Source organism: Mycobacterium sp. E740 (genome assembly GCF_001672895.1).
GTDB lineage: Bacteria > Actinomycetota > Actinomycetes > Mycobacteriales > Mycobacteriaceae > Mycobacterium.
Genome location: NZ_LZKP01000202.1, coordinates 1 through 49,916, shown reverse-complemented (window position 1 = coordinate 49,916; position 49,916 = coordinate 1). Strand labels below are relative to the sequence as shown.

The window sequence follows — 49,916 nt, the reverse complement described above, 5'->3', positions numbered from 1 at the left end:
GTGAGCAAGCCGTTCTCCAACGTGAACGGCGTTGTCTCGACGAGGAAATCGCGCGGGATCTCGTAGGACTGCAGATCGGCGGATCGCGCAACGTCCTGCAGCGACTCGCTGAGCGCTGCCTTGAGCGCCTCGCCGTCGTATCGGTCGAGCGCATCCGCGGTGGGCACGATGACGGCCAGCAGGTATGAGCGAGCGCTGTTGCCGTAGACGTAGATCTGCAGTCCTACGAGATCCCGCGCGATTTCCTCGTCGAGACAACGCCGTTCACGTTGGAGAACGGCTTGCTCACCGGTATCCGCAAGCTCGCACGGCCGAAACTCAAGGAGCGGTACGGCGAACGGCTGGAACAGCTTTACTCCGAGCTCGCCGACGGCCAGGCGCAGGAACTGCGCGAGCTACGCCTGCACGGTGCCGACCGCCCCGTCGCCGAAACCGTCAGCCGCGCCGCCGGCGCCCTGCTCGGCGCATCGGCAGCCGACCTGCAGCCCGGCGCACACTTCACCGACCTCGGTGGAGACTCGTTGTCGGCGTTGACTTTCGGCAATCTGCTGACCGAGATCTTCGACGTCGAGGTGCCGGTGGGGGTCATCGTCAGCCCGGCCAACGACCTGGCTGCGGTGGCCGCCTACATCGAAGCTGCCCGGCAACCCGGCAGCAAGCGGCCGACGTTCGCATCGGTGCACGGTCGCGACGCGGTCGAGGCACACGCCGGCGACCTGACCCTGGACAAGTTCATCGACCAGGCCACGCTCGAGGCCGCGTCGGCGTTGCCCGGCCCGAGCCCCGAGGTGCGCACCGTACTGCTTACCGGCGCAACCGGATTCCTGGGCCGATACCTCGCACTGGACTGGCTCGAGCGGATGTCGCTTGTCGGCGGCAAGGTCATCTGCCTGGTGCGGGCCAAGGACGACGGCGCCGCGCGTGACCGGCTGGATCGGACGTTCGATTCGGGCGACCCCGAACTGCTCGGGCACTTCCGTGCGTTGGCGGCAGATCACCTCGAGGTCCTCGCCGGCGACAAAGGCGAAGCGGACCTAGGCTTGGATCGGCAGACCTGGCAGCGGCTGGCCGACACCGTCGACCTGATCGTCGACCCCGCCGCGTTGGTGAACCATGTGCTGCCCTACAGCCAGCTGTTCGGCCCCAACGTCGTCGGCACCGCTGAGCTGATCCGGCTGGCGATCACCACGAAGATCAAGCCGTTCGTGTACGTCTCGACGATCGGGGTGGGAGCGGGCATCACGCCTGGGCAGTTCACCGAGGACGGCGACATCCGGGTGATCAGCGCGACCCGCTCGGTCGACGACAGCTACGCCAACGGCTACGCGAACAGCAAGTGGGCCGGAGAGGTCTTGCTGCGCGAAGCACACGACCTGTGCGGCCTGCCCGCGTCGGTGTTCCGCTGCGACATGATCCTCGCCGACACCACCTACGCCGGCCAGCTCAACCTGCCCGACATGTTCACCCGGTTGATGCTCAGCCTGGTGGCCACCGGGATCGCGCCGCATTCGCTTTATGAACTCGACGCCGACGGCAACCGGCAACGGGCCCACTACGACGGGCTGCCGGTCGAGTTCATCGCCGAAGCGATCTCGACGCTGGGGGTGCAGGTGGGCCGCGATCCGGGTCTCGGTTTCGAGACCTACCACGTGATGAACCCGTACGACGACGGCATCGGCCTCGACGAGTACACCGATTGGTTGATCGAGGCCGGATACCGGGTCGAGCGCGTCGGGGACTACGCCACCTGGCTGAGCCGGTTCGCCACCGCGGTCCGCGCACTGCCCGAGCGGCAGCGTCAGGGGTCGCTGCTTCCGCTGCTGCACAACTATCAGCGGCCGGAGGTGCCGATCCGCGGCTCGATCGCACCGACGGATCGCTTCCGCACAGCGGTGCAGGACGCCAAGATCGGTCCGGACAAGGACATCCCGCACGTCACGCGCGAGGTCATCGTCAAGTACGTGACGGATCTGGAGCTGCTGGGTCTGTTGTAGTCGGCGGCCCTACAACGTCGTCGCGAATGCCAGTAGCACAACCGCGATCAGAGGAAAGATCCCCTGGGTCACGGCGGCTCGCGCCTTGTCGGGCGAGGACACCAGCAACACCAGGGCCGCGGCGAGCATGGAGCCGACCCCGGCGAAGATCAGTGCGAGCCCGATGTAGTTGTATCCGACGCTGCCGACTATCAGCCCGGTGAAGGTGATGACGGCGAGAAAGAGGTTGTAGAAGCCCTGGTTGAACGCCAACTCCTTGGTGGCCAGGGCTTCTTCCTCGGTGATGCCGAACGTCGCCCGGGTGCGCGGCGACGTCCATGTCAGCGACTCCATCACCCAGATGTAGACGTGCAGCAGTGCTGCCAGTCCGGCGAAGAACAACCCCACGAAACCCATCAGGCACCAACACTTTCCACTCGAACCACCGGCGGGACCGCCAGCATCACCAACCCGGTCAACCCGATCCAGGCGATCACGCAGTACGCGGCGGGCACGCCGATCCAGGTGTGCAACAACGCCGGCACGCCGAGCACCGCCAGCACCGCGGACCACTTCGGCAGCACGCCGGTGCGCCAAACCACGTACGCCGTGGCGAATATCAGCGTCGCGGAACCAATATGGCTGTAGTGGTACAGCCACACCGCCAGGCCGAGGAACGGTTGCGAGTAATCCGTGATGCTCACGTCGCCGAACCGCACGATCGCGGCGGCCACCGCGACCTCGGCGGCCAGCCCGGCAGCGGTGAGCGCGAGGAACACCGCACCGCCCAACGCTGCCGTGTACACCGCGCCGGCGGGCCCTGCCGCCGACCGCAACATCGACACGAGCACACCGAGGAACAGCAGGCCGAACAGCACATGCAGCAGCGGCAGCGTGCCGTTCATCGTCAGAAACGTTGCCGCGCTGTCGAAATAGGACTGCACCGCACCGGGATCCTTCGGCGTTTCCGGCGAACCGGCCATATACGCCGGCACGACGACACCGGCACACACAACGCCGAACAATCCACCCAGCCTGATCGTGCCGCTTCCCATTGGTGTCCTCCTCAGTCGAACAGGCCGGCTTGCCCTAGACCACTGGCCCCGCTCGGTGGCGTCATGCCGAGATGCGTCCACGCCTGCGCGGTGGCGACGCGTCCGCGCGGCGTGCGCGCGAGCATCCCGGCCCGCACCAGGAAGGGCTCGCAAACCTCCTCGACGGTGGTCGCCTCCTCCCCGACCGCGACGGCCAATGTCGAGACGCCGACCGGCCCCCCGCCGAAACTCCTTGTGAGCGCAGACAGTACGGCCCGGTCGAGGCGATCCAGCCCGAGCTCGTCGACGTCGTACACCTCCAGCGCCGCCTTGGCAATGTCCCGGGTGATCACCCCGTCTGCCCGCACCTCGGCGTAGTCGCGGACCCGGCGCAGCAGCCGGTTGGCGATGCGCGGCGTGCCGCGCGAGCGTCGCGCGATCTCGGCCCCGGCGTCAGCGCCCAACCCGATGCCGAGAATCCCCGCCGATCGCGCAAGCACCCGCTCCAGCTCGGCGGGCTCGTAGAAGTCCATGTGCGCGGTGAAACCGAAGCGGTCACGCAGCGGGCCCGTCAGCGCGCCGGAGCGGGTCGTCGCACCGACGAGCGTGAAGGGCGCGACCTCGAGCGGAATCGATGTGGCGCCCGGGCCTTTGCCGACGACGACATCGACGCGGAAATCCTCCATCGCGAGGTAGAGCATCTCCTCAGCCGGCCGGGCGATGCGGTGGATCTCGTCGATGAACAAGACGTCGTGCTCGACGAGGTTCGACAGCATTGCGGCCAGGTCGCCCGCGCGTTCCAACGCCGGCCCGGAAGTCACCCGCAGCGACGAGCCGAGTTCGGCCGCGATGATCATCGCCAGCGACGTTTTCCCGAGGCCCGGCGGACCGGACAACAGAATGTGATCCGGTGTTCCGCCGCGGTTCTTGGCGCCCTCGATGACCAGCTGCAACTGCTCCCGCACCCGCGGCTGGCCGATGAACTCGTGCAGCGATCGCGGCCGCAGGCTGGCGTCGATATCGCCCTCGCCGACGGTCAGCGCCGCGGACACCTCCCGGTCCTCCGGTTCGGCATCGTCGGTGAACCGGCTCATTTGTTCCCCAGCATCGACAACGCCGCGCGCAACGCGGCCGACTGTGAGGCCTCCGGATCATTGGCCAGCACCTTGTCGGTGGCCTCTTCGGCCTGCTTGGCCGCAAAACCGAGGCCGACAAGCGCTTCCACGACCGGCCCGCGCACCGAGTGTCCGCCCGCCGCTGCGACGGCGGACGGTGAACTGATGCCGACCTTGTCGCGCAGGCTCAACGCCATCAGCTCTGCGGTCTTCTTGCCTACCTTGGGAATTCGGGTCAGCGCGGTGATGTCGGCGTCACCGATGGCCTGCCGCAGCGTGGGCCCGTCGTACATCGCGAGCGCTCCGAGGGCGATGCTGGGCCCGATCCCCGACACCCCGAGAAGTGTGAGGAACAGGTCGCGCGCGTCGGCGTCGGCGAAGCCGTACAACGTCTGGGAGTCTTCGCGCACGATCATCGCGGTGATCAGGCGCGCCTCGCTGCCGCGCCGCAGCGTCGCCAGTGTCGACGGAGTGGCCATGATCTTGTAGCCGACCCCTGCCGCTTCGATCACGACGTGGTCCAGCGCAATGTCGAGCACCTCACCGCGCACGGATGCGATCATCGTGCCGCCTTCGCTTTCGCCTTCAGTGTGGCCTTGTACTTGCGTTGATGTTCGGCGGCCAACGCCTGGGCCGCTGCCATCCGCGCGATCATTGGAGCCCGCCAGCAATGGCAGATCGCCAGCGCCAGCGCGTCGGCCGCGTCAGCCGGCGTCGGCTTGGTCTGCAGCGCAAGGATTCTGGTCACCATCGCGGTGACCTGGGCCTTATCGGCGTTGCCGTTGCCGGTGACCGCCGCCTTGACCTCGCTCGGAGTGTGGAAATGCACGTCGATGTCCCGCCTGGCCGCGGCCAGCGCAATGACACCACCGGCTTGCGCGGTGCCCATCACCGTCGAGACGTTCTGCTGGGAGAACACCCGCTCGATCGCGATCACGTCCGGTTTGTGCGTATCCATCCAGTATTCGACGGTGTCGCTGATGACCAGCAGCCGTCGGTGTAGCGGATCACCGGACGGCGTACGGACCACGTCGACGTCGAGCGCGATGACCTGCCGGCCCTTACCGCCTTCGATGACGGACAGCCCGCAGCGCGTCAACCCGGGATCGACTCCCATCACCCGCACGGCATGCCCTTCTGTGAACACTTGTTCGAGAGCTTAGCCGCCCGCCGGACAGTGCACGGCAATGACACGCCCGGCGAAGACCGCCTGTGTCGCGTCCCACTGCCGCCCGCAATTGTGCTTGTGAGACGGCCGAGTTCACCGCTGACGACGCGCTCGCGATGTGACGGCGGCCGGTATCGCCACTACGGTCGCGAAGAGCCCTGCCCCCGACCTCTGGAGCTGATTTTCATCCCTATGCCGGACGAGACCGAACTGGAGACCGCCACCAACATCGCCGTCACCCTGGCGTGGGCCGCAGGAGCGGTGGCCGCCGTGTACCTCCTCGGAGTCGCCGTGACCTGGCTGCTCACGCGGGTCAGCAGGCGCAGCGACCTGATCAGAGACATCGAAGTGCTCACCCGCAAGCCGGTACGGGTGCTGCTGATGGTCCTCGCGGCGACGTTCGCGGTGCGACGGACATCGGATACCGCCGACTCGTGGCGCGGATGGGTCGATCACTGGCTGCTGATCCTGATGATCGCCTCGATCACCTGGCTGCTCACCGGTCTCGTCCGCGTCGCCGAACGGCGGATGATCGCCCGCTACGGCGGCGGTGGCGAGGAGATCTCCGACGCCGACCGGTTGTGGCGGAGGGTCCGGACCCAGGTCACGGTGCTGCGCCGGCTCGCGATCGCGATCGTCGTCATCCTGGGCGCCGCCGCGATCCTGATGACGTTCCCGTCGTTCTCCGACATCGGCACCACGGTGTTCGCCTCCGCCGGCGTGCTGTCGGTGGTCGCCGGCCTGGCGGCGCAGACCTCACTAGGCGCGGTCTTCGCGGGCATGCAGATCGCATTCTCGGGCGCGATCCGTGTCGGCGACATCGTGCAGCTCGAAAACGGCCAGTGGTGGGGCCGGATCGAGGAGATCACGCTGACCTACGTCGTCGTGCGGCTCTGGGACGAGCGGCGGCTGGTGCTTCCGTCGAGCTACTTCACCACCGAACCGTTCGAGAACTGGACCCGCAGCGCCACCGAGATCATGGGCGCGGTCGAGTTCGACGTCGACTTCTCGGTTCCCTTCAACGACATGCGCGCCGAGCTGGACCGGCTGCTCTCCGAAAGCGACCTCTGGGACGGCCGGCGCGGCGTGCTCCAGGTGACCAACGCCGTCGGCGGCGTGGTGCGGGTGCGCATCGTCGTCAGCGCGCGCAACGCCGGCGCACTGTTCGACCTGCAATGCGCGGTGCGCGAAGGGATGGTCGACTGGGTGCAGCGCACCGGCGGCGTGGTGCCCATCCAGCGCATCGAACCGGCGGCACCCGCCCCGGAAGCGCGGACCGACCGCGAAATCGCCGGGCAGACAAAGCGGGTCGCGGCGGGAATGTTCTCAGGCAGCCCGGAGGCCGAGGAACGCGCCAAGGCGTTCGATCACACCATCGAGTGCGACGACGAACTCGCGCGGTCAAACGGGAGCCACTGAGCCCCGCTAATCCTCGCTGTCGAGCTGCGCCGCGACGTCGTCGGGAATGTCGATGTTGGTGTAGACGTCCTGCACGTCGTCGAGGTCTTCGAGGGCGTCGACCAGCTTCATGATCTTGCGTGCGCCGTCGGCGTCCAGCGGCACCGTGACCGACGGCTCGAAGCCGGCCTCAGCCGACTCGTAGTCGATGCCCGCCTCCTGCAACGCGGTGCGCACCGCAACCAGATCGCTTGGCTCGCAGAGGATTTCGAACGTCTCATCGAGGTCGTTAACATCTTCTGCGCCCGCGTCGAGCACCGCCATCAGCACGTCGTCCTCGGTGAGGCCGTTCTTCTCCAGCGTGATGACGCCCTTGCGGGAGAACAGGTAGGACACCGAACCGGGGTCGGCCATGTTGCCGCCGTTGCGGGTCATCGCGACGCGCACCTCTCCGGCGGCGCGGTTGCGATTGTCGGTGAGGCACTCGATCAGCACCGCGACGCCGTTGGGTCCGTAGCCTTCGTAGGTGATGTTCTGATAGTCGGCGCCGCCGGCTTCCTCGCCGCTGCCCCGCTTGCGGGCGCGCTCGATGTTGTCGTTGGGTACCGAGGACTTCTTGGCCTTCTGGATCGCGTCGTAGAGCGTGGGGTTGCCCGCCGGGTCGCCGCCGCCCACTCGCGCTGCGACCTCGACGTTCTTGATCAATTTGGCGAACATCTTGCCGCGGCGGGCGTCGATGACGGCTTTCTTGTGCTTGGTGGTGGCCCACTTGGAATGGCCGCTCATGCAGGTAGTACCTCTTCCGTGCGCTAATCGTGCGCCAAGTTCGTGCCCGACGAGTCTACGTGGAGGTTTGCGCTCGCCCGAACCGCGCCGGTCCCGCCGCATGCTGGCCTGTTAGCTCTGCCACAGTATTTCTCAGCTATCTTACTCTGGAGTAAGATAGCGTCATGTCCTTCTCGCTTGAGTTGTCGCCCGACCTGATCCACATCCGGGACTGGGTGCACGAGTTCGCTGCCGACGTCATCCGCCCCGCCGCCGCCGAGTGGGACGAACGCGAAGAGACGCCGTGGCCGATCATCCAGGAGGCCGCCAAAGTCGGCCTCTACTCCATGGAGATGATGGCCGAGCAGGCCGCGGAGCCGTCCGGCCTCGGCATGCTGGTGGTCTTCGAGGAGATGTTCTGGGGCGATGCGGGCATTGCGCTCGCCATTCTGGGCACCGGCCTGGCGGCGGCGTCACTGGCGGCCAACGGCACTCCTGAGCAGATGGCCGAATGGCTGCCGCAGATGTTCGGCACCGTCAACGAGCCGAAAGTCGCGTCGTTCTGTTCGTCCGAACCGGGCGCCGGTTCCGACGTCGGCGCCATCCTGACGAAGGCCCGCTACGACGAGGCCAAGGACGAGTGGGTGCTCAACGGCGTGAAGACCTGGGCCACCAACGGTGGTATCGCCGATGTGCACATCGTGGTCGCCTCCGTGTATCCGGAGCTCGGCACCCGTGGGCAGGCGACGTTCATCATCCCGCCGAACACCCCGGGCTTCCGGCAGGGACAGAAGTTCCTCAAGCACGGCATCCGCGCCTCGCACACCGCTGAGGTCGTGCTCGAGGATGTGCGCATCCCCGGCGAGTTGATCGTGGGCGGCAGGGAGAAGTTCGAGGAACGCATCGCGCGGGTGCGCGAAGGCAAGAAGTCCAAGGGCCAAGCGGCGATGGCGACGTTCGAACGCACGCGTCCCACCGTCGGCGCGATGGCGGTCGGGGTGGCCCGCGCGGCCTACGAGTACGCGCTCGACTACGCCTGCCAGCGCGAGCAGTTCGGCAAGAAGATCGGCGAATTCCAAGCCGTCGCATTCAAGTTGGCGGACATGAAGGCCCGCGTCGACGCGGCCCGGCTGCTGGTCTGGCGGGCCGGGTGGATGGCTCGCAACGGCAAGCCGTTCGACAACGCCGAAGGGTCGATGGCCAAGCTGGTCGCCAGCGAGACCGCGGTGTACGTCACCGACGAGGCGATCCAGATCCTCGGCGGCAATGGCTACACCCGCGAGTATCCGGTCGAGCGGATGCACCGCGACGCCAAGATCTTCACGATCTTCGAGGGCACCAGCGAGATCCAGCGCCTGGTGATCGGGCGCACGGTCACGGGCCTCGAGATCCGCTAACTTGCGATTTGTGAGTGAAAACGATCGCTGAGCGAGCGAAATCACTCACAAATCACTCGGTGAGCATGCCGACGAACAGCTTGTGGATGCGGCGATCGCCGGTCATCTCCGGATGAAACGCCGTCGCGAGGCGCCGGCCCTGGCGTACCGCGACGATGTGGCCCGCCGCCGTGCCCAGCACCTCCACCTCGGCACCCACGCGTTCGACCCACGGCGCCCGAATGAACACCGCGTGCACGGCCCCGTCGACACCGGCGAACTCGATGTCGCCTTCGAACGAATCCACTTGGCGGCCAAAAGCGTTGCGCCGGACCGTCATATCGATCCCGTGCAGAGGCGTGGCCTCGCGACCCGCCGCGCCGGCGTCCAGAATCTCCGACGCCAGCAGGATCATCCCCGCGCACGAGCCGTATGCAGGCATCCCCCCGGCCAACCGCGACCGCAGCGGCTCGAGCAGATCGAGTTCACGCAGCAGGTGGCTCATCGTCGTCGACTCCCCACCGGGGATCACCAGCGCGTCGACGGTTTCGAGTTCGCGCCGCCGCCGCACGGTCGACGCCTGCGCACCGGCCTCCCGCAGTGCGGCCAGGTGCTCGCGGGTGTCTCCCTGCAGCGCCAGCACGCCGACGTGCGGAGCGCTCACGGCTGGTAGTCGCGCGTGTAGCGGGTCAGCCCTTCCTGCATCACCGCTGCCACCATCTCGCCGTCCTGGTTGAAGATCTTGCCCTGGCACAGCGAGCGCCCACCCGAGGCGGACGGCGACGACTGGTCGTAGAGCAGCCATTCGTCGGCCCGGAACTGGCGCATGAACCACATCGCGTGGTCCAGCGACGCGACCTGCAGGTGCTTGCGCTCGCGCGGATAGTTGACCTGCGCCGAGCCCAGCAACGTGAGATCGCTCATGTAGGCCAGCGCGCAGATGTGCAGGACCGGGTCGTCAGGCAGCGGGTCGCGGTGACGAAACCACACCTGCTGCTGAGATGCCTTGCCGGGCAACTTCTTCAGCACGTCACGCGGCACGATGCGCACATCCCACTCGTCGAACTGCCGGAAGCTGGCGTCGTCGAACACCTTGCTGACGGATTCGAAATGCGGGATGTCGTCGGGCGGTGCCACCTGCGGCATCGCATCCTGATGCTCGATTCCGCTCTGGTCGGTCTGGAAGGACGCCGACATCGAGAAGATCGTCTCGCCGTGCTGGATGGCGTTGACGCGCCGGGTGACGAAGGACCCGCCGTCACGCAGCCGCTCGACGATGTACACCGTCGGCGCCTTGGCATCTCCCGGCCGGAGGAAGTATCCGTGCAACGAATGCACCTCGAACTGCGGGTCGACCGTGCGCACTGCCGAAACCAGCGACTGCCCCGCCACGTGTCCGCCGAAAGTCCTTTGCAAATACCCGGATTCGGGGCTGAACACGCTGCCGCGGTAGATGTTGACCTCGAGTTGTTCGAGGTCGAGGATCTTCTCGATCGCCATTCGGGTTGGTTACCAGCCTCGTTCGGCGAGCCGGTGCGGGGCTGCGACGTCCTCGACGTTGATACCGACCATGGCTTCGCCCAGCCCGCGCGACACCTTGGCCAGCACATCGGGATCGTCGTAGAAGGTGGTGGCTTTGACGATCGCCGCCGCGCGCGCGGCCGGGTCGCCCGACTTGAAGATGCCCGAGCCGACGAACACGCCTTCGGCGCCGAGTTGCATCATCATCGCCGCGTCGGCCGGCGTCGCGATGCCGCCCGCGGTGAACAGCGTCACCGGCAGCTTGCCGGCCCGAGCCACCTCGACGACGAGATCGTACGGCGCCTGCAATTCCTTTGCAGCAACGTATAACTCGTCTTCCGACAGCGAGGTCAGCCGCCGGATCTCGCCGCCGATCTGGCGCATGTGCGTGGTCGCGTTCGACACGTCGCCGGTGCCGGCCTCGCCCTTGGAGCGGATCATCGCCGCGCCCTCGGTGATGCGCCGCAGCGCTTCGCCCAGGTTGGTCGCACCGCACACGAACGGCACGGTGTACTTCCACTTGTCGATGTGATGGGTGTAGTCGGCGGGGGTCAGCACCTCGGACTCGTCGATGTAGTCCACGCCGAGGCTCTGCAGTATCTGCGCTTCGACGAAGTGCCCGATGCGCACCTTGGCCATGACCGGGATGGTGACCGCGGAGATGATGCCCTCGATGAGATCGGGATCGCTCATCCGGGCGACGCCGCCCTGGCTGCGGATGTCGGCAGGCACGCGTTCGAGCGCCATCACCGCCACCGCGCCGGCACCTTCGGCGATGCGGGCCTGCTCCGGGGTGACGACGTCCATGATCACGCCGCCCTTGAGCATCTCGGCCATGCCGCGCTTCACCCGGGCGGTGCCGGTCTGGGTCACCGACCCATTGGGCACACCCAACCCTTCGGTATTCACTGCTCTCTCCTCCGAATTACTTCTGATCCAGTCTAAGACGCGGTCGCAAACCTATTGATTCCGCAGCTCAGCGGATCGATGAGACCCGTTGCCGCGGCGCGCCCCCGCGGGCGTCGGCGAGACCGTTGGCCTCGTTCAGCAGTTCGCCGAGTTGCAGCGGATAGACGGTTTCGCCGTTGGCGACCAGCTCTCGGATCATTGTCTCATCACACCAGCGATAGCCGTGAATCGTGCGCCGCTCCAGCGCGGTGTGACCGCCGATCGACGGCTCGAACCGGGCAGTGCGGTGCACGAAGAACAGCTCTTCGCTGCGGATCACCGCGCCGTCGAACTCGAACACCGCCTGACGGCGCCACAGCGGGCCGACCAGGTCGGCCGCGGCGACCTGCAACCCGGTTTCCTCGGCGATCTCGCGGACCGCCGCGTCCGCCAAGCGCTCCCCCGGCTCGACCGCTCCGCCGACGGTGAACCACCAGCGCGGTGCGTCGACCAGCGACGGGTCCGAGCCGCAGAACAGCAGCACCGCACCCGCCTCGTCCAGCAGCACCACCCGCGCAGACGTGCGCCAGCTCACCGGCGCCCGACCTCGGGCGCCGTCTCCGGGCGCTCAACGATCTCGAAATACGTTGGCAGCGCGGCGGTTCCACCGAGCCGCAGGATGCGCACCGCCGGTCGCTCGCGCAACGCGAGAGTGTCGCGCACGGCGTCGTTGTGGAAGCGGCGCGCCAGGACCACCCGCGCTTCGGCATCAGCCAGTTCGGCGATCAACGCCTTCGGCAGCGATTCCGGGTCCACGACGGCCAGCGCGGCAGACAGTTCATTTTCGGCGGCCTCACGCGCCGACCGCGGTGCCCGCTCAGCAGCATCGGCCAGCGCGGCCAGCCGGTCGGCGTCCGGTCCGGGGCTGTACGCGTCGACCGCGACCGCGCGGGCAACGACGGCCCGGCGGGCCAACGCGCCGTCGAGCGCCTGCCACGACAGGTCGTAACGCACATGCAGCCGGTCCAGCCGGTTGGCGGTCTGCAACGCCCACGCGCCGATCGCCAGGATCACCACGACGAGCACGACCAGCGCGATCACCACGATCCAGGTGATCACCGGACGCCTCCGGTCGCCTTCCTCGTCCTGGCCTCCCTCGCCGCCTTGCCGCTGCTGCCGCCGTCACCGCCGGCGACCCGCACCTTGGTTCCCGCGCCGGAGACGGTCTCGTACACCCGCATGATCTGCTGCGCCACCACCGACCAGTCGTAGCGCTGCACGGCCTCTGTCGCCGCCTCGATGTAGCGCTCCCGCAGCGCGTCGTCGCCCAGCACGTCGATCAAGCCGTCGGCCAGCGCCGATGCGTCGTCGACCGGGACGAGGCGCCCGGCCACGCCGTCGGCGAGCACGCGGCGGAACGCGTCGAGGTCGCTGGCCACCACCGCGGTGCCCGCCGCCATCGCTTCGACGAGCACGATGCCGAAGCTCTCACCCCCGGTGTGCGGCGCGCAGTACACGTCGGCGCTGCGCATCGCCGACGCCTTCCGGGCGTCGTCGACCTGGCCGAGGAATCGCAGATGCCTCGCCAGCTCACCGGCATCGTCGCGAAGGTCGTCCTCGTCCCCGCGGCCGACGACGAGGACCTCGACGTCGCCGAAGCGCTCGACCACTTTCGGCAGCGCCCGCAGCAGAACGGCCATGCCCTTGCGGGGCTCGTCGTAGCGGCCCAGGAACAGCACGGTCTTGCCGGCGCGCGGATAACCGTCCAGCAGCGGCGCGGACGCGAACGACGCCACGTCGACGCCGTTGGGGATCTCGACCGCGTCGCTGCCCAGTGCCTCCATCTGCCAACGCCGCGCGAGGTCCGACACCGCGATGCGGCCGACGATCTTCTCGTGCATGGGCCGCAGAATCGGCTCGAACACGCTGAGCGTCAACGACTTCGTGGTCGAGGTGTGAAAGGTGGCGACGATCGGGCCCTCGGCGATATTGAGCGCCAGCATCGACAGGCTGGGCGCGTTGGGCTCGTGCAGGTGCAGCACGTCGAAGTCGCCGTCGGCCAGCCACCGCTTGACCATGCGGTGCGTGGCGGGCCCGAACCGCAGCCGCGCGACTGATCCGTTGTACGGGATCGGCACGGCCTTGCCGCCCGAGACGACGTAGTCGGGCAGTGCGGCGTGCGCATCGCGGGACGCGGGCGCGAGCACGCTGACGTCGTGACCGCGGTCGTGCATGACCTCGGCCAGTTGCAGCACGTGCGACTGCACCCCGCCGGGCACGTCGAACGAATACGGGCAGACCATGCCGATCCTCACGGGCCGGCCTCCAGTTTCACGCGCCGCGCCTCGGGCAGGTCGGCCAGCCACTGCGGTTGCATCATGTGCCAGTCGGCCGGGTGTGCGGCGATGTTGCGGGCGAACCGGTCGGCCAGCGCCTGGGTGACGACGGTGACGTCGCCCGACGAGGTGTCGATTTCCGGGTACATCCGCATGCCCCAACCGGCGCGCTCATACCAGCAGTGCACCGGCAGCAGGGCCGCCCCGGTCTCGATCGCGAGCTTGGCCGGACCGGCGGGCATCCGGGTGGGCTCGCCGAAGAAGTCCACCTGAACTCCGTTGCGGCTCAAATCCCGCTCGGCCATCAGGCACACCATCCGGTTGTCGCGCAGCCGCTCGACGAGCACCTCGAACGGCGGCCGTTCGCCCCCGGTCAGCGGGACGACCTCGAAGCCGAGGCCCTCCCGGTAGGCGACGAACCGGTCGTACAGTGACTCGGGTTTGAGTCGTTCGGCGACCGTGGTGAAGGTGCCGTAGTTCTGTACGAGCCAGACGCCGGCCATGTCCCAGTTGCCGCTGTGCGGCAACGCCAGGACCGCGCCGCGGCCCGCGTCCAGCGCGGCCACCATCCGTTCGATTTCCAACACGGCCAGTTCGCGGCCGAGCGCCTCGTGGTCCATCGTCGGCAACCGGAACGCCTCCCGCCAGTATCGGGCGTACGAGGCCAGCGAAGCACGAATCAGCCCGTCCGGCACCTGTTCGGGCGGCACGCCGATCACGCGTGCCAGGTTCTTGCGCAACTGAGCGGGCCCGCCGCCGCGGGCCGCGTAGTGCGCCCCGGCGTCAAAGGCGTTGCGTGCGAAGAACTCCGGCATCGCGCGGACGAGCCGCCACCCGGCGGCGTACCCCCAGTCCGCGACCCTGCCTCCCAACGGGTTGACACCCAGGGCCGGTCCCGAGGGCGCGCTGCTCACGGCTCCTCCCCCTGGCCGGTGGGCTTGGCGATCCGGTCCATCGCGCCCGGCGACGTCCGCACGCTGTGCACCCGCTGCCCCAGCGTGACCAGGCTGGTCACCGCGAGCGCCCACATTGCGATGTGCAGCAACCACACCACCCCGAACAAGCCGGACAGACCAGCCCCGACCAGCACGATGATCAGCCGCTCAGGACGCTCGATCAGCCCGCCCTCCGCGGACAGCCCGCTGGCTTCGGCGCGGGCCTTGATGTACGAGATGACCTGTGACGTCACCAGGCAGATCGCCGTCGCGACCACCAGCGAGGTGCTCTGCAACCCGAATGCGGCCCACCACAGCAGCCCGCAGAAGATGGCGCCGTCGCTGATCCGGTCGCAGGTGGCGTCCAGCACGGCGCCGAATCGCGTGCCGCCGCCGCGTTGCCGGGCCATCGCGCCATCGAGCATGTCGGCGAGCACGAACAACCACACCGCCACCGAACCCCACCAGAGCTGGCCGATCGGGAACAGCGTCAGCGCGCTCAGCACCGAACCCGCGGTGCCCAGGATCGTGATGCTGTCGGGGGTGAACCCGGCCCGCAGGGCGCCCCTGGCGAGCGGCGTGCTGAGCTTCTCGTACGCCGCGCGGGTCATCAGGTAGAAGTTGCTCAGCGCTCCACCCCCCGCACCTCCGGCTGCTTCGCCCATTCGGTCGCCAACAGTTCACGGGTCTCGCGCAGCAACTGCGGAACGACTTTGGAGCCGCCGATGATCGTGATGAAGTTCGCGTCGCCGCTCCAGCGCGGCACCACGTGCATGTGCAGGTGGTCGGCGAGCGAGCCGCCCGCCGACTGGCCGAGGTTGAGCCCGACGTTGAAACCGTGTGGCCGCGACACCGACTTGACCACGCGAATCATCTTCTGGGTGAACGAGATCAGCTCGAAGCTCTCCTCGGGGGTGAGGTCCTCGAGTTCGGACACCCGGCGGTACGGCACGACCATCGAATGCCCCGGGTTGTACGGGTACAGGTTGAGCACTACGTAGACGGATTCGCCGCGCGCGACGACGAGCCCTTCCTCGTCGGGCATCGTGGGGATGTCGGTGAACGGCTGCTCGGACTTCTTCGACCCCGCCCCGCCCTTCATCGGCGACTCGGCGATGTAGCTCATCCGGTGCGGTGTCCACAGCCGTTGCAGGTGGTCGGGATCGCCGGCGCCGCGGTCGACGATGGCCTGCTCCTCGCGTTCCTCGCCGCTGGTCTGCTCTTCGCGCAAGCGCTCATCGCCACTCACTTCGAGATCCCCGCCTCGAGCAGCTCTGCGGTGGGAGCCGCATTGTTACGGCTGGCGACCCAGTCGGTGATCGCGGCGACGGCCTCGTCGCGCGGCACCCCGTTGATCTGGGTGCGGTCACCGAACCGGAAGCTGACCGCGTCGGCCTCCACGTCCCGGTCCCCCGCCAGCAACATGAACGGCACCTTCTGGTTGGTGTGGTTGACGATCTTCTTCGCCATCCGATCGTCACTGGTGTCGACCTCGACCCGGATGCCCTTGCTCTTCAGTTGCGTCGCAAGGTCGTTCAGGTACGGAACGTGGTCGTCGCTGACCGGGATCCCGACCACCTGCACCGGCGCCAGCCACGCCGGGAACGCGCCTGCGTAGTGCTCGGTGAGCACGCCGAAGAACCGCTCGATCGAGCCGAACAACGCGCGGTGGATCAGCACCGGACGCTGTCGGCTGCCGTCGGCGGCGGTGTACTCCAGCTCGAACCGGTCGGGCATGTTGAAGTCCAGCTGGATGGTCGACATCTGCCAGTGGCGTCCCAACGCGTCTTTGACCTGAACCGAGATCTTGGGCCCGTAGAAGGCCGCGCCGCCGGGGTCGGGCACCAACTCGAGGCCCGAGGCCTCGGCGACCTCCCGCAGCGTCTCGGTGGCCTCTTCCCAGTCCTCGTCGGCGCCGACGTACTTCTCCGGGTTCTTGGTCGACAGCTCCAGGTAGTAGTCGTCCAGGCCGTAGTCGGCGAGCAGATCCAGCACGAAGCGCAGCAGCGAGGCCAACTCGTCGCGCATCTGTTCGCGGGTCGTGTAGATGTGCGCGTCGTCCTGGGTCATGCCGCGCACCCGGGTCAGGCCGTGCACGACGCCGGATTTCTCGTAGCGGTACACCGAACCGAATTCGAAGAGCCGCAAAGGCAATTCGCGATAAGACCGTCCCCGTGACCGGAAGATCAGATGGTGCATGGGGCAGTTCATCGGCTTGAGGTAGTAGTCCTGCCCGGGTTTGCGCACCTCGCCGTCGGGACCGAACTCGGCGTCGATGTGCATGGGAGGGAACATGCCGTCGGCGTACCACTCGAGGTGACCCGACGTGATGTAGAGCTGCTCCTTGGTGATGTGCGGAGTGTTGACGAACTCGTAGCCCGCCTCGAGGTGCTTACGCCGCGAGTAGTCCTCCAACTCCAGCCGTACGACGCCGCCCTTGGGGTGGAAAACCGGTAGGCCCGAACCCAATTCGTCGGGGAAGCTGAAGAGGTCGAGTTCGGTGCCGAGTTTGCGGTGATCGCGTCGTAGCGCCTCTTCGATGAGCTCCAGATGCTTGTCGAGGGCTTCCTGCGACTCCCAGGCCGTGCCGTAGATGCGCTGCAGGCTCGCGTTGTTCTGGTCGCCGCGCCAGTACGCCGCCGAACTGCGGGTCAGTTTGAACGCCGGAATGTATTTCGTCGTCGGGATGTGCGGGCCACGGCACAGGTCACCCCACTCGCGTTCGCGGGTACGGGGATTGAGGTTGTCGTAGGCGGTCAGCTCGTCGCCACCGACCTCCATGACGTCCGGATCACCCGACTTGTCATCGACCAACTCGAGCTTGTACGGCTCGTCGGCGAGTTCTTCGCGCGCTTGCTCTTTGGACTCGTAGACGCGCCGGGAGAACAGCTGACCCTCCTTGACGATCTGGCGCATGCGCTTCTCCAGTGCTGCCAAATCCTCGGGTGTGAACGCACGCTCCACGTCGAAGTCGTAGTAGAAGCCGTCGGCGATCGGCGGACCGATGCCGAGTTTGGCTTCGGGGAACAACTCCTGCACGGCCTGCGCCAGCACGTGCGCGGTCGAGTGCCGGATGACACTGCGGCCGTCGTCGGTGTCGGCGGCCACCGGAGTCACCTCGGCGTCGGCGTCCGGTGCCCACGACAAGTCGCGTAGCCGGCCCTCGGTGTCGCGGACGACGACGATCGCGTCCGGTGCCCCGCGGCTGGGCAAGCCTGCCTGCCGCACCGCCTCACCCGCAGTGGTCCCGGCAGCGACCCGGATCGGGGCAGCTGGGACAGGGTTGGCGGCGGCGGTCATCGGTGGCTCTCCAAATCGTCGTCAACAGACTCGAGGACGCGACCATGCTATCGGTGCGGGTCGTCAGTCCCCGATGCCGATCGGACTGTTCAACCACTCGTGTTCCACCCCGACCAGTTCGGCGGACCAGTCGATCGCGCCCAGCAACCACAGCGTCGCCGCCACGATGAGCGCCGTGAGCAGACCGCCGGAGATCTGCACGATGGCGTGCTGACGATGGAACCAGTCCATCGCCTTGTCGTAGCGCTCCTTGGCGTGCGCCAGCAGTCGGCGCGCCCAGTCGAACTCGGTGGCCAGAATGCCCAGGCCGACGAAGACGATCGCCCACCCGGGCCCCGGATATGGGATCGCGATGATTCCCGCGCCGAGCACGATGACGCCGACGACCCCGACGGCGATGCGGTAGACCAAGTCGACGGACCGGCGCTCCCGGATTCCGTCGCGCCAGCGCGCCCAGCGCCGCTTCGCATCGGCGACCTTCACGGCTGGCCCGGCTTGAGTTTGACGAACAAGGCGTGCGCTTCGGCGAGCACTGTGTCGCCATCGAGGAGTCGCCCGGACACGAAGATCTTGCGGCCCTCGATGCGGTCGATGCCCGCGTCCACCTGGAACTGTCGTTCGACGCGTGCGATCTTGCGGTAGTCGATGTGCAGGAACGCGGTGCGCTGCGCCCTGCTGCCGCTGAGTTTGAACGCGGTGAAGCCGAGCAGCGCGTCGAAGAGCATCGCGACCGCGCCCCCGTGGGCCGCGCCGTTACGGCCGAGGTGAAAGCGGCGGAACTCCGCAGTGCCGGCGATTCGCTGGTCGTCGGTCACACGCAGGTCGACGGGGACCGACAAGATGTTGCCGCGGTTCGGCAGGTCCATCCGCCGGCCGGAGGGGGAAGCCCACTCGTCTGCGTAGTACGGCGCGAGCAGCTGCGAGATCTTCTCGATCTGGTCGGCGGCGGCGGTGATCACCTCGTCGGGGGCGTCCGCGGCCCGCGCGTGGTCCTGCAGCGTGCGGACCGCTTCGATGAAGCGCCCATAGTCGGGTCCCCCGCGGTCGGTGGGAACCGGCGGGTTGAAGCCGCCACCGGGTTCGGCTTTGACGTGCTGCTCGGAGCTCACTCGATCACCGTATTGCCTGGCTCGACTCGAAGCCGCTTCGGCGTTGCACTGCGTCGGTGGATGAGAAGGTGACCGGATGAAGCTGAGCGATCTGGCTGCCCTGCCGCTGACCTACCCGGAGGTGGGCGCCACTGCGCGGGCGCTGCCGGACGGGTACCGCCACGTGCACAAGTCGGCCGCCATCGGCCGCGGGCGTCGTCGTTTCGAGGAGGCCGCCGAGAGCGGGATGCGGTGGGGCATGCTGCGCGGCGCCGGTGTGCGTGTCGAAGCGACGACGGAGACCGCACAGGTCGGCTCGGAGGTGCTCGTGCACCTCGGGCCGATTGCCGCGCCGTGCCGGGTCGTCTATGTCGTCGACGAAGCCGACCGGCGTGGGTTCGCCTACGGCACGCTGCCCGGCCACGCCGAATCCGGCGAGGAGCTGTTCCTGGTGACCTTCGACGCGGCATCGGAACAGGTGTCGGCCGTGGTGACGGCGTTCTCCCGGCACGCGACCTGGTGGAGCCGGCTGGGCTCGCCGGTGACGTCACTGGTGCAGCGCGTGGTCACCGAGCGCTATCTACGCGCGCTGTAGTGGTGTCAATGCCGGTTGCGTTCTAGATTGCATCTGAGGCTTTTTGCGTCAGCGATAATTTCCACGGGAACACGAGAACCCAAGATCAACCGCGGCCTTTTTCGCGTAGCCTTGAACGACTCAGAGAAGGACTCCGGATGGTGATGACGAACGAACCCGACGAGCGCGAGGACACCCACCTGCGCATCGCCGAACTGGTGCGCGGGCTCTACACCAGGCCGGACGCGGACACCGTCATCGCCGAGTTGGCCGAACACGCGGCCGTCGAGATCCCGGGCGCGCAGTACGCCGGCATCACCATCACCCGCAAATCCAAGACCGTCGAGACTCCGGCCGCCACGCACCTGTACCCGATGCTGCTCGACAAGATCCAGCAGCAGCACCAGCAGGGCCCGTGCCTGTGTGCGGCGTGGGAGAAGAAGGTCGTCTACATCGCGGACTTGGAGACCGAGGACCGGTTTCCCCTGTATCGGCGCGACGCCCTGGCCGAGACGCCGATCCGGTCGATCATGGCGTTTCAGTTGTTCATCGAGGGCGAGACGATGGGCGCGCTCAACGTCTACTCGGAGCACCCCGACTCATTCAACGATCAGTCGAGAAGCATCGGCCTGGTTTTTGCGGCACATTCTTCGGTGGCCTGGAATGCCGCACGCCGCGACGCGCAGTTCAGGCAAGCCCTGGCCAGCCGCGACACGATCGGCCAGGCGAAGGGCATGCTGATGGAGCGCTACGGCGTCGACGCGGTTCAGGCTTTCGATCTGCTGCGCAAACTCTCGCAGGACTCCAACGTGCCGCTGATCAAGATCGCTACGGAGATCGTGAAGAACTCACATTCCCCAGAGCACAGTTGACCGGGGAGGTCCTCAGCGGGAGACGACTCGAGGAACCTCCGGGTTCGCCGGTTCGACCCGCGGTCGGGGCACCTCGACGCTGTTCTCCTGCACGATGACCGGATCGCCGACCTTGACCGTATTGAAGTACCACTCGGCGTCTTCGGGGCTGAGGCTGATGCAGCCGTGGCTGACGTTCTCATATCCCAGCGCGTTGACCGCCCACGGTGCCGAATGCACGAAGATGCCACGTTGGGTGATCCGGACGGCCCACTCGACGTCGAGCAGGTAGCCGTCTTCGGCGCTGACGGGGATGCCGACGCTGCTCGAATCCATCATCACGTCGCGTTCCTTGCTCAACACGGCGAAAGTGCCGACGGGCGTTGGATATTCGGGCCTGCCCATCGAAGCCGGAAAAACTCCGGGCTTGCCGAAGTTCGGCCGGTGGTGCGGCGCGGGCAGGGTTGACGGCGGTCCGGCGTCGACGCCGTCGATGGTGACCGTGAAGGTGTGTTCGGCGATGTTGGCAACGCCGACCACCGCGGGCCCCGTGGCGATGTTCGTCTTCATGCCGCCGACGGAAAGCGCAATTGTGCTGTGCGCAGGCCAGAATCGGTCGGGCACCCACTGGACGGTCTTGTTGTCGAGCCACTCGAAGGTGCCCGTCATCGCGGGGTCGGAGCTGATGTCGAGGAGCCGCTCGGTAGCCCGCTGGTCAACGACGGGTGCCGCGAAGTTCACCACGACGGGGTGCGCAACGCCGACCATCTGGCCTTGCTCCGGAAGTATGGAGGCGATGGCGCTTCTCAGGGACTGGTTGGCCGCTGCCGCGCTTTCTTCGGCCGGCCCGGCCACCACACTGGTAGCGACGACGACGGCGGCAAGAACACACCGAAATACCGCACGCAAATCCGCTGCCTCCCTTGAAATTACAACGATGTCAATAATGGTATGGGCCGCCGGACGAATTAAGGTCAAGAGCGCGAAGGCAATTCGGTAAAGTCTCCGTCACGGTTCGGCCACACGACGCGAATTTGGTTGTTCACAAACGGATTTGGCCCGGCGACGGCCATGGTCGCCGGGCCATTCCCATCAGAGAACCGTTTAACTCGCGGGGCCAGGCCGCGTCGGCTGACCCGGCACGGGCGCTCCCGGGGGAAGCGGCCCCACCGCGTCACCCTTGCCGGCCAATCCGCCCATCTCCGTGATCGGGGCGCCCGCCGCCACCGGAGCGCCGGCCGCGATCGGAGCACCCGCGACGGGCGGGACGATGGGCGGTGCGATGGGCGGCACCAGGGGCGGCGGGACCACCGGCGGCGCGAGCGGCGGAGGCACCACCGGCGGCGCGACGGGCGGCGGGCCAGGGAACGCCATCGGCACGCCGGACATGTCAGTGACCGGAGCGCACGCCGCTCCTGCTGCCGGCGCCCCGGCTGCCGGTGCCCCCGCTGGCGCCTGCCCAGCCGACGTATGGACACATTCGTAGCCACCGGCCTGTGCGGCCGGACTCAACGCGATGGCTACCCCGCACAATCCGCCCCCGACGAGTGCGGCGATGTTGACTCGATCAAAGATCGTCATCGACGTCGATCCCTTCATTTCACGCTCGTTATCCGTTCAACTGAGGCAGCACCCATGCATGCCGTAGTCAGGTCGCGCCTATACGACCGCGTTAATATCAACAGCCGACCGTCCGACACGCACCACGCCGCACCGCAGCGTTTCCAAACGGTGACCGGTTCGGCATGGGATGGCCGCATTCGCGGTCGGCGCCGGTTGCGATACCGCTGTGACCTGGGGGTCCGTGGCGCGCCGCCGTTGCCCCAAGGTCACAATCGGTGCTGCCGCCGCCTGATGCATTCAAGACATGGATCGGGTTTCGGGGCGCTTGACCACGGGCATCACTGTCGCGACAGGTCAGGACAAGTCAGAGGTTGGTATGTGATGACAGTGGAATCGAGACCTACCCCGGACGCGTCGATCGGCGAATTGATGAGTCAGCTGTCGACGCAGACGTCGCGGCTGATCCGCGATGAAATGCGGTTGGCGCAGAAGGAATTTCAAGAGTCGGCGAAGCACGCCGGGATCGGCGCGGGCTTGTTCAGCATCGCCGGGTTGTTCGCTTTCTTCGGGGCGGCGACGTTGATCGCCGCGGCCGTGGCGGCGCTTGCCCTCGTGCTCGACGTGTGGGCAGCGGCGCTGATCGTCGCCGCGGTGCTGTTCGTCATCGCCGGCGTCACCGCGCTCATGGGGCGTAAGCAGGCACAAGAGGTCACGCCGGCGGCCCCGAAGACCGTGGAGACGGTGAAGGCCGACATCCAAGAACTGAAGGACGCCCGCTCATGACCGCACCGAACCCTCGCCCCGAGCCAGGCCCGGAGGCGGGCGTCGACGACATTCAGGCCGACATCGAGCAGACCCGTAGCGAGCTCGGCGAAACGGTCGAAGCGCTGCAGGCCAAACTCGATGTGAAACAGCGCGCTAAAGACAAGGTAGACGAAACCAAGGAACGCGTCGTCGAGAAGGCGGACACGCTCCGGCACACGGCCACCGACAATCCGAGTCGGGCGGTGCCAGTGGCGGCGGCCATAGCCGTACTGGCCTTGCTCGGCATCGTTGTGTGGCGCCGTCGCCGCTAGGCGGCTCTACTACTCTGCGGGCCCGAATCGGAACCGGCGGCCGGTGACCCGTCGCGGCAGCACGCGAACGTAGTGCTGTTTGACGGTCGTGGTCCAGGACAGCAGTTGCGCGCGCTCCGCCTCGGCTATGTCGTCGTCGTCGCGCACCGAACGGGCGACGCCGCGGACGATCACGCTCCAACCTCCGGCGGTGGTGTGGTCGTCGGCTTCGAAGACGACCTCATGGTTGATCGCCGTGCTGACCAGCTTGGTGCCCTCGGCGGTGCGGAACAACAGGGTTTTGCGCTGGACGACGAAGTTGATGGGAAAGATCTCGGCGTGGCCGTCGACGCTCGTGACGAGCCGGCCCAGCGACACGCTGCCCAGCAGATTCCAGCATTCGCTCTCGGGCAGGATCGCGACGGGTTGGCTCGCTTCAGACATTGCGGATCCCGGAAGTCATGATCCGAGTCTAGGGAGACGAGCAGCCGCGGCGCGCACTCGGCGCTGGTGATCGGGGTGTGGTCCCGGCTGGGTTCGAACCAGCGACCTTCCGCGTGTGAGGCGGACGCTCTCCCACTGAGCTACGAGACCGGAGAGTCGGCCGAATGGCCGAACGACGTCGAAGACTAGCACGGTGAGGGTTGCGGCCAGAATCCACTTTGGCGAGGCTGCCGTGCGGGCCGTCTGTCTCAAGTGCGATGCGGGCCGTGGATCAGCCGTTTCTGCGAGTCTCAGCAGGCGTTTCGGGGTTGAGATGGGCGGAGGCGCACCGGCAAACGCGGAGATTTGTGCAGCTACACTTCGGTGGACTATCGTCGTGCTTCGCGACGGGCGACGAGTCGTCCGTGGCGCGCGGATGTAGCGCAGTTGGTAGCGCATCACCTTGCCAAGGTGAGGGTCGCGGGTTCGAATCCCGTCATCCGCTCGAAGGTGCAGTGGCATCAACCCCAGCGGTGGAGTGGCCGAGTGGTGAGGCAACGGCCTGCAAAGCCGTGCACACGGGTTCGATTCCCGTCTCCACCTCAACGAATGATCTGGCGCGATTAGCTCAGCGGGAGAGCGCTTCCCTGACACGGAAGAGGTCACTGGTTCAATCCCAGTATCGCGCACCACGTTCTAGCTGCAGGTTTGTGGCTGCAAATTTCGACATGCACCACATATGCACCATACTGGTCATGTAGTAGCCAGCTCGGGGCGGTCGTCGATCGCGACACCGAAAGGGCGAGGCAATGACCACGATCCCCCCACCGAACATCCCGCTGCCCGCCGGCGCCACGCCGGCCGACGACGAGGTCCGGTCCTGGGCGGACTATGAAAACGAATTCCGCATCGTCTACGGGGAGAAGCGCGTCCTGTGCCCCGAAGCGGCGCCCGAGACGGACCAGACGATCTGGGTGGAGCCGTGCGCCGTCCAGATGGCCGACGGCACCATTCAACCCCGAGACCCCAGCAAGCCGCCTCTGCATTCCGGGCCGTCCGTATCGGTACAAGCCCACTGGGAGAACTACCTGACCGCCGCCGAGGCCCGCCAACTGGCCCGCTACATCGACGCCGCGGCCGCCACAGACGAACTCTGGTCAGACGCAGACATGCACACGTGCCAATTCGACTGATGCATGACCCGGTGGCGATATGACGGCCACTGGTATGCCAACTATCACCCGGCGACCGGCAAACCTTCCGACATCGGCGTCGCAACGGATCAGACTCCGCTTCAGGTCGGCATCGGCGTGACGTGCGAGTCGCTCGACGACACTCGGCCGGCCATCGTGATTCATCTCGACGGCGGCCGTTGCGACTACGACGCTGAGGCGTTCATGACGTTCAGCGAGGCCGTCGCGATCCGTGACGCGCTCAGTGAGGCGATCGCCAGTGGCCAGGCCGCCCTCGAGGAGGCGGCCTCTCTGGTGACCCGACTCCGGTATGCAGACGACGATTTCGACGTGCATGGGCGGGGCTGTGACCGACGTCGAAGTGCGGGTGAGCTATCTGCGGCCGTCGCGTTCAAGCCGTTGTTGGACTCCGTCCATGCACCCGGCCCGGTAGTCGTCGGCGTCCAATTCGTCAACTGAGAGCTCAATGGCGCCCCCGTGAATCCCCTCGGACTCTACTTCCCGGGTGCGTACATCACATTCAGCCTCGAAATCATTCGCTATCAGCGGAAGTGGGCTTCCCCGCCGAAGTGCGGCACCGGCGATGGAGTTGCCCCATTCCTGCCCGAGGCGGTAAGACATCCCAGTTTTATCGACGCTATCGGCCTTGTTGACCATGGCCACGATCCCAATCACAACCAGCACCAGAGCGATGGCGAGTCCAGCCATCATTCTGGAATTGAAAGCGCCCCGCCGTGCGATGGCATTGCCCTGCGGCGAAGGTGGTGGTGCCCATGCGGAGTACTGGGCAGGCTGGCTATACGTTGTCCATCGTCGCCCATCCCAATAGCGTTGTCCCCCAGAGCCGTTGGGGTCGGGATACCATCCGGGCGGCGTATGTGCAGGGTTAGTCACCGACCTTCTCCCCTGCCCGCCGTCATACGTGTTGTTGTCCTTGGCAAGACGCCATTGCTGGTCCTGACCGGCCGGTCGTACACGATCGTCACGTCCCGTGTCCGGCGATGTCCATCCGTTCGACTGTCGCAGCGTCGTAGCCCAGCGAACGCAGATATTGTTCGGCGGCGGCGACAGCGGCGACGGCTTGCTCATGAGTGGTGAGGCCGCCCGGGTAGGCGATCTTGTACGCGACAGCGCAGTCCTGCTCGACCTGCCAAAGGTACTTGGTGCTGTTGACGTAGCCGTTCGCTGCGGCCGCGTGGCCGCACGAGTACTCGTTCGCTTGCGCTGCCGGTTCCGCGATGACCCATCCGGCGACCAATATCGCGGCCGCGCCAACGCCAGCCTTTCTACCGGTCGTCATATGTGCTCTCCCCCTTTTGAACCACGTGCCCTCTAGGTTCCGGTCAGCTCCCACGGTGTGCAGCCTGGCCCACTGACGAACGTGGCGATAGCCGGTGAGTAGATCCGCGCGAACGACCAGGGCTCCAGCGACCCGTTGAATACGTCGATCACTATGCCGTCGGCGGTGTAGGTGCCGTACGTGCAGCCCGGCCACGCACCTTCGACGTTGTGCGCGACGTACGTGCCATACGGCATTTGCAGGGGCACCAAGTACGTACCGGGCGGATACGACTGGTCCGCGCTTGCTGGCGCCGCCAGTGGTATCAACGCCGCCGCGGTGATCACTGCGAGGACACCGGTGAACGCCTTCAGGCTCATCGGTGCAGGATATCGATTCTGTGAGCCTGCTTGGAACGCATCGATGAACGGTGGCTGCACGCGCGATCATGTCCGCGAGTAAAACCCGACACCATCGCCGACGTCCCCGGCTAACAGGGCTTCCCCTGCGCCACCGCTTCTTGGCAGCTCTGCCACTGCGGATACGTCATCGACCGCCAGGCCCATTGGCCCGACGCCGCACAGACGAACGCGCCGCCGTTGAGTCCCGAATAGTCGTCGATCGCTGGCTGCGCGCACGATCCGGCCGGTGGCATGGAGCATTCCGACATCGCCTCGGGAACTTTGGGGTCGCAATCGGGCCAGACCCCTGGCTCAGCCTCGGCGGGTGGCGCCAGAGCCAGTAGCAGGGCCGCGGCAACTGGGACCGCTACAAAGAGTCGCACTCGCGCAGCGTAGCCATCGGGCAGGCGGACGGCGCGCGGTTCCTGGCAACCAACCTTCACAACCACGAGGTACTACGGTCGCGAGCATGATGAAGCACGAGGAAGTGCCAGACAATCGGCGGGGGATGCAGCGAGTTCCATCCGATCGGGTCGTCGTCGGCGACTGGATTTACCGCAAGGGCGCCGACTGCGACTACATGATGATCGTCGAACAGCGCAACACCTGCGTACGTGAAGGCCGCCAGGCTATCCGAATCGGGGGTGGGGTGTACAAGCTCGAGGGCGAAGGTGCAGGACCGCAGGCATACTTCCTCGGGAGCGCGCAGGCGCGTCCGGTCATAGGTGGCCCCTACCAGTGGTACCTGGAAGCTGGCGGGAACGTCGTGCGGGGTTGCTCTCTCGAAGATGCCGATTTCGAGATGCCCTAGCCAATACGTCTGACGGCGACGTCCTTAACGGGGATGTCGAGTACTGCGGCGATGTAGCAGCCGCGGCCCATGTCCTCGACTTCGCCGGGTTGCCGTGCCTGTGTGGTGCCGCCGATGTTGATCGAGCCGTCCGCCGCGACGTACCCATCCAGCTCGGGCACATGGATCATCCACCAGCGACCGTCGCGCATGACTTCGATGTCGAAGGTGCGCATTGCGGGCATCTTTCAACGCTAATCCTCTGTTGCACCTCAAATTACATGCTTCGTGAAGGCACGGAGCCTCCGGGAGCGTTGCGATACGCGTAGGGCAGGACACTAGACGAGGAGCGGAGAGTCATCGACCGGCTGCGCACCCTGCTCTTTTCGTGGCCGACGGTCGCATCGGTCAGTTTCTGCCGAGATCCCTTCGGGTGTAGCGGCGGCTGACACCGAGTTTCCGTCGTACGGCTGCAGGATCTTTGTCTCTTCGGGCTGCGCCGCGACGCTTATGCGGTTTGCACATCGCGCATCCGCGCCAAGATCGTGAGGGGTGATGATTAGACACGCCAACTCCGGGCCGTGACTCCGCTCGGACGCGAAGATGTTGACGGTAGCGGAAGTCGATGGGTTTGGCCACTGCGGGAGGCCTGCAGCGGCGCCCGTAGCCGCAGCGCGAGCAAGAACCAGCCGTACGATGCACCTAGCTGATAATTCAAGGAAGATATGGCGAATTCACCATCAGGACCGTATCTGTTCAGAGACGAGATTGAGCGAATCCTGCTGAGTCATCCTCGTACTCGCTACGCAAAAGTGCTCGCCGGTATGAACCAGAACCTCACCGATGCCGAGATGGCCGCTGCTGCTGCAACAGACGGTGAACCGATCAACGTCGACAGGGTGGCGGAAGTTCGTCGGATTTTGCGCCTCACGCTCAATGGCGAAATCGCCACGCCGTCTGAGGCCGAGATGCAGGCCGGTATCTATCGCGAGCTTCTCAACTACCGCCGCTCGCCGGAACTACGCCAGCACGTCATGACGCGGTTAAGCCAACTTCAGCAGCTCGACCCATCAGTCAAGTCGACGCCACTCGGCGATGTCCGGCTCGGACGAAACAATTCGCCCCGTCCGGAGAAACCTGAATCACGGTGCAAGAAGTGCAACATGGTCCACAACGGGGAGTGCTTCTGACCCCGGCGACCGGCGGGGAGAACCAAAGACTCACTAAGGTGACGGCCCATGATCGACTTTCAGAGCGGTGGACTCTTCTCCAGGCTCGGGCCAAGCGACCCACGCGAGTTGGCAGCCGAACTAGCGCCCCTTCTCATCGACGGCGAGTCCATCTACCTGACTTTCAGGGGTATGCGTGACTCTGTTGCCTTCACCAACAAGCGCCTGATAGCGATCAATGTTCAAGGGCTGACAGGGAAAAAGCGCGACTACTCTTCGCTGCCATACAGCAGGATTCAGGCCTGGAGCATTGAAACCGCGGGCCGTCTCGACCTCGACGCCGAACTCGAACTCTGGTTCTCAGGGCTTGGAATGGTGCGCCTCGACTTCAAGGGCCAGGTGGATATTCGCACGATCGGGAAGCTCATCGGTAGCCACGTTCTTTGAGGACCAGCTGTTGCATAGTCGGTGAATATTCGCGACGAGGTCTTTGCAGTTGCGTGTTGCTAGTCCCCGGAGTGCCCGGCATTGGCGCGAGGCGAGCCCGCGCCAGGAACGACAGGGCCCCCACCAAGCGAGGATCGCCGGTGGGGGCCCAGTCGTCAGAAGGGCGCTACTTTAGGTGCGCGGATTGGTGATGGTGCCGCCGCCACGGTTGGCCGGGTAATCGGCATCCTTGCGTCGCTTCAGCCCCGCCAACCCGAGCAGACCCAGGAGCCCTGCAAGACCCCACAGGCCGTTGTCGCCGTTGTCGTCGTCGGAGTGCTGCGCCTGAGCGAGCGTTGTCGTCGTCGTTGCGGGCGCTTGGAGAGTGTCCGCGGCAGCGATGCCCGCACCGCCGAACAGCAAAGTCAGAGTAGTGGCTCCGATGACAATTGGCTTCTTCATCTTTTCTCCTCGGTCGTGTGGACGGTCCGAACAACCCCCACAGCTCGGATCCGGGACCAGGGTGCTCTAGTCACCGGCTCAGCAGTTCGCTGAGTGCGTGTCGCAATGGCTCCTGTTGCCGGAAACGAGGCAGTGAAACCTCTTTGACGTGCTAAGTGACGCGTTGGCGTTTCTATTTCGCGAGTTCAAGAGGTCCTGTGATGTGCACCACTAGCCACTGGCGTCGTGTGACAGCACCGTTTCGTCCGCGACGAAGGCGGGCACAGGACCCCCTAGTGGAGGACGGCGGTGAGGGATGACCCGGACGTGTTCTGCAAGGCGGTCGGTGGGGTTCATCCCCTTATCGTTAAGACGCTAGCGTTGCCTCGCTGACCGTCGCATCAACTTCGAGACCTGCAGCAGCACCCGCCCTTGAGCATCAGCTGATGCATCGTCGGTCAAGTTTCTACGCCGTAGCCGCCACGCAGATCCTTGTGCGCGGCTTTCAAGATTCTCTTGCAGAGATCCACCAGCGCCTCGACGTCGATCTCCGACTCATCGCCGAGCCGCTTGAGCCACGATGCTTCCTCTTCTTTGAGCTCACACCACTGGCGCTCCGCATAGATCGCTTGTTCCTCGGTTGGTGCGACGTCGCCGGCCGTCTGGACCAGTCGCCTCTTGCATGCGTCCAACTGCGCCAGCGAGTAACCATGCTCACGGAACTGGCGGTCCCATTCGTCGAGCATCAATTCAGTGAGGTCGCGAACCGGCTCTGCGGCATAGATCATCAGCTCGGCTATTCCGTCGTCCATACCCAGGCGCACCCGGAACTCGTACAGCTGCCTGATGGCCTCAGCTCGCCGTTGGCTGACGCTTTGCTCCGTGCCCGCGAGTTCTTCCGCTCCGCGCTTGAGGTGCAGCGTCGCAGAGATCAAGCACTTAAGAGCGGCCTTCTTGTCCTCACCCGCCCGCTTCTCGTAGTCCAGGACCAGAGCATGGTCTCTTTCTTCTCTCTTGGTTCTCGCGTCGATGCGCTTGGTCCAGATCGCCACGGCCGCAGTCGATGTGACGGAAGCAAAAGGCACCAACGTGCTCGTCACCGTGGTCGCCCAACTCATCGCGTCGACAGTCCTCGTCGTGCCCGCCTGGACGCGCCTGTCGACATATGCCCGTCGACGTGGTCAGTTCCCACGTCGCTCAGTTTGCCCGACCACGCCCAGTCACACAGGAGGTTTCGTCCTACCGTCGGTATCCGAGGACGCCGCTACACCGTGGCGACGATGAAGGCGATGACAGCGAGCACTACGAGGACGAGTCCCACCAAGACCAAGAACGCGCCGCTTGCCGACAATCGTTGAGCGCGATCCGCATCGCCGTCCGTTATGTCTTTCACGGACGTCTTCATCCGCCCTCCGAGGTCTCCCCACGAGATGCGCCTCAGACCCTTCTGGGTAGCCGCCGGCTCGCGGACGGGTTCGTCGGGAACTGCGCCGACACCGTTGCCGTAGAGCACCAGGCCGAACACGATCACCAGAGCCGCCACAATCAGCAGCACCACGCCGAATGCAATCAATTGCCGCTCAATTCTCTAATGGGTCGACGGTCGTTCGTGCGCGGATCGTCACCATGCAGCGAGCTTCCGCGCAGTCACGTCCAGTGGACTTCCCGGTTATCGCGTAATTGAATCCGGCGCTCTTCCACGCCCTCCGGGGTGAGCCGTCCCCCGATCGGTGGAGCCTGCCTCCCCCGTCATAAGGGCTGATCAGCCGACGCGGCCAAGCACCAATTCTCAATAACTTCATTTCCGTATTCGAAAGCCTCAACCGTCGAAAGGACAAGCGATGACCACCATGAACGTGCTGCACGATCACTACACCGTCATCAGCCGCTCCGGCAGAATCCACGCCTCGCGCATCGTGATCGCCGACAGCTGTACCGATGCTGCGCAGACCCACCGCGAGCACTACCCCGGCTACGACATCATCGGCGTCTTTCACGACCAACGTCACGCATGACACCGAGAGCCCGAAAACACCGGCGGCCTTTCGAGTCCGTCGGTGTTTCACGTCCGCAACCCGGGGAAAACGCTCGGCAGCCGCATCGCACCTACTAGGCTTTGCTGCAGACCGACCGGTCATGACGACCCGAGGGTGGGACATGATTCGCCAACTAATCGCTGCCGCTGCGATCGCCGGTGCCGCTCTATGTGCGGCCCCGCTCGCCTCTGCTGACGACACCGACTACCCCGACACTCCGGGTCGTTATCCCAGCGACGTCCCCGGCATGAATTACGACGCCCACCTCACCGGGCCGTGCTTCAACCTCGAGCGGTTCACCTTCGGGCGCGGTCCCGGCGGCGAAGTACTGCAGTGCCGCTGGATCCCGAACCAGTGGCCACCAGTCCCCACCAATCAGGGCTTCTGGCAAGCCACTTACGAGCTGTTCGGCGTCCAGGAGGTCGGTTCGCCCTGCCCGAAGCCACAGGCCGCCGCCCAGTCACCCGATGGCCGGCCGATGCTGTGCCTCGGAGCCCGGGGCTGGCAGCCCGGCTTCTTCACCCGCGAAGGCTTCTTCCCGAGATAACGCTCAGGCGCGCAGCGTCTCGCTCGGCGGGGTGCCGAACGTCCGCTTGTAGACGCCGCTGAACCGGCCCGCGTGCGTGAAACCCCAGCGGCCCGCGATCGCCATCACGGTGTCGCTGCGCGGGTCCGCGCTCTGCAACTCGCGGTGAGCGCAGTCAAGCCGTACCCGGCGTAGGTACTCCAGCGGCGTGGTTCCGAGGTGACGACGAAACGCGTACTGCACCGAGCGGGGCGTCACGCTGACGGCAGCGGAGATGTCGCTGAGTGTTATCTCCCTGTGCGCATTCTCGTTGATGAACGTGATCGCCCGCCGCAGCACAGCGGACTCCACTCGGCTCGGATCAACATGATTGCGCATAGCAAGCTGCCTAATACCCTGCAGAAATCGACCAAAACGACTCCCCCGAACTTTCGCGAACTTGGCATGATCTGCCCATGACCGATCGCATCGAAGTACAGCGCACCATCGCCGCGCCCCCATCCGACGTCTTTGCCGTACTGACCGACCCGCAAGGTCACGTCGCGATCGACGCCACCGGAATGCTGCAGGACGCCGAGGGTGAGCGCGTCCGCGCGGCCGGCGACAGCTTCGTCGTCCATATGGACCGCGAAGCGCTCAACGACTTCCCGATGGGCAAATACGACGTCACCGTGTCGATCCGCGACTTCGAGCAGGACCGCCTGATCTCGTGGACCATCCTCGGCCGGATCCGCCCCCAGATCGGCCATGTCTACGGCTACCGCCTGGAGCCCGTCGCCGACGGCACGCTGGTGACCTCGTTCTACGACTGGTCCGACATCGATCAGCAGTGGCGAGATGCGGGCATCTTCCCCGTCATCTCCGAAAACGCGCTGCGCGGGACCCTCGGCATCCTCGATCGGACGGTGCGCCGCGGCTACCCGCAGGCGTCAACCAACGGTTGACGCCTCAGCCGTCGTCAACTTAGAGTTGACGCCATGACGCAGCCCATCAAGATCACCAATCCGGTACGGCTCGACGACCTCATCGACGTCATCACGACGGTGCACTCGCAGCCTCTGGACCAGCTCACCGATGCGGTACTTGCCGCCGAGGCCCTCGGCGAGATCGCTGACCACCTCATCGGCCACTTCGTCGACCAGGCCCGGCGGTCGGGAGCGTCATGGACCGACATCGGCAAATGCATGGGCGTCACCAAGCAGGCCGCGCAGAAGCGCTTCGTTCCCAAGGCGCCCGACGCCGCGGTGCTCGACCCCAACAGCGGCTTCGGCCGGTTCACTCCACGCGCTCGCAACGTCGTCGTGGCGGCCCAAAACCTCGCCCATGACGCCGGCAACCCCGAAATCGGCTCCGCCCACCTGTTGCTGGCACTGTTCAACGACCCCGAGGGGCTGGCCGCGAAGCTGCTGGCCGGTCAGGGCATCGATCTGGAAGCGGCGACGACCGTGGTCTCGCTACCCGAGCGCACCGAGGACGACCCGCCCGCACTGATCCCCTTCAACGGCACCGCGAAGAAGGCGCTCGAACTGACATTCCGTCAGGCACTTCGCTTGGGACACAACTACATTGGCACCGAGCACATTCTGCTGGCCCTGTGGGAGACCGACGACGACGACGGACCCCTGCACCGCCTCGGCGTGGACATGGACCGCTTCGAAAGCGAACTGGTCGCCGCGCTGGAGGCGTTCACGACGAACTGATCTCCACGCGTTTGCGTGTGTGCGATCATTCGAAGATGCGTCGCTGGTTCGTGCTCCTCGTCGCCGCGATGGCGGCCACCGCCGGGATTGTCGCTGCTCCTGCCTCGGCGGTCACCGCCCCGATCGGCAGGCTCGGCGACACACTGCAGGTGAAGTTCAAGGGTCTGGTCGCCGACATCACCGTGCACAGCGTCGACCCATCCCCCGTCCCGCCCGGCTTCGGCTATCCCCCACGCCCGCCGCGCCAGCAGGTGTGGCGCGCCTGGGTGACGGTGCATTCCATCCAGGTGCCGACGCCGTACGCCCAGTCGATCACCTACAGCTTCCGCGGCGTCACCGCGACGGGCGACAGCTACGAACCGCGCAACACCGACGCCCCCGACGCCCTGCAGCCGGCGCTGACCAACGCGCCCGCCGGGTCGACCGTCAGCGGAGCGGTGTTCTGGGACTGCTACCGCGACCTGGTGGCCAATGTGGTGCTGCTCGACAAGATCACCGGCGAGCATCTGGCGCAGTGGAACGTGTAGTGGCCGTTGGCCATTGACGTAACGCTGGCCGCTGAAGCCGACCTGACCGAACTCGCCGACGTCGCCGCCCGCACCTTTCCGCTCGCCTGCCCGCCGTCATCGACGCCGGACGACATCGCCGCCTTCGTCGAGGAAAACCTGTCCGAGGCCCGGTTCCGCGAATACCTCGCCGACCCCGACCGGGCGGTGCTCGTCGCCCGCGACGCGTCGATTCTCGGATACGCCATGGTGATTCGCGGCGAGCCCGACGACCCCGACGTCCAGCGCGCCGTCGAACTCCGTCCGGCGGTCGAGGTGTCCAAGCTCTACGTGTCACCCGACAGTCACGGCGCCGGCGTCTCCGCCGCGTTGATGATCGCCGCGGTGCAGCAGGCCGAGCAATTCGGCGCACGGGCCGTATGGCTCGGGGTCAACCAGCAGAACCATCGCGCACAGCGGTTCTATGCCAAACACGGCTTCTCGGTCACCGGCACCAAGACCTTCCAACTGGGCGAGGCCATGGAGAACGACTACGTCATGGTGCGAACGGTCTAGGGCGAGTCGCCTGCCCGCGACAGAGCGAGCAGCCGCGACGTCGCGCGCAGATACTTCTTCCGGAAACCACCCGCCAGCATCTCCTCGCTGAACAGCGCATCGAGCTTTTCGCCCGACGCCACCACCGGTATCCCCGCGTCGTACAGCCGGTCGGTCAGCGAGACCAGACGCAGCGCGACGTTCTGATCGTCGACGGTGTGCACGCCGGTGACGAAAACGCCGGTGACACCCTCGATCAGGGTCAGGTAGCGCGACGGGTGCATGGTCGCCAGGTGCGCGCACAACGCGTCGAACTCGTCGAGCGTCGCACCGTCGGACTGCGCGGCACGCGCACTGACCTCGGCGTCACTGGGCGGCTCCGGTGCGGGCGGCAGATCACGATGCCGGTAGTCCGGTCCGTCGATGCGCACCGTCTCGAAAATCGCTGCGAGCGTGTTGATCTCGCGCAGAAAATCCTGTGCGGCGAACCGTCCCTCACCGAGCTGTTCGGGCAGCGTGTTCGACGTCGCCGCCACCGAAACACCGCGTTCGACGAGCTGCGACAACAACCGCGAGATCAACGTCGTGTTGCCCGGGTCGTCGAGCTCGAACTCGTCGATACACACCACCACGTAGTCGGCGAGCAGGTCGATGCACTCGACGAAGCCGAAAACACTTGCCAGCTGGGTCAATTCACCGAACGTCGCGAACGCCTTTGGTCCAGGCAGCCGATAGTACGACGACGCCAGCAGATGAGTCTTGCCGACACCGAAGCCGCCGTCGAGGTAGAGCCCGACACCGGGCAGCACCTCGCGGCGACCGAAGAGCTTCTTCTTGCCCGCCCGGCGACGCGCGGCCTCGTCGCAGAACCGAACACAGGACTGCACCGCCGCCGCCTGCGACGGCTCCCCCGGGTCCGGGATGTACGTGTCGAAGCTGACCTCGGAGAACGTCGGCGGCGGCACGAGTTGGGCGATCAACCGGTCCGGCGTGACGTCGGGGTGGCGGTCGACCAGATGTCGCACCGCACCGGACCCGTCCATGCAGGCACCTTATCGACGTGCTGCAATCGTCTTCATGCCCGATACCGCTGCGGCGCAGTTCACAGTGCTGGGCCCCGACGGCCCCCCGATTGACGACGAGCAGTTGGCCGGTTTCTACGCCTACCCCGCCGACCTGCGGGCCTGCTGGGTGCGCGGCAACATGATCGCCAGCATCGACGGCGGTGCGACCGCGAGCGGAAAGACGGCGGCGCTCGGCGGGGCAGGCGACCGCAGCGCTTTCATGCAGATGCGCTGCGCCGCCGACGTGATCGTCGTCGGCGCCACCACGGTGCGCACCGAGAACTACTCGGGCGCGCAGGTGCCCGTCGCACAGCGCCGCGCCCGGCAGGCCCGCGGCCACGCGGAGGTGCCGCCGATCGCCGTCGTCACCCGGTCCGGGAACCTCGACCCCACGGCCCGGTTCTTCACCCGCACCGAAGTGCCGCCGTTGATCCTTACGTGCACGACCTCCGCTGAGGAGACCCGCCGACGGTTCGGTGCGCTCGCCGAGGTGATCGATGTCTCGGCTTCCCGTCCGGCCGAGGTCGACTGGCCGACCGCGCTCCGGGCGCTGGCCGAGCGCAACCTGTTGCGGGTCCTCACCGAGGGTGGCCCGCTGATCCTGAGCCAGCTGATCGAACACGATCTGCTCGACGAACTGTGCCTGACCGTGGCGCCGTTCCTGGTGAGCGGCCAAGGGCCCCGCATCTCGACCGGACTGGGCGAAGTGCTGACGAGGATGCGGCCGGCACACGTACTGACCGACGACGACGGCTATCTGTACACGCGCTACGTGCGGCTCGGGTGAGCCGCCCATCAGTACTGTGGTCGGCATGCATCGGCGTGGTCAGCTGGTCCGGCTCCTGAGCTTGGTGACCGTCGCGGCGTTCGTCGCGGCGTGCTCCCCCGGCCTCGCCGCCAATCCGCGCTTCGCCACCAACTCCGGCGCCGGCCCGCAAGGCGAGCCGACGTCTAACAAGCCGGTGGAGGGGCCGCCGGCAGTCGAAGCGCCGAAGAACGACCTGGCCTGGCGCGACTGCACCTCGCGGGTGTTCGGCGACGCCGCCGTCCCCGCGGTGCCCGGGGTGACGCTGGACTGCGCCACCTACGACGCCGACCTCGACCCGATCAACGGCGCGTCGGGCTCGCTGAGCATCGGGGTGGTCCGCGCCCGCGGCCAGCAGACCCCGGCCGACGCCGGTCCGCTCGTGATGACAACCGGCACCGACCTGCCGTCGTCGACGCAGCTGCCGGTGTGGCTGTCGCGCGCCGGCGCCGACGTGCTGCGCACCCACCCGATCGTCGCCGTCGACCGGCGGGGTATGGGGATGTCGGGCGCACTGGACTGCCGCGACCTGTTTGACCGCCAGGAGATGCTCGACCAGGCACAGTTCCAGTCGGGCGACGACCCGGTCGCCAACCTGGGCTCGATCGTGCAGACCGCGACGACGAGCTGCACCGACACCATCGCCCCCGGTGATTCCGCATATGACAACTCGCACGCCGCCGAGGACATCGAGCGGCTGCGCAGCACCTGGGACGTCCCGGCGCTCGCGCTACTCGGCGTCGGGAACGGCGCCCAGGTGGCGCTGGCTTACGCCGGGTCGCATCCGAACAAGGTCGCGCGTCTGGTGCTGGACTCCCCGCTGCCGCTCGGTATCGCCGCCGAAGCCGCGATGGAACAGCGCGTCAAAGGCGAACAGGCCGCCCTGAACGCCTGGGCCACGCAGTGCGCGGCGACCAACTGCCCGCTGGGCCCCGACCCGAAAGCTGCCGTCGACGAGCTGCTCTCGGCGGCGCGCCAGGGGCGTGGCCCCAACGGCGCTGCGGTCGCGACCGTCGCCAACGCGATCTCGACCACCCTGGCTTATCCGCGCGGCGACCGGATCGAGGCGGGCAACACGCTGGCCGCGGCGGTGGGCGCCGCCCGGTCCGGGGACTCGGCCCCGTTCACCGACCTGATCCGCAGGGCCGAGAGCCTGCGCAACAGCGACGGCCAGTTCGTCAACGGCTGCAGCGACTCACTGAACCGGCCGACGCCGGACCGGGTGCGCGAACTCGTCGTCGCCTGGGGCAAGGTGTATCCGCAGTTCGGCGCCGTCGGCGCGCTGAACCTCGTCGACTGCCTGAACTGGCCCAGCGGGACGACGCCACAGGAACCGAAGAACCTCAAGATCCCCGTACTGTTGCTCGGCACGCAGAACGACCCCATCGTCGGCAACGAGGGCGTCGCCGCTGTCGCGGCCACCGTGATCAACGCCGGGTCGGCCAACAAACGGGTGATGTGGCAGGGCATCGGACACGGCGCGTCGATCTTCTCGCCGTGCGCGCTGCCGCCGGTGACCGGCTACCTCGATACCGGCCGCCTGCCCGACACCGACACGTTCTGTCCGGCCTGACGTCCCGGGCAGAACACCGCGGTGTACGGTGCGCTGGTGCGTGATCTTGTGGGCAGTTCGTTGATGCCAGCATTCCGGCCCCGCACCTCCCCGCCCACCGTTTCGACGGTGCTGCGGACGATCCTGTGGCCCTTGGCGATCCTGTTCATCATCCACCGCAGCTACGTCCTGGCGACCAACGGCTACATCACCGACGACTACGGGCCCGTCTACCGCGCCGTCGTGAATTTCAAGATGGGCTGGGACATCTACAACGAGCACTTCGACCACGTCGACCCGCACTATCTGTACCCGCCCGGCGGCACCCTGCTCATGGCGCCGTTCGGCTATCTGCCGGTTGACGCGTCGCGGTACTGGTTCATCACGTTCAACACGATCGCGATCGTGCTGGCCGCCTACTTCCTGGTCCGACTGTTCGGCTACGGCTTGCGCTCGGTCGCCCTGCCCGCGCTGCTGGCCGCGATGTTCTGCACCGAAAGCGTCATCAACACACTGGTTTTCGGCAACATCAACGGCTGCATCCTGTTGGCCGAGGTGCTGTTCTTCACCTGGCTGCTGGACGGTAGACGCAACCACGAATGGTTGGCGGGCGCGGCGATCGGGTTGACCCTGGTGGTCAAACCGCTGCTGGCGCCGCTGCTTCTGCTGCCGCTGCTGAACCGCCAGTGGCGCGCGGTCATCGCCGCGATCGCGGTTCCCGTGGTTTTCAACGCCGCGGCATGGCCGTTGATCAGCGACCCGATGAACTTTGTCACGCGCACGGTGCCCTACATCTTCACGACGCGCGACTACTTCAACAGCTCGATCGCGGGCAACGGCATCTACTACGGCCTGCCGGCATGGCTGATCCTGTTGTTGCGCATCGGTTTTGCCGTGATCGCTGTGCTTGCCCTGTGGCTGCTCTACAAGTACTACCGCACGCGCGATCCGCTGTTCTGGATGACGACGTCCTCGGGCGTGCTGCTGATCACTTCGTTCCTGGTGCTGTCGCTGGGACAGGGCTACTACTCGATGATGCTGTTCCCGTTCCTGATGTCCGTGGTGCTGCCGAACTCGGTGCTGCGCAACTGGCCGGCGTGGCTGGCGATCTACGGGTTCATGAGCGCCGACCGGTGGCTGCTCGGGCATTGGCCGACCACCGGCCGGTTCCTCGAGTACATGAAGTTCACCTACGGCTGGGGCCTGATGCTGGTCGTCGTGTTCTCGGTGCTGTACTTCCGCTACCTGGACGCCAAAGCCGAAGGCCGACTCGCCGACGGCATTGACCCGACGTGGTTGAAGAAGCCATCGCCGGTCGAGCCGTCCGCAGCTCCGGCGAAGCCCGTCGCACCACCGATCAGCTGAGCGCCCACATTCGGCGAAGTCCGCGCCAAGCCCTGCTGAACTCGTACGATTGATTCGCTTACGGGGGTCTACTGGGGAGGCGCAGCATGCCGAGAATCCCGGTGGATCCGCACACCATCACACCGGACTGGCTCAGCGAAATCCTCGAGGCCGACGTGCGGGCGTGCAAGCTCGAGCAGATCGGTATCGGCGTCGGCCTGCTGGGGCGGCTTTACCGGGTGCATCTGGTCGGCGGAGCCGGTATGCCGGCGACGGTGATCGTCAAGATTCCGACCCTCGACCTCACCGCGCGGACCAAGCTCTGCGAAGACCTCGAGATGTACCTGCGCGAGGTCCGCTTCTACCAGGAGATCGGACTCGCCAACCCGCTACCGCCGGCGCGGCAGTACTTCGCCGCGTTCGACGAGACGACACACGATTTCGTGCTCGTGCTCGAGGACCTCGACCGGCTCCGACTCGCTGACCAGCTCGTCGGCTGTTCGGCCGCAGACGCCGCAACGGTGGTCGACGCCATCGCCGCTCACCACGCCTTCTGGTGGGAGAACGATCGGCTCGCTTCGCTACCGTGGCTGGTCGCTTACACCCACCCGCCGTTCGTCGCCGCGGTCACCGAGAACTACCGGGCAGCCTGGCCGAAGTTCCTCGACCGTGTGGGCTGCGACCTGCCGCCGGAGATCCGCGAATACGGCGAACGGTTCCAGCACACGCTGCCGTGGTTCCTCGAACAGATCACCCGACCGCCTCAAACGTTCCTGCACGGAGACTTGCGACTCGACCAGCTGTTCTTCGGCGTGCGGGCCGACGACCCACCGTTGACGGCGCTCGACTGGCAGCTCAGCGCACGCGGCCGGGGGGCCTACGACCTGGCATATTTCCTGAGCCAGAGCTTGACCACCGAGACCCGTCGCGCCTGCGAAGAGGCCTTGCTCGAGCGGTACGCCGCCCGGCTCGCACAACACGGAATCACTTATCCCCGAGAGCAATTGCGGCAAGACTACCGACTCACCACCGCATGGTGCTTCATCTACCCGGTGATGGCCGGAGGCCGGATCGAAATCGTCAACGACCGTAACCGCGATCTGGCCCGCACGATGCTCCTACGTGCGGTCGCAGCGCTCGAAGACCACGACGGCCTGTCGCTGGGACCCGACTGACCATGGCCGGGGACCGTCGCACCTGCGCCTCCTGCGGAACGTCGAACGAAGAAGACGCCCGCTTCTGCGAAGGCTGCGGCGGCTCGCTGGCACGGGTTTGTGCGGCGTGTGGCGTGGAAGCCAGTGCGACCGCCCGATTCTGCCGCGGATGCGGCACCGAGCTCGGCGGTCAGCCGACGCCCGACCTGCCCGCCGCGAGTCCGGTACGCAAAACGGTCACGGTGATGTTCGCCGATCTCGCCGGTTCGACCACCTTCGAGGAGAACGTCGACGCCGAGACAGCGCGCGAGGTGATCGGCCGCTACCACGACCTGTTGGGATCGACCGCACAGCGTCACCGCGCCGGGGTGACGAAGTACATCGGTGACGGGTTCATGGCCGTCTGGGGTGTTCCCGAGACCGGTCCCGACGATGCCGCCCAAGCGGTCGAGGCCGCCGTCGAGTTGCAGGAACGCTTCGTCGAACTCGCCGCTCGCGTCGCCGCCGACCACAGAGCCGAGCTCGCGCTGCGAGTCGCGGTCAACACCGGAGAGGTCGTGGTGGGCGCGGGTGACGCCGACCTGGTCGGCGACGCGTTGAACGTGGGAGCCAGACTCGAGGCCGAGTGCCCTCGCGGCGGTGTGGTCGTCGGCGAAGAGACCTGGCGCGCGACGCGAAGCCGGCACAGGTACGAGTCCCGCGGCCAGGTGCAGGTGAAGGGGCGCACCGCCGCGGTAGCGGTCTACCAGTGGCTCAGCGGTCAGTCGGAGGCCGCCGACGTCACCCCCTTCGTCGGCCGCACGGAAGAACTGCCACGGCTGCAGGCCGTGCTCGACGCGGCCGTCGCCGCGCGGGCGGCGCGATTGGTGACCGTCATCGGCGACCCCGGTGTCGGCAAGAGCCGGTTGGCCGCTGAATTCGCTGCGGCACAGGACAACTCGCGCATCATCGAAGCCCGCTGCGTCATCGAGGGCACCGTGGCGCTGGCGCCCATGGTCGAGGTGCTCCGGACTCGAGACCTCGCGACGGATATTCCTGCTGGTGTCGCCGAGCGGGATCGGCTGCTGCGCGACCTCAATGGCCTGGTGGCCGGTGATGCCGGTTCTGTCGAAGAGAACTTCTGGGCACTGCGCCGGTATGTCGAGACACTCGGGTTTAACGAGCCGGTTGTGCTGGTCCTCGACGACATCCAGTGGGCCGACACGCTTCTCCTCGACTTCGTCGAGCACCTGGTGGAGTGGGTGCAAGACGTTCCGGTTCTCGTTTTGGCGTTGGCACGACCTGAGCTTCGCGAGATCAGGCCCGACATGGTGACCGTCAGCCGGTGGGTGTCGGAGGCGGTTCATCTCAACGGCCTCGACGCCGACGCCACCGCCGAGCTCGCCGCGAAGGTGCTGGGTGCGGCCCGGCTGCCCGATGAACTGCTGCGCCGGCTGCCGGTGTCCACCGGAGGCAACCCGCTCTTCGTGCGGGAGCTGATCGGAATGCTTGCGCACGACGGGGTTCTCGTCGAGCAGCCGGCCGGCTGGCGGTTGACGATCGACGTCGATGCCATCGCGATCCCTCCGACGATCCACGCACTGCTCGCTTCGCGACTGGAACGGCTCGATGCGACAGACCGGCGCGTGCTCGAGCTCGCGTCAGTGGTGGGCAGCGATTTCTCCGTCGGCACTGTACAAGCGCTCGCGGGTGCGGACGCGGCCGCAATCACGAAGTCCCTCAACCGGCTTCGTCGACTGGAACTCGCGCAGCCGAGCGGTACCTACATAGGCAACGAACCGGTTTGGCGCTTTCACCACGTACTGATCCGCGACGTCGCCTACCGCAGGCTGCTCAAGTCGGATCGGGCACAGCTGCACGAGCGGCTTGCCGACTGGGTTTCCTCGGCCGGCGCGAGCGTCGCGTTCGACTCCGACGAAATGGTCGCCCGACATCTGGAGGCGGCCTACGCCTATCGGTCCGAGCTCGGGACCCTCGACGAGCACACCACCGGACTGTCTGTCCGCTCCGCGCGCCACTACGCCGCGTCGGCCCGCCGCGCGCTCGACCGCGACGAACTCGTCTCCGCCGGCGTCCAGGCCGCTCGCGGAGCGGCGCTCGCCGATGCCGACCCCGCCGTGCACGCCGAACTGCTGCTCATCGGCAGCGAAGCCTTTCTTTCGGCTGGCGACGTCTCAGCCGGCGCGCCGCTGGTCGACGAGCTCGAGCGCATCTCCGACGATGCGCTCCAGCCGTGGGCCACGTGCTACCGATGTCAGTTCATCGTGTACACCGCCCCGCAACGCCTGCTGGAGGTCGACGCACGCCTGCAGGGCGCCATCGACGAGTTCAGCCGTCGCGCAGACGCTTCCGGGCTGGCCAAGGCGCACCGGGTGCGGGCCAGTGCCCGGCTTCGTCTCGGCCGGGTCGGCGACGGCGAAGCCGACCTGTTCGAAGCGCTGATCGCGGCGCGCCAGAGCGGGGACCACCGACAGATCACCGCTGCGCTGGTCGCCGCCCCGGGTGCGGCGCTGTGGGGACCGAGCCCGGTGCCGAAGGCCGGCGGCCGGTGTCTCGACGTCGTCCGGATGCAGCGGATGACCACGGCTGCACCGTCTTTGGAGGCGACCTCCCTACGTCACCTCGCCGTGCTGGAGCTGCTGCGCGGAAGGCCCGACCGGGCACGCGCGATGCTCGGTGACGCCCGCCAGATCGTCGCCGATCTCGGCTTGCGGCATGGGCTGATGGAAACCGAGCTGTTCGCAGGGATCATCGAATTGATGGAAGGCGACCCCGTCGCCGCCGAACCGCACTTCCGGACCGCGCTGGAAGGGCTGGATGCGCTTGGCGTCGGTGCCGACGCCGGGCAGGCCGCCGCACTGCTCGCGAGATCGGTTCTCGCCCAGGGCCGGATCGACGAAGCCGATCGCTACGCCACAGAGAGCGAACGCCTGGCGGGCCACAATCTCAAGACAGCCATCGCGTGGCGCGCGGTGCGAGCCGAGATTCTCTCCGCGCAGGGCCGTCACGATGAGGCCTCGGCGATGGCGCGGGAAGCGGTGTCGGCCGCCGCTGGAACTGATCTGGTCCTCGACCACGCCGAAACTTGCCTCGCGTTGAGCCGAGTGCTTGCCGCCGCCGGCGATTCCAGGGGCGCGCGGGCCGCTCTAGCCGACGCCGAAATCCTCTATTCGGCAAAGGAAGTCGCAGCTTCAATAGGTCGGGCGTCGGATGCCGCGGTTACCGCAACGCAGGCTCCCGCGAGGGCGACCCCGAGCGGGTCGAGGCTGGCGATCACCAATCGGTGCTGTGAGTCGTTGCGGGCGCTCAATGCGGCGATGCAAGCCCACGATGTCGGTGGGACCATGGAGCACTACTCGGAAGAGGTTGTCTACCGCGATCATCGGCGAATTGGCGGTGAACCCATCCGTGGTCGCGACGCCATGCGGAAGGCGATCGAGCTGGTCTTCGAGCAATTCCAGTACTTCGACTTCCGTGTCCTCGCGGTTCGCGGGCAGCGACTGAATCTCGAATGGAGCCGGTTGTCTGACGACGACGGCAACGAAACCATCACCCTCTTCGTGAACGAGGCCGACGACGACGGGCGAATCGTCTATCAAGTGCGCTTCGACGAGGACGACTTCGAGGGCGCCTACCGAGAACTCGACCGGCGCTACTACGCCGGAGAGGGCGCGGATTTCGCCGAAGCCGGATCGATCACCGCCGCAGCGATAACAGCAGTCAACCAAGGCGATTTCGACCGGCTTCGCGATGCACTCAGTTCTCCGCAGATGCGTGTGACGAACAAGTCGCGCTCGGCGATTCCTGATCGCTCCGCCAAGGATCTGCACAACAGCTTGATTGACCTTCAATCAATGGTCGCGTCCTCGCGAACCTGGTTCGCGACGGTGTTCTGGGTTTCGCCGGGGTGGTGCGTAACTCGTGTCGAGCGTGAAGCGGTGGGTCAAGACGGCGAACACTTCTCATGGACGCGCATCTTGGTGATCGAAGTGCGCGACAGGCGCATTGAGTCGATGTGTGAGTTCGACATCGATGACGAAGAGGCGGCTTTCGCGTACGCCGAGGAACTGGTGCGGGCGACTGCGAGCCGGCTCGCGGTCACCAATTCGTCGTGTGACTACCTGCCGGAGTTCATCAGGGCTTGTCGGGTTCACGATGTCGACGGTGCCCTCGCCTGCTTCTCGGACCGGTTTGTTTACGACGATCGACGACGCCTCGCCGGCGATCCCGTCGTCGGACTGGATGCGATGCGCGCAGCCATCGAGCGGGTTTTCGGGCAGTACACAGAGTTCGACTTTCGCGTATTGGCGGTCCGCGGCCAACACCTGCAGCTTGTTTCTAGTCGCTGGGCAGATGACGCCGGCAACGTCGCAACCACGCTCTATGTGAACGAGATCGCAGCAGACGGGCGCATCGAATACCACGGCCGCTTCGACGAGGACGCCTTCGTCGAGGCATACGGCGAACTCGAGCGGCGACATCGCGCAGGAGAGGGCAGAGCAGTCGCGGACGCGGCGGCGACACTTGCCGAATACCCGATCGCCTTCATGAATGGTGACATCGACGGTCTCTTCGAAAGGCTCACCGCTCCGGGGTTCCGGGTCGAAGACAGGTCACGGTCGCTCTTCGGCGACCGTTCCGGCGCCGACTTCCGCACCACCTATGACGAGCTGTCCGCGAGGATCGTTTCGTTGAGGGTGTGGCACGCCGCTGTCTGCTGGTTGTCACCGAAAGTCGTGGTCGCTCGCTTCGAGCAGGACGCCGTCGGACGGGATGGTGAACAGTTTGCGTGGACTCATATCGATGTGGCCGAGATACGTGCCGGCCAGTTCGCGTCTGTTTGCGTTTTCGACATCGACGACGAAGAGGCGGCTTTCGCGTACGCCGAGGAACGGGTACGGGCGACCGCGAGCCGGCTCGCGGTCATGAACCGGTGCTGCGAGTTGCTGCCGACGTTTTTCGATGCGCTGCGGGCGGGCGATGTCGAACGTGTCGTCGCCACGTATGCCGACGAGTTCGTGTTCGAGGATCGACGACGCCTCAGCGGCAACCCGATCACCGATCGCGAAGGGATGCGGGCCGCGGTCGCACGGATCTGCCAGCAGTACAGTCGATTTGACTTCCGCGTCCTCGCAGTCCGCGGAGAGCGCCTTGTCATGGTGCGGAGTAGATGGTCCGACGACGCCGACAACGAAACAGCTTACCTCCACGTCACGGAAATCAACGACGCAGAGCACGTCATCTATGACGGCCGCTTCGACGACGATGACTTCGAGAGCGCCTACCGAGAACTCGAGCGACGCTACTACGTCGGAGAGGGTTCGCAGTTCGCGACAGCGGGCCGCAACGCAAGTGAAGTGCCCATAGCCCTCAATCGCGGCGACTTGGACCGAATGATGACGGAACTGAGCACCCCGGACGTGCGTGTCGAAAATCGTTCGCGTTCCCCGTTTCCCGATAGGTCGGCCGGAGCTGTCCGAGACAGTCTCTCGCAGCTCGACGAGCTGGTCGCTCAATCACGAACCTGGATTTCGGTGGTGTGTTGGATAGCGCCGAACTTGAGTATCACCCGGCTGGAAAGGGAAGCCACCGGGCAGGACGGCGAGAGGTACGCCTGGACGCGCGTCATGGTGACCGAGCATCGGGACGGCCGCTTAGCATCGATGTGCGAGTTCGATCCCGACGACGAAGAGTCGGCATTCGCGTACGCACACGACCGGGTGCGTGCGAGGGCCAGCCGACTCGCTGTCGAAAACAAATCCACCGAGTTTGCGCCCGTTTACGTCCACGCGTTACGCGCCGGCGATATCGATGGTGCCGTCGACTGTTACGCGGATGATTTCGAATATGACGATCAGCGACGGCTCAGCGGTGACCCGGTCAGCGGCCGCGTCGAGATGCGGGCGGGTATTGAACGTTTCCTGAGGCACTACAACGACCTGGAGTGGCGCACTTCGGCGGTGCGGGGTGAATACCTGAGCCTGCACTGGGTCCGATCGTCGGACGACGCGGGCAACGAGACGATCACCTGGAACTTGCGCGAAGTTGGCGACGATGGGCGCTTCTCCTATCACGGCCGGTTCGACGAGGACGATTTCGCGGGCGCCTACCGGGAGTTGAACCGACGCTATTGCGTCGGTGAAGGCAGTTCGTTCACCGACGCGACGACTGTTCTGACCGAATACGCCATCGCCGAAAACAGCGGTGATCTCGACCGTGCTTTGGGTGAGCTGGCCACGGCCGACTTCTGTGTGAAGAACAGATCGCAGTCAGTCTTCGGCAATCGCTCCGCGGCCGAGTTCCGTGCCAGCCGTGAAGAACTGAACGCGATGGTCGACTCGGTGCGGGCGTGGCACTCGGCGATTCGCTTCGTGTCACCGACCGTCGTTGTCGGTCGCTTAGAGCGGGAAGCAATCGGTACCGACGGCGAGAAGTACGTCTGGAACTTCATCACCGTCGCCGAAGTACGCGGGGGACAGCTCGCGTCGACGTGTCTTTTCGACCTCGACGACGAAGACGCGGCCTTCGCCTACGCCGAGGAACTGGTGCGTACCCCGACCAGTCGGCTCGTGGTCGCGAACCGGGCCAGCCGAACGTGGAGTTCGGTCGGAGATGCGATGCGGGCTCGAGATGCCGACGGCGCCGCGGCCCTTTTCGCGTACTCGTATGTCTACGACGACCACTGGGCGATGGCGGGCGACCCGCCCCGCGACGTCCGTACCGCGTGCGCGGAAATTCTGCGGCAGTACTCGTCGTTCGAGGGCCATGTTCTGGCCGTGCGCGGCGAGTCGCTGCAACTGTCTCGGACGCATTGGTCGAATGACGCTGGATTCGACACCGAATACCTGCACGTCATCGAAACCGACGACGACGACCGCATCCACTACTACGGTCGCTTCGGCGCAGACGACTTCGAGAGCGCTTACATGGAACTCGAACGCCGCTACTGGGCCGGGGAAGGCGCGCCATTTGCCGAAGCTGCTCGCGTACGTTCTGAATTCGTAGCTGCCACCGACCGAGGTGACTTCGATCGGGCCTTCGGCGAGTTGGCCGACCCAGCGCTGTATTTCGACAACCGATCGAGCTCAGCATTCCCGAACCGGTCGGCCGCCGAGCTTCGCGCCAGCCTCGAGCAGCTGAATTCAATGATCTCCACGAACCGCTCGTGGATTGCAGTCGAGTGCTGGCTGTCTCCCACGGTGGGCATCGGCCGCCACGAGCGCGAGGCGGTCGGACACGACGGTGAAACCTACACGTGGAGGAGGATTCTCGCTGGTGAGATCCGCGGGCGCCGGATCATCTCGATGTGTCAGTTCGACCTCGAAGACGAGGACGCGGCGCTCGGCTACGCCGAAGAGTTGGTGCGGGCGGCCGCAGGGCGGTTGTCACTTTCAAACCTTGCGAGCCGGACCTTCGAAGGCGGACAGCGGGTAATGCAGTCGCGCGATACCGACGCCGCCGTCGCCTTCTACGCTCCGGATTTCGAATTCGACGACCGTCGCCGCTTCGGCGGTAGCCCACCGGGAGATCTTCGAACGGCTTATGAACGAATAATCAAGCAATACAGCAAGTTCGAGGGCCGTATTATGGCGGTGCGCGGTGATCGTCTGCACCTCGGCTGGACCCGCTGGTCGAACGAATCAGGCTTCGAGAGTTGTTATCTTCAGGTCCACGAGGTCGATAAGAGCGGACGAGTCATCTACGAAGGCCGATTCGACGAAGAGGATTTCGACGCTGCCTACCGTGAACTCTCGCGTCGATACTGTGTCGGTGAGGGTGAGGCGGTCGCCGAGGCGGCTGCCCACAGCGCTGAGTATTTGATCGCTATCAACCAACGCCAATGGGATCGGGTGTTCGGCGAGCTGACCGATCAAGACATGCGTGCCGTGAGCCGATCGAGCTCGGGCTTCCCCGACCGCTCAGTCGCCGAACTTCGCGCCAGCTACGAGGATCTGTCTGAACTGGTCACCTCGATGCGCTCCTGGCACTCCGCCGAGAATTGGGTCTCGCCGACGGTTGCGGTGGTTCGCCACGAGCGTGAGGCGGTGGGACGCGACGGCGAGCGATACAGGTGGGCTCAGCTTGTCGTGGGCGAGTTCCGCGACGGACGCGCCGTCCATGTGTGCGAGTTCGACCTCGAACAGGAAGCCGAGGCCTTCGCCTACGCCGAGGAACGGGTCCGCGCGGCGGCGAGCCGACTCCCGATCACCAATAGAGCCAAGCAGACGTGGGACGCACTCGACCAGTTGGCCCATGCCCACGATTTCGATGGCCTTGCGGCGTGCTTCTCGTCCTCGCTTCTGAATGACGATCGCCGGCGGTGGAGCGGATTCGCGAGCGGTGACATCGGCGTGGCCGCAAAGCGGGTCTCCGAGCAGTACAACCGCCTCGAGATGCGCTCGTTGGCGGTGCGGGGAGAACGTCTGCACCTCGGGTGGACCCGTTACTCCAACGACTCTGAATTTGAATCGACCGCGTTTTGGGTGCACGAGGTCGACGATGACGGGCTGATCCTTTATCTGAGTCGCTTCGACGAAGAAGATTTCGCAGAGGCCTACCGCGAACTCGAACAGCGGTACTACGCCGGGGAGGGTGCGGCGTTCGCCGCTGCGGGCGTCATAGCGACGGAGTTCTCGATCGCAGTCGGGCAGGGGGATTTCGATCGCGTGTTCGGCGAGTTGTTCAGCCCCGACTTCCACGTAGAGAACCGGTCTCGATCAGCTTTGAGTGATCGCTCAGCAGCGGGCATGCGCGCGGGTGTCGAGGCGCTGAGGGGGGTGGTCGAATCGTGGCGGACATGGAATTCAGCGATGTGCTGGCTGTCGCCGAACTGTGGCGTCTGCCGCAGTGAGCGCGTAGGCAGCGGGCGAGACGGAGAGAAGTATGTGTGGAGTGACTTGGTGGTGTTCGTCATCCGCGACGGCCGAGCCCAGTCAGCCTGCATGTTTGAACTCGACGACGAAGAAGCGGCGTTCGCCTACGCGGAGGAACGGACGCGCCCTGCCGACGGCGACTAGCGTGGAGAGATGACCACACCGGCTCCCAAACTGCAGCTGACCGACGACGAGTGGCGCCAGAAGCTCAGCCCCGAAGAGTTCCACGTGCTGCGCCAGGCGGGCACCGAACGTCCGTTCACCGGCGAATACACCGACACCAAGACCGAAGGTGTCTACCAGTGCCGGGCCTGCGGCACCGAGCTCTTCCGCAGCACCGAGAAGTTCGAATCACACTGCGGGTGGCCGTCGTTCTTCGATCCGGCCGACTCCGACGCCGTCATCCTGCGACCGGACGACTCGCTGGGCATGCGCCGCGTCGAAGTGCTGTGCGCCAACTGCCACAGCCATCTCGGCCACGTCTTCGAAGGCGAGGGCTACCCGACGCCGACCGACCAGCGCTACTGCATCAACTCGATCTCGCTGCGGCTGGTGCCGAAAAGCTGATCGCCGAGCGTGCGCTGGTTGCGAAAATCAGGTCGAGATTTCGCAATGGCCGCACGCTCGGCGCAAAAATTAGGCCGCGTAGACGGCAAACTCCGCGCGGTCCTCGGTGTCGGCGACGCACTGAAAAAGCAACGGCGCGGTCATCGCGTTACCGGAATAACAGGTGAACGGGCCGATCACCTGGTACTTGTCG

General features: G+C 66.1%; 52 protein-coding genes, 4 tRNA genes and 2 pseudogenes. 27 read left to right on the top strand and 31 right to left on the bottom strand.

What is annotated here, in order from left to right:
- Positions 1-197: 197 nt before the first annotated feature.
- Positions 198-1,994: pseudogene (locus tag A5663_RS19985) on the top strand (thioester reductase domain-containing protein); the annotation flags it as partial.
- Positions 1,995-2,003: 9 nt separating this feature from the next.
- On the opposite strand, the gene A5663_RS19980 reads toward A5663_RS19985, so the two are convergent.
- From A5663_RS19980 to ruvC, 5 genes are read right to left on the bottom strand one after another with little or no spacing between them, the layout of a single operon-like run.
- A complete protein-coding gene (locus A5663_RS19980) occupies positions 2,004-2,390 on the bottom strand; it encodes a DUF1304 domain-containing protein (RefSeq protein ID WP_068153189.1) in 387 nt (128 codons plus the stop codon).
- Positions 2,390-3,028, bottom strand: a complete 639-nt coding sequence (locus tag A5663_RS19975) for a hypothetical protein (protein WP_068153186.1) — start codon at positions 3,026-3,028, stop codon at positions 2,390-2,392. Before A5663_RS19975 ends, A5663_RS19980 begins: the two co-directional genes overlap by 1 nt.
- 11 nt (positions 3,029-3,039) lie before the next feature.
- Positions 3,040-4,101, bottom strand: coding sequence for a Holliday junction branch migration DNA helicase RuvB (gene ruvB, locus A5663_RS19970; RefSeq protein ID WP_068153183.1), 1,062 nt, complete (start codon positions 4,099-4,101; stop codon positions 3,040-3,042).
- A complete protein-coding gene (ruvA, locus tag A5663_RS19965; RefSeq protein WP_068153180.1) occupies positions 4,098-4,685 on the bottom strand; it encodes a Holliday junction branch migration protein RuvA in 588 nt (195 codons plus the stop codon). Before ruvA ends, ruvB begins: the two co-directional genes overlap by 4 nt.
- Complete coding sequence (ruvC, locus tag A5663_RS19960; RefSeq protein ID WP_068153211.1) at positions 4,682-5,248, bottom strand: crossover junction endodeoxyribonuclease RuvC; 567 nt, start codon at positions 5,246-5,248, stop codon at positions 4,682-4,684. The genes ruvA and ruvC overlap by 4 nt, the downstream gene beginning before the upstream one ends.
- Before the next feature lie 234 nt (positions 5,249-5,482).
- Here ruvC and A5663_RS19955 point away from each other — a divergent pair, with 234 nt between their 5' ends.
- Entirely contained in the window at positions 5,483-6,709 is a 1,227-nt protein-coding gene (locus tag A5663_RS19955; protein ID WP_068153176.1) for a mechanosensitive ion channel family protein, read from the top strand.
- Positions 6,710-6,715: 6 nt separating this feature from the next.
- Here A5663_RS19955 and A5663_RS19950 read toward each other — a convergent pair whose 3' ends face one another.
- Entirely contained in the window at positions 6,716-7,474 is a 759-nt protein-coding gene (locus tag A5663_RS19950; protein WP_068153172.1) for a YebC/PmpR family DNA-binding transcriptional regulator, read from the bottom strand.
- Positions 7,475-7,638: 164 nt separating this feature from the next.
- Between A5663_RS19950 and A5663_RS19945 the strand changes: the two genes are divergently transcribed.
- On the top strand, positions 7,639-8,850 hold the full coding sequence (locus A5663_RS19945; protein WP_068153170.1) for an acyl-CoA dehydrogenase family protein: 1,212 nt from the start codon (positions 7,639-7,641) through the stop codon (positions 8,848-8,850).
- A 52-nt stretch (positions 8,851-8,902) separates the two neighbouring features.
- Here the strand turns inward: A5663_RS19945 and pdxT are convergent, their stop codons facing one another.
- The 11 genes and pseudogenes from pdxT to A5663_RS19890 all read right to left on the bottom strand — a co-directional run bounded on the left by pdxT (position 8,903) and on the right by A5663_RS19890 (position 18,918).
- Positions 8,903-9,493: a pyridoxal 5'-phosphate synthase glutaminase subunit PdxT gene (pdxT, locus tag A5663_RS19940; protein WP_068153168.1), complete on the bottom strand. Its 591-nt coding sequence runs from the start codon at positions 9,491-9,493 to the stop codon at positions 8,903-8,905.
- Positions 9,490-10,329, bottom strand: coding sequence for an acyl-CoA thioesterase II (tesB, locus tag A5663_RS19935; protein ID WP_068153165.1), 840 nt, complete (start codon positions 10,327-10,329; stop codon positions 9,490-9,492). The genes pdxT and tesB overlap by 4 nt, the downstream gene beginning before the upstream one ends.
- A gap of 9 nt (positions 10,330-10,338) precedes the next feature.
- Positions 10,339-11,238 (bottom strand): pyridoxal 5'-phosphate synthase lyase subunit PdxS, encoded by a 900-nt coding sequence (gene pdxS / locus A5663_RS19930; protein WP_304443160.1) that lies wholly within the window; start codon positions 11,236-11,238, stop codon positions 10,339-10,341.
- Positions 11,239-11,326: 88 nt separating this feature from the next.
- Positions 11,327-12,357, bottom strand: a pseudogene (locus A5663_RS19925) (NUDIX domain-containing protein).
- Positions 12,354-13,553, bottom strand: coding sequence for a glycosyltransferase family 4 protein (locus A5663_RS19920; protein ID WP_068153159.1), 1,200 nt, complete (start codon positions 13,551-13,553; stop codon positions 12,354-12,356). Before A5663_RS19920 ends, A5663_RS19925 begins: the two are co-directional and overlap by 4 nt.
- Positions 13,550-14,488 (bottom strand): phosphatidylinositol mannoside acyltransferase, encoded by a 939-nt coding sequence (locus A5663_RS19915; RefSeq protein ID WP_082974262.1) that lies wholly within the window; start codon positions 14,486-14,488, stop codon positions 13,550-13,552. Before A5663_RS19915 ends, A5663_RS19920 begins: the two co-directional genes overlap by 4 nt.
- Positions 14,485-15,138, bottom strand: a complete 654-nt coding sequence (gene pgsA / locus A5663_RS19910) for a phosphatidylinositol phosphate synthase (RefSeq protein ID WP_068153204.1) — start codon at positions 15,136-15,138, stop codon at positions 14,485-14,487. The genes A5663_RS19915 and pgsA overlap by 4 nt, the downstream gene beginning before the upstream one ends.
- Positions 15,135-15,740 (bottom strand): HIT domain-containing protein, encoded by a 606-nt coding sequence (locus A5663_RS19905; RefSeq protein WP_231976844.1) that lies wholly within the window; start codon positions 15,738-15,740, stop codon positions 15,135-15,137. The genes pgsA and A5663_RS19905 overlap by 4 nt, the downstream gene beginning before the upstream one ends.
- A gap of 14 nt (positions 15,741-15,754) precedes the next feature.
- Positions 15,755-17,809 (bottom strand): threonine--tRNA ligase, encoded by a 2,055-nt coding sequence (gene thrS / locus A5663_RS19900; protein WP_068153151.1) that lies wholly within the window; start codon positions 17,807-17,809, stop codon positions 15,755-15,757.
- A gap of 63 nt (positions 17,810-17,872) precedes the next feature.
- Positions 17,873-18,292 carry a TIGR02611 family protein gene (locus A5663_RS19895; protein ID WP_068153148.1) on the bottom strand — a complete coding sequence of 140 codons (420 nt, stop codon included), beginning with the start codon at positions 18,290-18,292 and terminating at the stop codon, positions 17,873-17,875.
- The gene (locus A5663_RS19890; RefSeq protein WP_068153145.1) at positions 18,289-18,918 is read right to left on the bottom strand and encodes a PaaI family thioesterase; all 630 of its coding nucleotides are present in this window, start codon (positions 18,916-18,918) and stop codon (positions 18,289-18,291) included. Before A5663_RS19890 ends, A5663_RS19895 begins: the two co-directional genes overlap by 4 nt.
- A gap of 76 nt (positions 18,919-18,994) precedes the next feature.
- Between A5663_RS19890 and A5663_RS19885 the strand changes: the two genes are divergently transcribed.
- Both A5663_RS19885 and A5663_RS19880 read left to right on the top strand, forming a co-directional pair.
- On the top strand, positions 18,995-19,492 hold the full coding sequence (locus tag A5663_RS19885; protein ID WP_068153140.1) for a DUF1990 family protein: 498 nt from the start codon (positions 18,995-18,997) through the stop codon (positions 19,490-19,492).
- Between the two features lie 137 nt (positions 19,493-19,629).
- Positions 19,630-20,343 carry a GAF and ANTAR domain-containing protein gene (locus A5663_RS19880; RefSeq protein ID WP_068153138.1) on the top strand — a complete coding sequence of 238 codons (714 nt, stop codon included), beginning with the start codon at positions 19,630-19,632 and terminating at the stop codon, positions 20,341-20,343.
- A 12-nt stretch (positions 20,344-20,355) separates the two neighbouring features.
- Here A5663_RS19880 and A5663_RS19875 read toward each other — a convergent pair whose 3' ends face one another.
- Complete coding sequence (locus A5663_RS19875; RefSeq protein WP_068153135.1) at positions 20,356-21,231, bottom strand: L,D-transpeptidase family protein; 876 nt, start codon at positions 21,229-21,231, stop codon at positions 20,356-20,358.
- A 195-nt stretch (positions 21,232-21,426) separates the two neighbouring features.
- Positions 21,427-21,903 (bottom strand): hypothetical protein, encoded by a 477-nt coding sequence (locus A5663_RS19870; protein WP_068153200.1) that lies wholly within the window; start codon positions 21,901-21,903, stop codon positions 21,427-21,429.
- A 363-nt stretch (positions 21,904-22,266) separates the two neighbouring features.
- Here A5663_RS19870 and A5663_RS19865 point away from each other — a divergent pair, with 363 nt between their 5' ends.
- The gene (locus A5663_RS19865; RefSeq protein ID WP_197503471.1) at positions 22,267-22,668 is read left to right on the top strand and encodes a phage holin family protein; all 402 of its coding nucleotides are present in this window, start codon (positions 22,267-22,269) and stop codon (positions 22,666-22,668) included.
- On the top strand, positions 22,665-22,961 hold the full coding sequence (locus A5663_RS19860) for a DUF3618 domain-containing protein (protein WP_068153130.1): 297 nt from the start codon (positions 22,665-22,667) through the stop codon (positions 22,959-22,961). The genes A5663_RS19865 and A5663_RS19860 overlap by 4 nt, the downstream gene beginning before the upstream one ends.
- A 9-nt stretch (positions 22,962-22,970) precedes the next feature.
- Here the strand turns inward: A5663_RS19860 and A5663_RS19855 are convergent, their stop codons facing one another.
- On the bottom strand, positions 22,971-23,384 hold the full coding sequence (locus tag A5663_RS19855; RefSeq protein ID WP_068153126.1) for a pyridoxamine 5'-phosphate oxidase family protein: 414 nt from the start codon (positions 23,382-23,384) through the stop codon (positions 22,971-22,973).
- Between the two features lie 78 nt (positions 23,385-23,462).
- Positions 23,463-23,534 (bottom strand) — tRNA-Val (locus A5663_RS19850).
- A 261-nt stretch (positions 23,535-23,795) separates the two neighbouring features.
- Here A5663_RS19850 and A5663_RS19845 point away from each other — a divergent pair.
- The 5 genes from A5663_RS19845 (at position 23,796) to A5663_RS23185 (ending at position 25,015) form a co-directional block, all read left to right on the top strand.
- A tRNA-Gly gene (locus A5663_RS19845) sits at positions 23,796-23,868 on the top strand.
- Between the two features lie 27 nt (positions 23,869-23,895).
- A tRNA-Cys gene (locus tag A5663_RS19840) sits at positions 23,896-23,966 on the top strand.
- Positions 23,967-23,980: 14 nt separating this feature from the next.
- A tRNA-Val gene (locus tag A5663_RS19835) sits at positions 23,981-24,055 on the top strand.
- A gap of 117 nt (positions 24,056-24,172) precedes the next feature.
- Positions 24,173-24,556 (top strand): hypothetical protein, encoded by a 384-nt coding sequence (locus tag A5663_RS19830; protein WP_068153123.1) that lies wholly within the window; start codon positions 24,173-24,175, stop codon positions 24,554-24,556.
- A gap of 3 nt (positions 24,557-24,559) precedes the next feature.
- Positions 24,560-25,015 carry a hypothetical protein gene (locus tag A5663_RS23185; protein WP_068153121.1) on the top strand — a complete coding sequence of 152 codons (456 nt, stop codon included), beginning with the start codon at positions 24,560-24,562 and terminating at the stop codon, positions 25,013-25,015.
- On the opposite strand, the gene A5663_RS23665 is transcribed toward A5663_RS23185, so the two are convergent.
- The 4 genes from A5663_RS23665 to A5663_RS23175 form a co-directional block, all read right to left on the bottom strand.
- Entirely contained in the window at positions 24,929-25,645 is a 717-nt protein-coding gene (locus tag A5663_RS23665) for a DUF2510 domain-containing protein (protein ID WP_082974261.1), read from the bottom strand. The two genes, A5663_RS23185 and A5663_RS23665, sit on opposite strands and share 87 nt — an antisense overlap.
- Positions 25,539-25,856, bottom strand: coding sequence for a hypothetical protein (locus A5663_RS23180; RefSeq protein ID WP_156744569.1), 318 nt, complete (start codon positions 25,854-25,856; stop codon positions 25,539-25,541). Before A5663_RS23180 ends, A5663_RS23665 begins: the two co-directional genes overlap by 107 nt.
- A 32-nt stretch (positions 25,857-25,888) precedes the next feature.
- Positions 25,889-26,215 (bottom strand): hypothetical protein, encoded by a 327-nt coding sequence (locus A5663_RS19815; RefSeq protein WP_068153116.1) that lies wholly within the window; start codon positions 26,213-26,215, stop codon positions 25,889-25,891.
- Between the two features lie 110 nt (positions 26,216-26,325).
- Positions 26,326-26,619 (bottom strand): hypothetical protein, encoded by a 294-nt coding sequence (locus A5663_RS23175; RefSeq protein WP_156744568.1) that lies wholly within the window; start codon positions 26,617-26,619, stop codon positions 26,326-26,328.
- 86 nt (positions 26,620-26,705) lie between these two features.
- Here A5663_RS23175 and A5663_RS19810 point away from each other — a divergent pair, with 86 nt between their 5' ends.
- Positions 26,706-27,047, top strand: coding sequence for a hypothetical protein (locus A5663_RS19810; RefSeq protein WP_156744567.1), 342 nt, complete (start codon positions 26,706-26,708; stop codon positions 27,045-27,047).
- Here A5663_RS19810 and A5663_RS19805 read toward each other — a convergent pair.
- Positions 27,044-27,262: a hypothetical protein gene (locus A5663_RS19805; RefSeq protein WP_068153108.1), complete on the bottom strand. Its 219-nt coding sequence runs from the start codon at positions 27,260-27,262 to the stop codon at positions 27,044-27,046. The genes A5663_RS19810 and A5663_RS19805 overlap by 4 nt on opposite strands.
- Before the next feature lie 588 nt (positions 27,263-27,850).
- Here A5663_RS19805 and A5663_RS19800 point away from each other — a divergent pair.
- Together A5663_RS19800 and A5663_RS19795 are read left to right on the top strand one after the other, a co-directional pair.
- A complete protein-coding gene (locus tag A5663_RS19800; protein ID WP_231976843.1) occupies positions 27,851-28,216 on the top strand; it encodes a hypothetical protein in 366 nt (121 codons plus the stop codon).
- A 48-nt stretch (positions 28,217-28,264) separates the two neighbouring features.
- Entirely contained in the window at positions 28,265-28,642 is a 378-nt protein-coding gene (locus A5663_RS19795; RefSeq protein WP_068153103.1) for a PH domain-containing protein, read from the top strand.
- Between the two features lie 171 nt (positions 28,643-28,813).
- Here A5663_RS19795 and A5663_RS19790 read toward each other — a convergent pair whose 3' ends face one another.
- From A5663_RS19790 to A5663_RS19780, 3 genes are all read right to left on the bottom strand, one after another.
- Entirely contained in the window at positions 28,814-29,083 is a 270-nt protein-coding gene (locus tag A5663_RS19790; protein ID WP_068153100.1) for a WGxxGxxG family protein, read from the bottom strand.
- Between the two features lie 437 nt (positions 29,084-29,520).
- A complete protein-coding gene (locus A5663_RS19785) occupies positions 29,521-30,114 on the bottom strand; it encodes a hypothetical protein (RefSeq protein WP_231976842.1) in 594 nt (197 codons plus the stop codon).
- 212 nt (positions 30,115-30,326) lie between these two features.
- On the bottom strand, positions 30,327-30,635 hold the full coding sequence (locus tag A5663_RS19780; protein WP_068153094.1) for a hypothetical protein: 309 nt from the start codon (positions 30,633-30,635) through the stop codon (positions 30,327-30,329).
- Positions 30,636-30,903: 268 nt separating this feature from the next.
- Here A5663_RS19780 and A5663_RS23170 point away from each other — a divergent pair, with 268 nt between their 5' ends.
- The gene (locus tag A5663_RS23170; RefSeq protein ID WP_156744566.1) at positions 30,904-31,077 is read left to right on the top strand and encodes a hypothetical protein; all 174 of its coding nucleotides are present in this window, start codon (positions 30,904-30,906) and stop codon (positions 31,075-31,077) included.
- Between the two features lie 142 nt (positions 31,078-31,219).
- Positions 31,220-31,645, top strand: coding sequence for a hypothetical protein (locus A5663_RS19775; protein WP_068153092.1), 426 nt, complete (start codon positions 31,220-31,222; stop codon positions 31,643-31,645).
- A gap of 3 nt (positions 31,646-31,648) precedes the next feature.
- Here A5663_RS19775 and A5663_RS19770 read toward each other — a convergent pair whose 3' ends face one another.
- Positions 31,649-32,002 (bottom strand): helix-turn-helix transcriptional regulator, encoded by a 354-nt coding sequence (locus A5663_RS19770; protein WP_068153088.1) that lies wholly within the window; start codon positions 32,000-32,002, stop codon positions 31,649-31,651.
- 77 nt (positions 32,003-32,079) lie between these two features.
- Between A5663_RS19770 and A5663_RS19765 the strand changes: the two genes are divergently transcribed.
- Genes A5663_RS19765 through A5663_RS19750 form a run of 4 tightly spaced genes read left to right on the top strand, consistent with a single transcriptional unit; the run spans position 32,080 to position 34,385 of the window.
- Positions 32,080-32,568, top strand: a complete 489-nt coding sequence (locus tag A5663_RS19765) for an SRPBCC family protein (RefSeq protein ID WP_068153086.1) — start codon at positions 32,080-32,082, stop codon at positions 32,566-32,568.
- Positions 32,569-32,601: 33 nt separating this feature from the next.
- Positions 32,602-33,324, top strand: coding sequence for a Clp protease N-terminal domain-containing protein (locus A5663_RS19760; protein WP_068153083.1), 723 nt, complete (start codon positions 32,602-32,604; stop codon positions 33,322-33,324).
- A gap of 35 nt (positions 33,325-33,359) precedes the next feature.
- A complete protein-coding gene (locus tag A5663_RS19755) occupies positions 33,360-33,851 on the top strand; it encodes a hypothetical protein (RefSeq protein ID WP_068153197.1) in 492 nt (163 codons plus the stop codon).
- Positions 33,852-33,857: 6 nt separating this feature from the next.
- The gene (locus tag A5663_RS19750; protein ID WP_068153081.1) at positions 33,858-34,385 is read left to right on the top strand and encodes a GNAT family N-acetyltransferase; all 528 of its coding nucleotides are present in this window, start codon (positions 33,858-33,860) and stop codon (positions 34,383-34,385) included.
- On the opposite strand, the gene zapE is transcribed toward A5663_RS19750, so the two are convergent.
- Positions 34,382-35,407: a cell division protein ZapE gene (zapE, locus tag A5663_RS19745; RefSeq protein ID WP_068153078.1), complete on the bottom strand. Its 1,026-nt coding sequence runs from the start codon at positions 35,405-35,407 to the stop codon at positions 34,382-34,384. The genes A5663_RS19750 and zapE overlap by 4 nt on opposite strands.
- Before the next feature lie 34 nt (positions 35,408-35,441).
- On the opposite strand from zapE, the gene A5663_RS19740 reads away from it, so the two are divergent.
- The 6 genes from A5663_RS19740 to msrB all read left to right on the top strand — a co-directional run bounded on the left by A5663_RS19740 (position 35,442) and on the right by msrB (position 49,723).
- Positions 35,442-36,215, top strand: a complete 774-nt coding sequence (locus A5663_RS19740) for a pyrimidine reductase family protein (protein ID WP_156744565.1) — start codon at positions 35,442-35,444, stop codon at positions 36,213-36,215.
- Positions 36,216-36,240: 25 nt separating this feature from the next.
- Positions 36,241-37,806, top strand: a complete 1,566-nt coding sequence (locus tag A5663_RS19735) for an alpha/beta hydrolase (protein WP_156744564.1) — start codon at positions 36,241-36,243, stop codon at positions 37,804-37,806.
- Positions 37,807-37,827: 21 nt separating this feature from the next.
- Entirely contained in the window at positions 37,828-39,150 is a 1,323-nt protein-coding gene (gene aftC, locus A5663_RS19730) for an arabinofuranan 3-O-arabinosyltransferase (RefSeq protein ID WP_068153075.1), read from the top strand.
- An 86-nt stretch (positions 39,151-39,236) separates the two neighbouring features.
- On the top strand, positions 39,237-40,304 hold the full coding sequence (locus A5663_RS19725; RefSeq protein ID WP_068153072.1) for an oxidoreductase family protein: 1,068 nt from the start codon (positions 39,237-39,239) through the stop codon (positions 40,302-40,304).
- 2 nt (positions 40,305-40,306) lie between these two features.
- Complete coding sequence (locus A5663_RS19720; protein ID WP_068153068.1) at positions 40,307-49,300, top strand: nuclear transport factor 2 family protein; 8,994 nt, start codon at positions 40,307-40,309, stop codon at positions 49,298-49,300.
- Positions 49,301-49,309: 9 nt separating this feature from the next.
- Positions 49,310-49,723, top strand: coding sequence for a peptide-methionine (R)-S-oxide reductase MsrB (gene msrB, locus A5663_RS19715; RefSeq protein ID WP_068153063.1), 414 nt, complete (start codon positions 49,310-49,312; stop codon positions 49,721-49,723).
- Positions 49,724-49,916: the final 193 nt, after the last annotated feature.

Excerpts from the sequence above, each read along its gene's own strand:
- A5663_RS19980 (WP_068153189.1), bottom strand. The coding sequence starts at position 2,390 with ATGGGTTTCGTGGGGTTGTTCTTCGCCGGACTGGCAGCACTGCTGCAC.
- A5663_RS19975 (WP_068153186.1), bottom strand. The coding sequence starts at position 3,028 with ATGGGAAGCGGCACGATCAGGCTGGGTGGATTGTTCGGCGTTGTGTGT.
- ruvB (WP_068153183.1), bottom strand. The coding sequence starts at position 4,101 with ATGAGCCGGTTCACCGACGATGCCGAACCGGAGGACCGGGAGGTGTCC.
- ruvA (WP_068153180.1), bottom strand. The coding sequence starts at position 4,685 with ATGATCGCATCCGTGCGCGGTGAGGTGCTCGACATTGCGCTGGACCAC.
- A5663_RS19955 (WP_068153176.1), top strand. The coding sequence starts at position 5,483 with ATGCCGGACGAGACCGAACTGGAGACCGCCACCAACATCGCCGTCACC.
- A5663_RS19950 (WP_068153172.1), bottom strand. The coding sequence starts at position 7,474 with ATGAGCGGCCATTCCAAGTGGGCCACCACCAAGCACAAGAAAGCCGTC.
- A5663_RS19945 (WP_068153170.1), top strand. The coding sequence starts at position 7,639 with ATGTCCTTCTCGCTTGAGTTGTCGCCCGACCTGATCCACATCCGGGAC.
- tesB (WP_068153165.1), bottom strand. The coding sequence starts at position 10,329 with ATGGCGATCGAGAAGATCCTCGACCTCGAACAACTCGAGGTCAACATC.
- thrS (WP_068153151.1), bottom strand. The coding sequence starts at position 17,809 with ATGACCGCCGCCGCCAACCCTGTCCCAGCTGCCCCGATCCGGGTCGCT.
- A5663_RS19885 (WP_068153140.1), top strand. The coding sequence starts at position 18,995 with ATGAAGCTGAGCGATCTGGCTGCCCTGCCGCTGACCTACCCGGAGGTG.
- A5663_RS19880 (WP_068153138.1), top strand. The coding sequence starts at position 19,630 with ATGGTGATGACGAACGAACCCGACGAGCGCGAGGACACCCACCTGCGC.
- A5663_RS19870 (WP_068153200.1), bottom strand. The coding sequence starts at position 21,903 with ATGACGATCTTTGATCGAGTCAACATCGCCGCACTCGTCGGGGGCGGA.
- A5663_RS19865 (WP_197503471.1), top strand. The coding sequence starts at position 22,267 with ATGACAGTGGAATCGAGACCTACCCCGGACGCGTCGATCGGCGAATTG.
- A5663_RS19860 (WP_068153130.1), top strand. The coding sequence starts at position 22,665 with ATGACCGCACCGAACCCTCGCCCCGAGCCAGGCCCGGAGGCGGGCGTC.
- A5663_RS19855 (WP_068153126.1), bottom strand. The coding sequence starts at position 23,384 with ATGTCTGAAGCGAGCCAACCCGTCGCGATCCTGCCCGAGAGCGAATGC.
- A5663_RS19830 (WP_068153123.1), top strand. The coding sequence starts at position 24,173 with ATGACCACGATCCCCCCACCGAACATCCCGCTGCCCGCCGGCGCCACG.
- A5663_RS23185 (WP_068153121.1), top strand. The coding sequence starts at position 24,560 with ATGACCCGGTGGCGATATGACGGCCACTGGTATGCCAACTATCACCCG.
- A5663_RS23665 (WP_082974261.1), bottom strand. The coding sequence starts at position 25,645 with ATGAGCAAGCCGTCGCCGCTGTCGCCGCCGCCGAACAATATCTGCGTT.
- A5663_RS23180 (WP_156744569.1), bottom strand. The coding sequence starts at position 25,856 with ATGACGACCGGTAGAAAGGCTGGCGTTGGCGCGGCCGCGATATTGGTC.
- A5663_RS19815 (WP_068153116.1), bottom strand. The coding sequence starts at position 26,215 with ATGAGCCTGAAGGCGTTCACCGGTGTCCTCGCAGTGATCACCGCGGCG.
- A5663_RS19810 (WP_156744567.1), top strand. The coding sequence starts at position 26,706 with ATGATGAAGCACGAGGAAGTGCCAGACAATCGGCGGGGGATGCAGCGA.
- A5663_RS19805 (WP_068153108.1), bottom strand. The coding sequence starts at position 27,262 with ATGCGCACCTTCGACATCGAAGTCATGCGCGACGGTCGCTGGTGGATG.
- A5663_RS19800 (WP_231976843.1), top strand. The coding sequence starts at position 27,851 with ATGAACCAGAACCTCACCGATGCCGAGATGGCCGCTGCTGCTGCAACA.
- A5663_RS19795 (WP_068153103.1), top strand. The coding sequence starts at position 28,265 with ATGATCGACTTTCAGAGCGGTGGACTCTTCTCCAGGCTCGGGCCAAGC.
- A5663_RS19790 (WP_068153100.1), bottom strand. The coding sequence starts at position 29,083 with ATGAAGAAGCCAATTGTCATCGGAGCCACTACTCTGACTTTGCTGTTC.
- A5663_RS23170 (WP_156744566.1), top strand. The coding sequence starts at position 30,904 with ATGACCACCATGAACGTGCTGCACGATCACTACACCGTCATCAGCCGC.
- A5663_RS19775 (WP_068153092.1), top strand. The coding sequence starts at position 31,220 with ATGATTCGCCAACTAATCGCTGCCGCTGCGATCGCCGGTGCCGCTCTA.
- A5663_RS19770 (WP_068153088.1), bottom strand. The coding sequence starts at position 32,002 with ATGCGCAATCATGTTGATCCGAGCCGAGTGGAGTCCGCTGTGCTGCGG.
- A5663_RS19765 (WP_068153086.1), top strand. The coding sequence starts at position 32,080 with ATGACCGATCGCATCGAAGTACAGCGCACCATCGCCGCGCCCCCATCC.
- A5663_RS19760 (WP_068153083.1), top strand. The coding sequence starts at position 32,602 with ATGACGCAGCCCATCAAGATCACCAATCCGGTACGGCTCGACGACCTC.
- A5663_RS19755 (WP_068153197.1), top strand. The coding sequence starts at position 33,360 with ATGCGTCGCTGGTTCGTGCTCCTCGTCGCCGCGATGGCGGCCACCGCC.
- zapE (WP_068153078.1), bottom strand. The coding sequence starts at position 35,407 with ATGGACGGGTCCGGTGCGGTGCGACATCTGGTCGACCGCCACCCCGAC.
- A5663_RS19740 (WP_156744565.1), top strand. The coding sequence starts at position 35,442 with ATGCCCGATACCGCTGCGGCGCAGTTCACAGTGCTGGGCCCCGACGGC.
- A5663_RS19735 (WP_156744564.1), top strand. The coding sequence starts at position 36,241 with ATGCATCGGCGTGGTCAGCTGGTCCGGCTCCTGAGCTTGGTGACCGTC.
- A5663_RS19725 (WP_068153072.1), top strand. The coding sequence starts at position 39,237 with ATGCCGAGAATCCCGGTGGATCCGCACACCATCACACCGGACTGGCTC.
- A5663_RS19720 (WP_068153068.1), top strand. The coding sequence starts at position 40,307 with ATGGCCGGGGACCGTCGCACCTGCGCCTCCTGCGGAACGTCGAACGAA.
- msrB (WP_068153063.1), top strand. The coding sequence starts at position 49,310 with ATGACCACACCGGCTCCCAAACTGCAGCTGACCGACGACGAGTGGCGC.